The 56,737-nt window shown below is 70.7% G+C and carries 50 protein-coding genes (1 of these 50 only partly in view); 34 read left to right on the forward strand and 16 right to left on the reverse strand.

Annotated elements, in window-relative coordinates; translation table 11 throughout:
- Both HGBR_RS18055 and HGBR_RS13415 read left to right on the forward strand, forming a co-directional pair.
- Positions 1 to 797, forward strand: a 797-nt coding sequence (locus tag HGBR_RS18055; protein ID WP_019159859.1) for a LysR substrate-binding domain-containing protein, incomplete at its 5' end; no start/stop codon positions are given.
- Between the two features lie 216 nt (positions 798 to 1,013).
- Positions 1,014 to 1,970 (forward strand): phosphotriesterase family protein, encoded by a 957-nt coding sequence (locus HGBR_RS13415; protein ID WP_019159860.1) that lies wholly within the window; start codon positions 1,014 to 1,016, stop codon positions 1,968 to 1,970.
- 4 nt (positions 1,971 to 1,974) lie between these two features.
- Here the strand turns inward: HGBR_RS13415 and HGBR_RS13420 are convergent, their stop codons facing one another.
- The gene (locus HGBR_RS13420) at positions 1,975 to 2,844 is read right to left on the reverse strand and encodes an amidohydrolase family protein (protein WP_019159861.1); all 870 of its coding nucleotides are present in this window, start codon (positions 2,842 to 2,844) and stop codon (positions 1,975 to 1,977) included.
- A gap of 137 nt (positions 2,845 to 2,981) precedes the next feature.
- On the opposite strand from HGBR_RS13420, the gene HGBR_RS18060 reads away from it, so the two are divergent.
- The 7 genes from HGBR_RS18060 (at position 2,982) to HGBR_RS13455 (ending at position 10,121) form a co-directional block, all read left to right on the forward strand.
- Positions 2,982 to 3,443 (forward strand): TetR/AcrR family transcriptional regulator, encoded by a 462-nt coding sequence (locus HGBR_RS18060; protein WP_147522507.1) that lies wholly within the window; start codon positions 2,982 to 2,984, stop codon positions 3,441 to 3,443.
- Positions 3,444 to 3,501: 58 nt separating this feature from the next.
- Positions 3,502 to 5,373 carry a heavy metal translocating P-type ATPase gene (locus HGBR_RS13430; RefSeq protein ID WP_019159863.1) on the forward strand — a complete coding sequence of 624 codons (1,872 nt, stop codon included), beginning with the start codon at positions 3,502 to 3,504 and terminating at the stop codon, positions 5,371 to 5,373.
- Between the two features lie 102 nt (positions 5,374 to 5,475).
- Entirely contained in the window at positions 5,476 to 6,318 is an 843-nt protein-coding gene (locus tag HGBR_RS13435; protein ID WP_019159864.1) for an SDR family oxidoreductase, read from the forward strand.
- 111 nt (positions 6,319 to 6,429) lie between these two features.
- The gene (locus HGBR_RS13440) at positions 6,430 to 7,464 is read left to right on the forward strand and encodes an ABC transporter ATP-binding protein (protein ID WP_019159865.1); all 1,035 of its coding nucleotides are present in this window, start codon (positions 6,430 to 6,432) and stop codon (positions 7,462 to 7,464) included.
- Positions 7,465 to 7,475: 11 nt separating this feature from the next.
- A complete protein-coding gene (locus HGBR_RS13445; RefSeq protein WP_019159866.1) occupies positions 7,476 to 8,318 on the forward strand; it encodes an ABC transporter permease in 843 nt (280 codons plus the stop codon).
- Positions 8,311 to 9,492 (forward strand): sensor histidine kinase, encoded by a 1,182-nt coding sequence (locus HGBR_RS18065; protein WP_245533349.1) that lies wholly within the window; start codon positions 8,311 to 8,313, stop codon positions 9,490 to 9,492. Before HGBR_RS13445 ends, HGBR_RS18065 begins: the two co-directional genes overlap by 8 nt.
- Complete coding sequence (locus HGBR_RS13455) at positions 9,489 to 10,121, forward strand: response regulator transcription factor (RefSeq protein WP_019159868.1); 633 nt, start codon at positions 9,489 to 9,491, stop codon at positions 10,119 to 10,121. Before HGBR_RS18065 ends, HGBR_RS13455 begins: the two co-directional genes overlap by 4 nt.
- Here HGBR_RS13455 and HGBR_RS21175 read toward each other — a convergent pair.
- The 3 genes from HGBR_RS21175 to HGBR_RS13475 form a co-directional block, all read right to left on the reverse strand.
- Positions 10,118 to 10,528 carry an RES domain-containing protein gene (locus HGBR_RS21175; protein ID WP_083882902.1) on the reverse strand — a complete coding sequence of 137 codons (411 nt, stop codon included), beginning with the start codon at positions 10,526 to 10,528 and terminating at the stop codon, positions 10,118 to 10,120. The genes HGBR_RS13455 and HGBR_RS21175 overlap by 4 nt on opposite strands.
- Before the next feature lie 132 nt (positions 10,529 to 10,660).
- Positions 10,661 to 11,674, reverse strand: a complete 1,014-nt coding sequence (locus tag HGBR_RS13470; RefSeq protein ID WP_019159871.1) for an isopenicillin N synthase family dioxygenase — start codon at positions 11,672 to 11,674, stop codon at positions 10,661 to 10,663.
- 72 nt (positions 11,675 to 11,746) lie between these two features.
- Positions 11,747 to 12,658, reverse strand: a complete 912-nt coding sequence (locus HGBR_RS13475) for a MetQ/NlpA family ABC transporter substrate-binding protein (RefSeq protein ID WP_019159872.1) — start codon at positions 12,656 to 12,658, stop codon at positions 11,747 to 11,749.
- 250 nt (positions 12,659 to 12,908) lie between these two features.
- Between HGBR_RS13475 and HGBR_RS13480 the strand changes: the two genes are divergently transcribed.
- From HGBR_RS13480 to HGBR_RS18070, 9 genes are all read left to right on the forward strand, one after another.
- Positions 12,909 to 14,015, forward strand: coding sequence for a methionine ABC transporter ATP-binding protein (locus tag HGBR_RS13480; RefSeq protein ID WP_019159873.1), 1,107 nt, complete (start codon positions 12,909 to 12,911; stop codon positions 14,013 to 14,015).
- Positions 14,015 to 14,677 (forward strand): methionine ABC transporter permease, encoded by a 663-nt coding sequence (locus HGBR_RS13485; RefSeq protein ID WP_019159874.1) that lies wholly within the window; start codon positions 14,015 to 14,017, stop codon positions 14,675 to 14,677. Before HGBR_RS13480 ends, HGBR_RS13485 begins: the two co-directional genes overlap by 1 nt.
- 95 nt (positions 14,678 to 14,772) lie before the next feature.
- Positions 14,773 to 15,927: a PrpF domain-containing protein gene (locus HGBR_RS13490; protein ID WP_019159875.1), complete on the forward strand. Its 1,155-nt coding sequence runs from the start codon at positions 14,773 to 14,775 to the stop codon at positions 15,925 to 15,927.
- Positions 15,928 to 16,089: 162 nt separating this feature from the next.
- The gene (locus HGBR_RS13495; RefSeq protein ID WP_026077599.1) at positions 16,090 to 16,299 is read left to right on the forward strand and encodes a type II toxin-antitoxin system HicA family toxin; all 210 of its coding nucleotides are present in this window, start codon (positions 16,090 to 16,092) and stop codon (positions 16,297 to 16,299) included.
- Positions 16,299 to 16,706: an antitoxin HicB gene (locus HGBR_RS13500; RefSeq protein ID WP_026077600.1), complete on the forward strand. Its 408-nt coding sequence runs from the start codon at positions 16,299 to 16,301 to the stop codon at positions 16,704 to 16,706. The genes HGBR_RS13495 and HGBR_RS13500 overlap by 1 nt, the downstream gene beginning before the upstream one ends.
- 73 nt (positions 16,707 to 16,779) lie before the next feature.
- A complete protein-coding gene (locus tag HGBR_RS13505; RefSeq protein ID WP_019159878.1) occupies positions 16,780 to 18,246 on the forward strand; it encodes a DUF3375 domain-containing protein in 1,467 nt (488 codons plus the stop codon).
- Positions 18,243 to 19,019, forward strand: coding sequence for a DUF4194 domain-containing protein (locus HGBR_RS13510; protein WP_019159879.1), 777 nt, complete (start codon positions 18,243 to 18,245; stop codon positions 19,017 to 19,019). Before HGBR_RS13505 ends, HGBR_RS13510 begins: the two co-directional genes overlap by 4 nt.
- Positions 19,016 to 22,408, forward strand: a complete 3,393-nt coding sequence (locus HGBR_RS13515) for an ATP-binding protein (RefSeq protein ID WP_019159880.1) — start codon at positions 19,016 to 19,018, stop codon at positions 22,406 to 22,408. The genes HGBR_RS13510 and HGBR_RS13515 overlap by 4 nt, the downstream gene beginning before the upstream one ends.
- Positions 22,405 to 23,628, forward strand: coding sequence for a Wadjet anti-phage system protein JetD domain-containing protein (locus HGBR_RS18070; RefSeq protein WP_019159881.1), 1,224 nt, complete (start codon positions 22,405 to 22,407; stop codon positions 23,626 to 23,628). Before HGBR_RS13515 ends, HGBR_RS18070 begins: the two co-directional genes overlap by 4 nt.
- Positions 23,629 to 23,665: 37 nt before the next feature.
- Here the strand turns inward: HGBR_RS18070 and HGBR_RS13525 are convergent, their stop codons facing one another.
- A complete protein-coding gene (locus tag HGBR_RS13525; protein ID WP_019159882.1) occupies positions 23,666 to 25,207 on the reverse strand; it encodes an alanine/glycine:cation symporter family protein in 1,542 nt (513 codons plus the stop codon).
- 370 nt (positions 25,208 to 25,577) lie between these two features.
- Between HGBR_RS13525 and dctP the strand changes: the two genes are divergently transcribed.
- Entirely contained in the window at positions 25,578 to 26,846 is a 1,269-nt protein-coding gene (dctP, locus tag HGBR_RS13530; protein ID WP_019159883.1) for a TRAP transporter substrate-binding protein DctP, read from the forward strand.
- A 59-nt stretch (positions 26,847 to 26,905) separates the two neighbouring features.
- On the opposite strand, the gene HGBR_RS13535 is transcribed toward dctP, so the two are convergent.
- Genes HGBR_RS13535 through HGBR_RS13545 form a run of 3 tightly spaced genes read right to left on the reverse strand, consistent with a single transcriptional unit; the run spans position 26,906 to position 28,841 of the window.
- Complete coding sequence (locus tag HGBR_RS13535; RefSeq protein WP_019159884.1) at positions 26,906 to 27,370, reverse strand: carboxymuconolactone decarboxylase family protein; 465 nt, start codon at positions 27,368 to 27,370, stop codon at positions 26,906 to 26,908.
- Positions 27,371 to 27,373: 3 nt separating this feature from the next.
- Positions 27,374 to 27,754 carry a GNAT family N-acetyltransferase gene (locus tag HGBR_RS13540; protein WP_019159885.1) on the reverse strand — a complete coding sequence of 127 codons (381 nt, stop codon included), beginning with the start codon at positions 27,752 to 27,754 and terminating at the stop codon, positions 27,374 to 27,376.
- Positions 27,755 to 27,791: 37 nt separating this feature from the next.
- Positions 27,792 to 28,841, reverse strand: a complete 1,050-nt coding sequence (locus tag HGBR_RS13545) for a pirin family protein (RefSeq protein WP_019159886.1) — start codon at positions 28,839 to 28,841, stop codon at positions 27,792 to 27,794.
- A gap of 422 nt (positions 28,842 to 29,263) precedes the next feature.
- On the opposite strand from HGBR_RS13545, the gene rraA reads away from it, so the two are divergent.
- Genes rraA through HGBR_RS18080 form a run of 4 tightly spaced genes read left to right on the forward strand, consistent with a single transcriptional unit; the run spans position 29,264 to position 33,869 of the window.
- Complete coding sequence (rraA, locus tag HGBR_RS13550; protein WP_019159887.1) at positions 29,264 to 29,755, forward strand: ribonuclease E activity regulator RraA; 492 nt, start codon at positions 29,264 to 29,266, stop codon at positions 29,753 to 29,755.
- A complete protein-coding gene (locus HGBR_RS13555; RefSeq protein WP_019159888.1) occupies positions 29,752 to 30,453 on the forward strand; it encodes an alpha/beta fold hydrolase in 702 nt (233 codons plus the stop codon). The genes rraA and HGBR_RS13555 overlap by 4 nt, the downstream gene beginning before the upstream one ends.
- A gap of 7 nt (positions 30,454 to 30,460) precedes the next feature.
- A complete protein-coding gene (locus HGBR_RS18075) occupies positions 30,461 to 33,502 on the forward strand; it encodes a DEAD/DEAH box helicase (protein ID WP_161601873.1) in 3,042 nt (1,013 codons plus the stop codon).
- A gap of 16 nt (positions 33,503 to 33,518) precedes the next feature.
- On the forward strand, positions 33,519 to 33,869 hold the full coding sequence (locus tag HGBR_RS18080; protein ID WP_019159890.1) for a VOC family protein: 351 nt from the start codon (positions 33,519 to 33,521) through the stop codon (positions 33,867 to 33,869).
- A 9-nt stretch (positions 33,870 to 33,878) separates the two neighbouring features.
- On the opposite strand, the gene HGBR_RS13570 is transcribed toward HGBR_RS18080, so the two are convergent.
- A complete protein-coding gene (locus HGBR_RS13570; protein ID WP_019159891.1) occupies positions 33,879 to 35,954 on the reverse strand; it encodes an oxidoreductase in 2,076 nt (691 codons plus the stop codon).
- 144 nt (positions 35,955 to 36,098) lie between these two features.
- Between HGBR_RS13570 and HGBR_RS18085 the strand changes: the two genes are divergently transcribed.
- On the forward strand, positions 36,099 to 36,707 hold the full coding sequence (locus HGBR_RS18085; RefSeq protein ID WP_147522509.1) for a GntR family transcriptional regulator: 609 nt from the start codon (positions 36,099 to 36,101) through the stop codon (positions 36,705 to 36,707).
- Positions 36,708 to 36,827: 120 nt separating this feature from the next.
- Here HGBR_RS18085 and HGBR_RS13580 read toward each other — a convergent pair whose 3' ends face one another.
- Together HGBR_RS13580 and HGBR_RS13585 are read right to left on the reverse strand one after the other, a co-directional pair.
- Positions 36,828 to 38,264 carry an aspartate aminotransferase family protein gene (locus HGBR_RS13580; protein WP_019159893.1) on the reverse strand — a complete coding sequence of 479 codons (1,437 nt, stop codon included), beginning with the start codon at positions 38,262 to 38,264 and terminating at the stop codon, positions 36,828 to 36,830.
- 31 nt (positions 38,265 to 38,295) lie between these two features.
- Positions 38,296 to 39,789, reverse strand: coding sequence for a CoA-acylating methylmalonate-semialdehyde dehydrogenase (locus tag HGBR_RS13585; RefSeq protein WP_019159894.1), 1,494 nt, complete (start codon positions 39,787 to 39,789; stop codon positions 38,296 to 38,298).
- A 200-nt stretch (positions 39,790 to 39,989) separates the two neighbouring features.
- On the opposite strand from HGBR_RS13585, the gene HGBR_RS13590 reads away from it, so the two are divergent.
- The gene (locus HGBR_RS13590) at positions 39,990 to 41,648 is read left to right on the forward strand and encodes a PucR family transcriptional regulator (RefSeq protein ID WP_019159895.1); all 1,659 of its coding nucleotides are present in this window, start codon (positions 39,990 to 39,992) and stop codon (positions 41,646 to 41,648) included.
- 75 nt (positions 41,649 to 41,723) lie between these two features.
- Here the strand turns inward: HGBR_RS13590 and HGBR_RS18090 are convergent, their stop codons facing one another.
- Positions 41,724 to 42,563 (reverse strand): hypothetical protein, encoded by an 840-nt coding sequence (locus tag HGBR_RS18090; protein WP_019159896.1) that lies wholly within the window; start codon positions 42,561 to 42,563, stop codon positions 41,724 to 41,726.
- A 202-nt stretch (positions 42,564 to 42,765) separates the two neighbouring features.
- Between HGBR_RS18090 and HGBR_RS13600 the strand changes: the two genes are divergently transcribed.
- The 3 genes from HGBR_RS13600 to HGBR_RS13610 all read left to right on the forward strand — a co-directional run bounded on the left by HGBR_RS13600 (position 42,766) and on the right by HGBR_RS13610 (position 45,277).
- Entirely contained in the window at positions 42,766 to 43,305 is a 540-nt protein-coding gene (locus HGBR_RS13600) for a peptidylprolyl isomerase (RefSeq protein WP_019159897.1), read from the forward strand.
- Entirely contained in the window at positions 43,302 to 43,994 is a 693-nt protein-coding gene (locus tag HGBR_RS13605; protein WP_019159898.1) for a rhomboid family intramembrane serine protease, read from the forward strand. Before HGBR_RS13600 ends, HGBR_RS13605 begins: the two co-directional genes overlap by 4 nt.
- A 98-nt stretch (positions 43,995 to 44,092) precedes the next feature.
- Entirely contained in the window at positions 44,093 to 45,277 is a 1,185-nt protein-coding gene (locus tag HGBR_RS13610) for a pyridoxal phosphate-dependent aminotransferase (RefSeq protein WP_019159899.1), read from the forward strand.
- Positions 45,278 to 45,502: 225 nt separating this feature from the next.
- Here HGBR_RS13610 and yczE read toward each other — a convergent pair whose 3' ends face one another.
- On the reverse strand, positions 45,503 to 46,156 hold the full coding sequence (gene yczE, locus HGBR_RS18095; RefSeq protein ID WP_019159900.1) for a membrane protein YczE: 654 nt from the start codon (positions 46,154 to 46,156) through the stop codon (positions 45,503 to 45,505).
- Positions 46,157 to 46,202: 46 nt separating this feature from the next.
- Complete coding sequence (locus HGBR_RS20450) at positions 46,203 to 46,904, reverse strand: cell division protein CrgA (RefSeq protein WP_019159901.1); 702 nt, start codon at positions 46,902 to 46,904, stop codon at positions 46,203 to 46,205.
- Positions 46,905 to 47,148: 244 nt separating this feature from the next.
- Here HGBR_RS20450 and HGBR_RS13625 point away from each other — a divergent pair, with 244 nt between their 5' ends.
- The 6 genes from HGBR_RS13625 (at position 47,149) to HGBR_RS19060 (ending at position 53,212) form a co-directional block, all read left to right on the forward strand.
- Positions 47,149 to 48,417, forward strand: coding sequence for a class E sortase (locus tag HGBR_RS13625; protein WP_019159902.1), 1,269 nt, complete (start codon positions 47,149 to 47,151; stop codon positions 48,415 to 48,417).
- Positions 48,417 to 48,581 (forward strand): hypothetical protein, encoded by a 165-nt coding sequence (locus tag HGBR_RS20400; RefSeq protein WP_019159903.1) that lies wholly within the window; start codon positions 48,417 to 48,419, stop codon positions 48,579 to 48,581. The genes HGBR_RS13625 and HGBR_RS20400 overlap by 1 nt, the downstream gene beginning before the upstream one ends.
- Positions 48,581 to 49,228, forward strand: coding sequence for an anthranilate synthase component II (locus tag HGBR_RS13635; protein WP_019159904.1), 648 nt, complete (start codon positions 48,581 to 48,583; stop codon positions 49,226 to 49,228). Before HGBR_RS20400 ends, HGBR_RS13635 begins: the two co-directional genes overlap by 1 nt.
- A 192-nt stretch (positions 49,229 to 49,420) precedes the next feature.
- Entirely contained in the window at positions 49,421 to 50,191 is a 771-nt protein-coding gene (locus tag HGBR_RS13640) for a MerR family transcriptional regulator (RefSeq protein WP_245533350.1), read from the forward strand.
- 206 nt (positions 50,192 to 50,397) lie between these two features.
- Positions 50,398 to 51,717 carry an acyl-CoA dehydrogenase family protein gene (locus HGBR_RS13645; protein ID WP_019159906.1) on the forward strand — a complete coding sequence of 440 codons (1,320 nt, stop codon included), beginning with the start codon at positions 50,398 to 50,400 and terminating at the stop codon, positions 51,715 to 51,717.
- A 40-nt stretch (positions 51,718 to 51,757) separates the two neighbouring features.
- Positions 51,758 to 53,212 (forward strand): phosphotransferase, encoded by a 1,455-nt coding sequence (locus tag HGBR_RS19060; RefSeq protein WP_019159907.1) that lies wholly within the window; start codon positions 51,758 to 51,760, stop codon positions 53,210 to 53,212.
- Positions 53,213 to 53,348: 136 nt separating this feature from the next.
- On the opposite strand, the gene pknB is transcribed toward HGBR_RS19060, so the two are convergent.
- A complete protein-coding gene (pknB, locus tag HGBR_RS13655; protein ID WP_019159908.1) occupies positions 53,349 to 55,283 on the reverse strand; it encodes a Stk1 family PASTA domain-containing Ser/Thr kinase in 1,935 nt (644 codons plus the stop codon).
- Positions 55,283 to 56,737: the 3' portion of a protein kinase domain-containing protein gene (locus HGBR_RS13660; RefSeq protein ID WP_026077603.1), read on the reverse strand. Its footprint extends 324 nt past the window's final position; the window shows 1,455 of its 1,779 coding nt (coding positions 325-1,779); the start codon falls outside the window, past its right edge; it ends in the stop codon at positions 55,283 to 55,285. The genes pknB and HGBR_RS13660 overlap by 1 nt, the downstream gene beginning before the upstream one ends.

Genomic DNA, 56,737 nt, shown 5'->3' on the forward strand with positions numbered 1-56,737 from the left:
TGGTCTACGCCGCCCACGCGCGGGAGCTGCTCGACGCCGCCCAGCACTTCACCGACTGGCTGCGCACCACCCGCGACGCAGAGGCTCCCGAGCTGCGCGTGGGCGCCAGCATGACGATCGCAGAGCACCTGGTCCCCCTGTGGCTGACGGACCTGCGGCGCACTGCGCCCGCCACGCGCGTGCTCCTGGAGGTCGAGAACTCGACGCGCGTCATCGAGGACGTGCGCTCGGGCCGTCTGCGTCTGGGCTTCATCGAGACTCCGCACGTCCCCCGCGACATCCACTCCCGGGTCGTCTCCCAGGACGAACTGGTCCTCGTCATCGCCCCGCACCACCCGTGGGCAGACCGCAGCGCACCGGTCGACGCCGTCGAGCTGGCCGCGACTCCGCTGGTCGTGCGCGAGGGCGGTTCCGGCACCCGCGACGCCCTGGCGGTCGTCCTGGGCGATCTCCCGCAGGCCCCGCCTGTCCTGGAACTGGGCAGCAACGCCGCCGTGCGGATCGCGGTGGCCTCGGGAGCCGGCCCGGCGGTCCTCAGTGCGCTCGCCGTCCGAGCCCAGCTGGAGTCCGGCGAACTGCTGCGTGTCCCGCTGGACGGAGTGGGCGCGACTGCTGTGGGCGCCACCGATGCGAGTGCGACCCGCGCGGGTGGGACTGATGCGCGTGCGACGGGGGTGAAAGGCGCGGGCCTGCGACGGGAGTTCACCGCGGTGTGGACGGGGCCTCGGCGGTTGACGGGGGCGGCAGCGGACCTGGTCGCGATCGCGGAGGGGACCGCGGGCGGCTCGCCCGCGTGAGCGACCCGTTGATCTGAGCACCGTGCCCACGTGACGCGGGGCGGGCCGCGGTGAGCCGACCGCGGGACCGTCTCGGGTCCAGCGGAGATCGGTGAATCCGTTCGCACAGATGGGTACAGTCGCAGGTGGGGGCGATCGACCCCTCACGCACGACACCACGGCGAGGTGGTGCCGGGAGACCACTGACGAGCGACGACGCTCGGGAGGACGGCGGACATGGCGGAAGTGCAGACGGTGACGGGTCCGATCGACAGTGCGGACCTGGGGAGGACGCTCGCGCACGAGCACGTGTTCGTGCTGGGCGAGGAGCACCGCCTCAACTATCAGGACTGGGACGAGGAGGCGATGGTCGAGAAGGCCGTCGCGGACCTGACGGAGCTCGCGAGCCTGGGCATCGATTCGATCATGGACCCCACGGTCCTGGGCCTGGGCCGGTACATCCCCCGCATCCAGCGGATCGCGGAGCGCGTCGATCTGAACATCATTGCGGCGACCGGCCTGTACACGTACAACGAGATCCCCTTCCAGTTCCACTACACCGGTCCCGGGCTCCTCTTCGACCAGCCGGAACCGCTCACGGAGATGTTCGTGAAGGACCTGACGAAGGGCATCGCGGACACCGGCGTGCGCGCCGCGTTCCTCAAATGCGCGATCGAGGAGCAGGGCCTGACACCCGGCGTCGAGCGCGTCATGCGGGCCGTCGGCCAGGCGCACGTGCGCACCGGCGCGCCCATCACCGTGCACACGAATCCGCACACCCGCTCCGGCCTCGAGGCCCAGCGCGTCCTGCGCGAGGAGGGCGTCGACCTCACGAAGGTGGTCATCGGGCACTCCGGTGACTCGACGGACCTCGACTATCTCAAGGAGGTCGCGGACGCGGGATCGCTCCTGGGCATGGACCGGTTCGGCCTGGACGTCCTCCTCCCGTTCGAGCAGCGCGTCGACACCGTCGCGCAGCTGGCGGCGGCCGGATACGCGGACCGCATGGTCCTCGCCCACGACGCGGCCTGCTTCATCGATTGGTTCGACCCGGAAGCGAAGCGGCAGGCGGTCCCGCAGTGGAACTACCGACACATCTCCGACGACGTTCTGCCCGCGCTGCGGGAGCGCGGAGTCACGGACGAGCAGATCGAGACGATGCTGGTGGGCAACGTGCGGCGGTACTTCGAGTGAGGGACTACTCGCTCACGCCGTAGAACTCTGCCGCGTTCTGCCAGAAGACGGCCGGCTGGTGCTCCGTCGGCAGGGTGTCCCGGATGAGGGCGAGGTCCTCGGGCCGGAAGGGGCGGCGCGCCCGCGTCGACGGCAGGTCCGTGCCCACCATGAGGGCGGTGGGGTCGACGTCGACGATCGCGGCGAGCGTCCGGGCGGGATCCATGTCGATGCGGCCGAACCCCGTCGCCTTCACCTTCACGCCCTGCTCCACGAGGCGCAGCAGCTGCGGCAGTCCGTCCTCGTGCATCCCCAGGTGGTCGATGCTGACGGCCGGCAGCGCGGCGATCCGGCGGGCCAGGTCGTCGTCGATCGTGCGCGCGTCGATGTAGAGCTCGGCGTGCCAGCCCGCCCGGTCGTGGACCCGCTGGGCGAGGTGCTCCAGGTCATCCAGTGCCGCGGATCCGCCCCGGGCCACGTTGAACCGCACGGCCCGCACTCCCGCCGCGTGCAGCCGGTCGATCTCCTGGTCCTCGACCTCGACCGGCAGCTGCGTCACGCCTGCGAAGCCGGGCCCCAGCTGCGCCAGCGCGTCCACCAGATATCCCTGGTCGAACGCCTGGAACGATCCGGAGACGACCGCCCCGCCGCGCACCGCGAAGCCATGGGGCGTCAGGTGCGCGTTCGCCTCCCGATAGTCATCCACGGTGAACGGGTCCGGCAGGTACCCGTTGTTCTCCACGAGGGGGAACCGCGGATCGACGATGTGCAGGTGCGCGTCGAAGACGGGTCGGGTCTGCCCGGACCCGGTCGGCTCGGTGGGCTCTGCCGGCTCTTCCGGCTCCGGTGACTCCGTGGACCCGGCCGACGCCGGCGGCTCTGGCTTCGCGCTCATGCTCGGATCCTCCCTTGACGCACCCCGTGAACTCATGTTCACTAGGAATGAATTGAAGTTCACTCAACGGTGAGAGCACCCTTCACCGCCCCAGGAGGACCCGCGTCATCACGGCCGTGCAGGACGCGCGGGCGCAGGTGCGCGTTCGCCAGATCGTCGACGCCGCGCTCTCGCTCATGCAGGAGAAGGCGTCGAACGCCGTCTCGATGCAGGCGATCGCGCGCGAGGCCAGTGTGAGCGTAGGACTACTCTACAAGTACTTCTCCGACAAGGAGCAGATCCTCCTCGCCGTCATCACCCGCGTCCTGGGCGCGTTCCGCGAGCGCGTGCCGCAGGCGATCGAGGGCCTCGACGACCCCGTCGAGTCCGTCATCGAAGCGTTCGCGGAGTTCTGCCGGGCGGTCGACGACAACCGGCACGCCGTCGTCCTCACGTACCGCGAGTCCCGCCTTCTGTCGCGCGCGGGACTCGCGGACGTGCAGAGGCAGGAGCTCGAGACGCTCCAGCCGCTCGTCGAGGCCGTGCGCCGGCAGGTGCACGCCGTCGTCCTCGGCGGCTTCACGGATGCCGCCCGCGCCCGCTGGGAGGGCGGGCGATAGGCTGAGGCCCGCAGCCCGGGCGCGGACCCGGGCACCGCGTCGGACGGGAGTGACAGCAGTGGACGGGACCACGGCCTCGGGCGGGGTGTCCGCCTTCCTCAGGCGGCGGGGCCTCATGCTCGCCGTCATCGCGGGCCTCGTCGCCGGCATCGTCTTCTGGCTGACGGACCAGACGACCGCGCTCGCCGTCACCGCGTACCTCGTCCTCGGCGTCGTCATCCTCACGACCGCGGTGGGGATGGTGCGCGACCTCCTCGCCGGCCGGTGGGGTCTCGACGTCCTCGCCGTCATCGCGATGATCGCGACGCTCGCGGTCGGGGAGTACATCGCGGGCCTCATCATCGCCCTCATGCTCACCGGCGGTGAGGCGCTCGAGGACCTAGCCGCCCGGCGCGCGACCCGGGAACTCGATCGCCTCCTCAGCCGCGCCCCCTCGTTCGCCGGCCGCGTCGACCCGGAGTCGGGCGAGGTCGAGTCCATCGCGCTCGACGAGGTCGCGGTGGGCGACACGCTGCTCGTGCGCTCGTCGGAGATCCTCCCCGTCGACGGCGTCCTCCTCTCCGAGTCCGCGACGATCGACGAGTCGTCCGTGACGGGCGAGCCGATCCCCACGCACTTCACCGAGGGCGATCCGCTCCTGTCCGGCACCGTCAACGGCACCGCGAGCTTCAGGATGCGCGCGACGAAGGCCGCCGCGGACTCGAACTACGCCTCGATCGTCGCGCTCGTCCGGGAGGCGGTCGACTCGCGCGCACCGATGGTGCGGCTCGCGGACCGGTACGCCGTCGGGTTCACCGCCGTCGCGCTCCTCATCGCGGTCCTCGCGTGGATCCTCAGCGGCGATCCCGTGAGGTTCGCGGAGGTCCTCGTCGTCGCGACGCCGTGCCCGCTCCTCATCGCGGCACCCGTCGCGTTCATGGGCGGGATGAGCTCTGCGGCGAAGCTCAACGTCATCATCAAGGACGGCGGCGTCCTCGAGGTGCTGGGCCGCATCCGGTCCGCCGCGTTCGACAAGACCGGCACCCTCACCGAGGGTCGCGCCGACGTCGTCGACATCCTCCCCGGTGCCCGCTCCGAGGACGAGGTCCTCGCCCTCGCGGCCGCCGCCGAACAGTACTCCGTCCACGTCTTCGCCCAGCCCATCCTCGACGCCGCGCACGCCCGCGGCCTCACGCTGCCGGAGGTGACGGCCGCGGACGAGGTCGCGACGAACGGCGTCCGCGCGACGCTTGCCGACGGCACCGAGGTCCGGGTCGGCAAGCCCAGTTTCATCGAAGAGGCGGTCGGCCCGTTCGATCGGCCCGAGCTCGAAGGCGGCGCGGCCGCCGTCCACGTCTCCGTGGGGAAGGAGCACGCCGGCGTCCTCCTCCTCTCCGATCCCCTCCGCCCCAAGGCGGGCGAGACGGTCCGGCGGCTGCGGGAGGCCGGCGTCGAGAACGTCGCCCTCGTGACGGGCGACGTGCGGTCCACCGCCGAGGCCGTGGCCGCCTCCGTCGGCATCACGACGGTGCACGCGGAGACGACGCCGCAGACGAAGGTCGAGATCGTCGGCGGCCTGCAGCCGCGCCCCGTCCTCATGGTGGGCGACGGCATCAACGACGCGCCCGTCCTCGCCGCCGCGGACGTGGGCATCGCGATGGCCGGGCGCGGTGCGACCGTCGCGAGCGAGTCGGCCTCGGCGGTCATCACCTCGAACGACATCAGGCGCGTCGCCGACGTCGCGGTCGTCTCCCGGCGGACGGTGAGCATCGCGCTCCAGTCGATCTGGGTGGGCATCATCATCTCCGTCGGCCTCATGCTCGTCGCCTCGTTCGGCTACCTGCCCGCCGTCGTGGGCGCGCTGCTCCAGGAGGTCGTCGACCTCGTCGCCATCGTCTTCGCGCTGCGTGCGCTGGGAGCGCACCGGGGGCTCGCGCGCGCGAAGGGTTGAGTGGCGACGCCCGTCCCGCCGCGCTCCCCTACGTCGGCGATTGAGCGTTCGATCAACGATGGCGCACAATGGGTGTGCCCGAGGACGTCCAGGAGGAGCGACATGACCGAGGCAACGACGCACGATCCGGTGAGCAACCTGTCCCCGACGCTGCTGGAGGGCCACGTCGCCTTCATCACGGGCGGCGGTTCCGGCATCAATCTGGGGATCGCACGCGCGTTCGCGCGCTGCGGGGCGAAGGTCGCGATCTGCGGCCGGACGGAGGAGCGGCTCGCGACGGCCGCCGAGGAGCTGCGCGACCTGGGCGCGGAGGTCGCCTACCAGGCCGCGGACGTCCGCGACGCCGAGGCCCTGCAGGCTTCCGTGGACCACGCCGTCTCCCAGCTGGGTGACATCAGCATCGCGGTCGCGGGAGCGGCGGGGAACTTCTTCGCGCAGGCGGAGAAGATGAGCCCCAACGCGTTCAGGACCGTCGTCGACATCGACCTCATGGGCGCGTACCACACGGCGCGGGCCACGTTCCCGTCCCTCAAGAAGACCCGCGGCTCGATCCTCTTCATCAGCGCCGGTCAGGCGTACAAGGCGATGAAGTACCAGGCCCACGTGGGTGCGGCGAAGGCCGGCATCGAGGCGCTCATGAAGAACTTGGCGGTCGAATGGGGCCCGCACGGCATCCGGTCGAATTCGCTGGTGCCGGGGCCCGTCGAGGGGACGGAGGGCATGGCGCGGCTGGCCGGCCCCACCGGGGACGAGATGTGGAAGCAGGCCGTTCCGCTGGGCCGCTACGCGTCGACCGCGGAGCTGGGGGCGATGGCGGCGGTCATGTCCGGACCGCTGGGCGCGTACGTGACCGGTTCGCAGTACATCGTCGACGGCGGGAGCGGGCTCATGACCTCGGCCCACATCTCCGACGCCGTGGAGAAGTCGCTGTTCGCGCAGGAATGAGGGGGCGCCGGTGAGCGAGCACCCGGTGAGCGCCCACCCCTGACAGATGTCATGCGCGATGGGTGACGGTCGGCAGATCCTCGGCAGGGCGCGGATCTCCAGACTGGAGGCATGAACACAGCAGCCTCTCCCACAGCCCTGCACGCGACGGGCGTCCGCCGCCACTTCGGCACCGGCTCCCGGACCGTCCACGCGGTCGCCGGCGTGGACCTCGAGATCCCACGCGGCGAGATCGTCGCCCTGCTGGGTGCCAACGGCGCCGGCAAGACCACGTTCCTCGACATGGTCCTGGGGTTCACGCCCCCGGCCTCGGGCACCCTCACCGTTCTGGGTGGGTCCCCGAAGACCGCGGTGAGTGCCGGGCGCGTGGGCGCCGTGCTCCAGACCGGCGGCCTCCTCCACGACCTGACCGTCCGCGAGACCGTCGCGATGGTCGCCGCCTGCCACGCCGCCCACATCCCCGTCGACGCGGCACTCGAGCGCGCCGGCGCCACCGGCATCGCCCGGCGCCGAGTGCGCAAGTGCTCCGGTGGCGAGCAGCAGCGGCTGCGCTTCGCGCTCGCCCTGCTGACAGAGCCGGACCTGCTGCTGCTCGACGAGCCCACCGCCGGCATGGACGTGCGCGCCCGCAAGGAGTTCTGGGAGACGATGCAGACCGAGGCCGAGCGGGGTCGCACCATCGTCTTCGCCACGCACTTCCTCCAGGAGGCCGCGGACTTCGCCGACCGGATCGTGCTCATGCGCGCCGGCCGCATCGTGGTGGACGGCCCCGTCGACGAGGTGACCCGTGCCGGCCACCGCACCCTCTCCGGTATCTGGGACGGTGCGCGGTCCCCGGAGGAGGTCGCCGCGGACCTGGGCATCGAGGACGCGGTCGCCCATCAGAGCGGCCGCGTCCGTTTCACGACGGAGGACACGGACGGTCTGGCCCGCGTCCTGCTGAGTCAGGGCCTGGCCCACGACCTCTCCATCACGGCCGCCTCCCTGGACGACGTCTTCCTCGACCTCACTGCCGACGACGCGCCGGAGGCCGGTCCCCAAACCGGTCCCGCGACCGCATCCCAGGCCGCCCCCGAGGCCGCCGGCACCCGCACTGCCCGCGTCACCAGCACTGCCCGCCCCACCCCGGAAGGGGCCCTGCCATGAGGAGCACCGACATGACCGCCACACCATCGACCACCACAGCCACTGCATCGACCACCACCACGCCCGTCACGCACCGGTCCACCGCCCGCCGCATCGCCGGGTACGCCGGCTGGGAACTGCTGCGCAATGTGCGGATGGTCGAGTCCACGTTCTTCATCGTCGTGCTGCCCACCGTCCTCTACATCATGTTCGGCGCCCTGTCGTCGTGGGGCGACGGCGAGGCCGGGCACGGGAACGTCTCCGCCTACAACATGACCGCAATGGCCGTCTACGGCGCCACGATGGCCACGAGCGCGATCGCCGGTTCCGCCGCGATCGAACGGCAGCAGGGCTGGGGCCGCCAGCTGGGCCTGACCGGGCTGGGCGGATCCGGCTACATGGTGGGGAAGATCCTCGTCGCCCTGGGCATCGCCCTCCTGCCCATCGTCGTGATCTTCGTCGTGGGGGCCCTGACCGGCGCCCGCTTCGACGAGGGGTGGATGTGGCCGGCCTCCGGCGGGCTGGCGCTGCTGGGCGCCATCCCCTTCGCCCTCTACGGACTGGCGGCGGCACTCCTGTTCCGGTCCGAAGCGGCGGTCTCCGCGGCCTCGGGCATCCTGGTCGTCCTCGCGTTCTTCGGCAACCTCTTCATGCCGTTGACCGGCACCCTCCTGACGATCGCGAAGTTCACTCCCGTCTACGGCATCGCCTCCCTCACGCGCTGGCCGCAGCTCGAGGGCGCGGTCGTCGACACCTCGGGCGGCGCGCCGGCCGGAGACCCGCTCTGGGCGATCGTGCTAAACGTAGGGGCATGGACGGTCGTCTTCGCGGTACTCTGCCTGATCGCCTCGCGCCGCAGCACGCGCCGTGGCTGAGGACGGACGCGCGCTGATGGCGGCGGGGACCGCGGGCCCCTGGGGCCCCGGCGAGTGGCCGGAGGAGCCGTTGCCGCGGGGGGATCGCCTCCCGGTCCTCATCCCGGCGGGCGTGTGGCTCATCTTCCTCACGATCCCGGTCGTCGCCCTCGTCGCCGGCCCCGCGCCGATGGGCGCGACGATCCTGGGCCTGGCGGGGACGGTGGCCTTCGTCGTCGTCTACCTGGGGCACTTCGTGCGGCCGTGGTTGGTGCGGGGCGTCCCGCTCTGGGTGAACACGCTCGCGGTCACGGTCCTGCTGCTCATCAGCGTCGCGGCGACGGCCCCCGGTGCCGGACTCACCGCGTTCAACTTCCTGCCGTTCACCCTGGCGATCTGGATCTTCCCGCATCACCTGCGCGTGGGACTGCCCGTGTCCGTGGGTCTGGCCGCGCTGTGGGTCGCGATGGCACTGCTCATCGCTCCGGCGGGTGAGCGCTTCTGGATGATCGTCCCGGTGGTGCTGGCCCTCTTCATCATGCTGGCGCTGCGGCTGGCGATGGAGCGTGAGGAGCGGTCCCGCATCCTGGGGGAGGAGCTCGCCCTGTCCCAGCAGCGCGAGCAGGTGGGGCGCGACGTGCACGACGTCCTGGGGCACTCCCTCACCGTCATCACCCTCAAGACCCAACTGGCGAGGAAGCTCGTGGAGGACGACCCGCAGCGGGCGCAGGCCCAGCTCGACGAGGTCCTCGACGTCTCCCGGCAGGCGCTCGCGGAGGTCCGCAGTGCGGTGGGCGGACAGCACGTCCCGGATCTGGACGCCCAGCTCGCGTCCTCGCGCAGCGCACTCGAGGCGGCGGGGATCGCGGCGGACCTGTCGACCACGGCCTCGGCGTCGCTGCCGGCCGCCGGCCGCCAGCTGTTCGCGTGGTGCCTGCGCGAGGCGGTCACGAACGTGATCCGCCACGCGGACGCGACCCGGTGCGCGGTCACCGTGACCCGGGACCGGCTCACCGTGGCGGACGACGGGGTCGGGCGGACCGCCGCCGAGGCCGTGGTCGGGAGAGTGCCCACGTCCGGCAGCGGGCTGCGCGGCCTGCGGGACCGCGTCGCCCGGGAGGGTGGGACACTCACCGTGGAGGACGCGCGCCCGGGCGAGGAGCGTCCCGGGACGAGGCTGGAGGTGCGCCTGTGAGCGACGGACCGGTGAGCGGCGCGCCCATCCGACTGCTCCTGGCGGACGACCAGGCGCTGGTCCGGGGTGCGCTCGCGGCGCTGCTGGAGATGGAGGGCGACCTCAAGGTCGCCGCGCAGCTGGCGGACGGCACCGAGGTCGCGGAGACGGTCGCCCGGGAGCGGGTCGACGTCGCCCTGCTGGACATCGAGATGCCCGGGCTGGACGGGATCGAGGCCGCCCGCGCGATCGCCGCCGGTGGGACCGGATGCCGGTCGCTCATCGTCACGACCTTCGGCCGGCCCGGCTACTTGCGGCGGGCGCTGGAGGCCGGGGCCAGCGGATTCGTCGTGAAGGACACCCCGGCCGAGCAGCTGGCCGAGGCCGTCCGCGCGGTGCACGCCGGGCAGCGGGTCGTCGATCCCTCACTGGCGGCGGAGACCCTGGTGTCCGGTGCGAACCCGCTGACGGACCGCGAGCGGGACGTGCTGAGGGCCGCGCTGGACGGGTCGAGCGTCCGTCAGATCGCCGCCGCGCTGTTCCTCTCGCCGGGCACGGTGCGCAACCACCTGTCCTCGGCGATCGGGAAGACACATGCGGCCAACCGGACCGAGGCCGCCCTCACCGCCCGCGACAACGGCTGGCTCTAGGCGCTGCTCCCCCGCGGTTCGTCGAGGACCTCGTACTCTCGTCGGTCATGCGTCCGGGCGATCGTGAGCCCCGGCATCGTGCGGATCACCGTCGCGAGGGGAGTCTGCGTCAGTGCGCTGTCGTCGCGGGGTCCGGAGGGCCCGAAGACAGCCAGCGCGCGGCCTGACCCGGGGGAGAACCTGGGCTGGTACCAGATTCCGTCGAAGCGGTCGCGGTGGAATGCCGAGGCCCATCGTTGGGACACCGGGTAATCGGCAGTGCTGCACAGTTCGTTCGTGACCCCGAATCCGAATGCGTCGCTCGACGTCAGGCGCGCGGCACGGACGGCGTGGGGGGAGCAGGACCTCGGAGACGAGGCGATCCGACAGGAGGGAATCGGGGATGATGCCGGAGGCGATGAAGTCAGGACCGATGACCTCCCGCGCGGAGTGGGTCGACCTGGACTCGCTCGAGCGGACGACGAAGGCGATCGAACGGACGGTGGCGCGGCTGGTGGAGTGAGGTGTGGCCCGCCTCGCCGCCGGGACGGGCCACACCATCACGCCTGGGGCACGAGGTGCTCCGCGTAGTACTTCTGCGCGACGTTGGGGTGCGAGCGCAGTCGTGAGGCGAACGCGTTCTCGCCGTAGACCGCGTGCAGCACGTCCAGCTCGTCCTGCGAGACGCCCCTTGTCTTCTCCTTGAGCTGCGCCGGGAGCTCGACCCGCGGCAGCTGCGAGCGCAGCGAGGGGTTGTAGAAGAACGGGATGGAGATGCGGTCCTCACCGGGTCGGGTGGGCAGGACGCGGTGCACGGTCGCCGTGAGGTAGCCGTCGGTCGCAACCTCGAGCAGCTTGCCGATGTTGACGACGAAAGCGTGTGGGATCGGGTCCGCGTCGATCCACCCGTCGTCCGTCTTCACCTGGAGTCCCGTGGTCCCCGGCTGCGGGTAGAGCAGCGTGAGGGTTCCGCCGTCGCGGTGCTCGCCCACACCCTGCGTGATCGCGCCGTCCTCCGTCGCCGGATAGCGGACGATCTTGATGAAGGAGGCGGGGTCGTCTGCGAAGGCCTGCGCGAAGAGGTCCGCGGGCTGGCCCAGGCTCTGGGCCCACTCGGACAGCAAGCGGTCGCCCACAGCGGAGAGCTGCGCGTGCCAGCGGTCCGTGGCCTCCTTGAGCTCCGGCAGGTTCTCCGGGTACTGGTTGGGGCCCGTGAGGCGGTCGAACGGGAACTCGATCTCCTCCTCCGTCAGGGGCGCGCGGTCCAGGCCGATGTCGATCTGCTCCCTCCAGTCGACCTCGCCGCGCGTGCGCTCGCCCCCGGTTCGTGTGTAGCCGCGGAAGTGCGGGGAGTGGTCGTTCTCGATCGCAAGCTTCTCGTCCTCTGGCAGTGCGAAGAAGCGCTGGGCCACCTCGATGATCCGGTCGAAGTCCTCATCGGGGATGCCGTGCCCCGTGAGGTAGAAGAAGCCGACCGTGTGGGTGACCTCCCGCAGCTTCTCGCGGAATGCGGGTGCGGTCGCGGGGTCGTCGGCCAGAGACAGGTCCAGGATCGGCAGGGTTTCGATGCTCATGATTCCTCCGTGGGGTATGGGTGGGCGTGATCATCCGAACGCGTGATCGTGCCTGGTCAGCAGGGGTGCGGGTCAGCTCGTCCGGCCGTCGCCGGATGCCGCGACCTGTTCCTCGTCCTCGAGGAGCGCGCGCAGCTCCTCTGCGGTCCAGTCCTCCTTGAACTCGACATTGCCGTTGTTGAGCTCGGAGACGGCCTCCTGCACCTCGGGCGAGTGGTACGCCTCGATGATCGTCTGGAAGCGCGGGTCGTCCGCGTTCTCCTCCTTCGCGACGAACACGTTGATGTAGGGGTCGTTCGTGCCGGAGTCCAGGTCGTCCTTGTAGATGATGTCGTCGTCCGTGAGCCCGCCGCGCGAGGCCTGCGTGTTGTTGACGACGGCGGCATCCGCAGCACCGTTCAGTGCGTTGACGGTCTGGTTCGTGTCGACCGGCGTGATCGTCACGTCCCCGGACTCGATCTCTGCGGGCGTGGACAGGGAGTTCCCTCCGTCCACCAGCGTCAGGAGCCCCGCGTCCTGGAGGTTCAGCAGGGCTCGCGCCTGGTTCGTGGGGTTGCTGGGGATCGCGATCTCCGCGTCCGCCGGCAGATCCTCGAGCGAGGCGTGCTCCGTGGAGAAGAGGGCCAGCGGGTAGACGGCGGTCGCGCCCACGGGCACCAGATCGCCGTCCGAGTTCACGTTGAACTGGGCGAGGAACGCGAGGTGCTGGAAGAGGTTGAGGTCGACATCGCCGTTCTGGGTCGCGGAGTTGATCTGGGGACCGTCGGTGAAGCTCTCCACCTCCAGGTCGATGCCCTCCTCGGCGACGAGGTCGCGGATGAGCTGCCAGTGCGGCTCCTGGCCGTCGTCGACGGCGATGGTGACGGTGCTGCTGTCCTCCTCGCCCGCCGAGGCCGTCCCACCGCACGCTGTCAGTGCGGCGAGTGCCAGGACGGCGGGGATGGCGGTGAGCGCCCGGGCGGTGGTCAGCGATGTGCGGGTCATGTGATCTCCTCGTCAGGTCCGGCCGCATGAGGAACGTGCGGACGCCGCCACCGTAGGGAGCACGGGGCGATCCGCTGCTCGGCTGTTGTCACCTGAGGACCCGGGATGACGCAATCGGATCGATCCGCGCTCGATTGTGACGACATCAGAAGTTCTGTGTCGCCGGGGTCACATCCTGGGTGCCGGACTGCTGTCCTGGTGCGGTCCCCTCACGCTGGCCGCAGGCGCCCTGCGCACACCAGGAGAACGCATGACACGCGATCGCCCCCATCCCCACGTCCGCTTCCGCGACGTCGTCAAGGAGTACCCGGGCCGCCGCCGGCTGCTGGGCCTGCGCGCCGCGGCCCCGGACACCTCCCGCCGCGCGCTCGACGGGATCACCCTCGACATCCCGCAGGGATCGATCCTGGGCATCATCGGCCATTCGGGTGCCGGCAAGTCGACCCTCGTGCGCCTCATCAACGCGCTGGACACGCCCACCTCCGGCAGCGTCATCGTCGACGGCACGGACCTGACCGGGCTGGGCGAGGCGCAGCTCCAGCGGGTCCGGCGGGGGATCGGGATGATCTTCCAGCACTTCAACCTCTTCGCCTCGCGGACCGTGGCCGGGAACGTCGGGTATCCGCTGCGCGTCGCCGGCCGCCCGCGCGCGGAGGTCCAGGCCCGGGTCGCCGAGGTCCTCGAGTTCGTGGGACTGGCGGACCGAGCGCGGGCCTACCCGTCGCAGCTGTCCGGCGGGCAGAAGCAGCGCGTGGGCATCGCCCGAGCGCTCGCCTCCTCGCCCACCCTGCTCCTGGCGGACGAGGCGACGTCCGCGCTGGACCCGGAGACGACGGCGGACATCCTGGGCCTCCTGACCCGGATCAACGAGGAGTTCGGCACGACGATCGTCGTCATCACCCACGAGATGGCCGTCGTGCGGGAGATCTGCGATTCCGTCGTCGTGCTGGACGGGGGCCGCGTCGCGGAGCACGGCAGCGCCTACGACGTCTTCTCCGCGCCTGCGACCGCGGCCGGTCAGGCGTTCGTCGCGACCGCCGTCAAGGGCGAGCCCGGTCCCGCCGCACTGCGCCGGCTGCAGGAGCGCCACCCGGGCACGCTCGTCGCCGTCCGGATCGACGAGGACTTCGGCTCACCGGAGGTCGCCCGGATCCTCGACGCGCGCGGGGTCACGGGCACCGTCGTCCACGGCGATGTGGCAGAGGTGCAGAACCGGCCGCTGGGGACGCTCACCTACGCGTTGAGCGGACCGCAGCAGGCCGTCGCCGAGGCCGTGGCCGCCCTGACTGCTGACGGCAGGGCTCGTGTGCTCGCCGTGGATGAGGCGGCGGACAGGGTCGCGGAGGTGACGGTCTGATGGACACGAACTGGGAGCTGCTGCGTCCCGTGCTCGTCACGAGCATCCAGGAGACGCTCGTCATGGTGACCGTGACGGTGCTGGTCGCCGGCATCGTGGGGCTCGTGCTGGGGGCGGCCCTCTACGCCACGCGGCCCGGCAATCTGCTCGAGCAGCCGGTGGTCTTCGCCGTTCTCAACCTGGTGGTCAACATCGTGCGGCCGGTGCCGTTCATCATCTTCATCACCGCGGTGGGGCCGGTGACGCTCGCCCTGCTGGGGACGACGATCGGCACGGGTGCGGCGGTCTTCCCGATGGCGCTCATGGCCGCGGTCGTCATCGGTCGCGTCGTGGAGCAGAACCTGGTGGGTGTGGATCCGGGCGTCGTCGAGGCCGCGCGGGCGGCGGGCGCGGGTCGCCTGCGCACGCTCTTCGGCATCGTCATTCCGGAGGCATTGGGTCCGCTGATCCTGGGCTACACGTTCATGTTCATCGCGATCGTCGACATGTCCGCGATGGTGGGCGTCGTGGGCGGGGGCGGCCTGGGCAACTTCGCGATCATGTACGGGTACCAGCAGTTCGACTGGACCGTCACGCTCGTGACCGTCGTTGTCATCATCGTCTTCGTCCAGCTGGCGCAGCTGGTGGGGAACACCCTCGCGGCACGCGTGCTGCGGCGCTGAGCAGTGGCATCGCGCGCCTAGGCTGGGCCCGTGCGAATGGGCCGGGCCGAGGGGCCCGGTGATGGGCGAGATCCAGTGAGGGAGTGGCGCGACTGATGGAGTGGATCGACGCGATCTTCATGCGGGGAGGCACCAGCAAGGGCCTCTTCTTCGATGCGCGCGACCTGCCGGAGGACCAGTCCGCACGCGACCGGATCTTCACGGGCGCACTGGGGTCGCCGGACCCGTTCGGACGGCAGCTGGACGGCATGGGCGGCGGGGTGTCCTCGCTGTCGAAGATCGTCGTCGTGTCCGCCTCCGAGCGCGAGGGCGTGGACGTCGAGTACACGTTCGGGCAGGTCGCGGTCGATGAGGCGGTCGTCGACTACTCGGGCAACTGCGGGAACCTGTCGTCTGCCGTCGTCCCCTTCGCCCTGCAGGCGGGACTCCTGAGCGTCGAGGCCGATGGACCGGCCGCCGTCACCGTGCACAACACGAACACGGGGGCGACCATCGTCGTGCGCCTGACCGTGCGCGGGGGAGTCGCGGAGACTATCGGCGATCTCGTCGTCCCGGGTGTGGCGGGCTCCGGCTCGCCCATCGAGCTGCAGTACGTGGAAGCTGGCGGGTCGCGGGCCGGTGCGATCCTTCCCACGGGCCGCCCGGTCGATCGCCTGGACCTGGGCGACCGCACCGTCGAGGCCTCACTGGTCGATGTCTCCGCGCCTGTCGTCCTGGTCCGGGCCGCCGATGTGGGGCTGACGGGGACCGAATCACCGGATCAGATCGATGCGGATGCAGACCTCCTGGCGCTGCTCGACCTGATCCGCCGGGCGGGCACCGTCGCGATGGGACTCGCGGCGACACCTGCGGACAGCCCGCTGGCGCACCCCAAGATCGCGCTCGTCGCACCGCCTGCGACCACGACCCTGCTGGACGGGACGGCGGTGGAGGCCACCGACTGCGACCTCGTGACCCGCGTGCTGTCGATGGAGGTGGCGCACCGGGCGATCCCCGGCACGTCCGCGCTCTGCGCCGCGGCGGCCGCCCAGATCCCCGGCACTGTCGTGCAGGAAGCGGTGGGCGTGGGCGCGGCCTCTGCGGGAGCAGCGCGTGACGAGGACACTCCGCTGCGCCTCGCGACACCGTCGGGCGTCGTCACGTGTGCAGCGGACGTGCGACTGGAGGACGGGATTCCACAGACCGCGTCCGCATCGCTGTTCCGCACGGCGCGCCCCCTCATGCGCGGCCAGGTGGCTGTGCCGCGCTGAACCAGCGGCGGGCGACGTGAGCTGTCCACAGACTTGGCGCAGTCGCTTGCGTGCGGCCGCCACTCCGTACGCTGGCGCTCATCGTGGCAGTGCCGGCGCGGGACGAGCGAGTTGTAAAGCGACCCTTGTCATGTGTGACAAGAGGGGGGTGCGATATAATTTGTGAAACCACAGAAGACTCGAGACGTTCTCAGGGAGCTGCGAGCGCAGGGGTGGCGACACCTGCGCGATGCCAAGGGCAGTCACGAGATCTGGGTGAACGCGGGAGGGACCGCGAAGGTCCCCGTGCCTGCGGGGCATCGTGAGATCTCGCCGGGTGTTCTGCAGATGCTCGAGCGCAAGGGTCTGGAGATCCCGAGGGAGTGGATGTGATGAGCGCGATGGCAGAGGCCGCGACGGCAGTGGACGTGGACGTCCGTCGCGAAGGGCGATGGTGGGTGTTCGAGGTCCCGTCGCACGACGTGACCGGGCAGGCAGTGGATCTGAGCAGCGTCGCGGATGAGGCTCGCGGGATCATCGCCGCATGGGATACGGACGGCCCCCGCGAGGAAGACATCCGCGTGCGCGTGCGTCTGGACGGTGAGTCTGAGGCTCGCCGGATCTGGGAAGAGGGCGAGGCCGACGAGGCGGAGGCGCGGAAGGTGCTCGAGCGCTCGGCCGCACTCAAGCGCGAGGCCGTGGCGCTGCTTCGTCATGAGAAGGGGTACAGCGCTGCCCAGGCCGCACAGGTGCTGGGTGTGAGCCGACAGAGGATCTACCAGCTGGGCGCGTCCGCCTGACCACGCCGCCCCAGGACGGGCTCTGCCTTCGCCGCTTCGCGCGCCCGTGCCGGTCCACGGCAGAATGGTGCGCATGTCCGCACTCTCCCAGGCCCTCGCCTTCAAGCGCCTCGCGCAGGACAGTGCGACCCTGCGGATGCTGCGGGCGGACCACGTCGCCGTCATGGCGGCGCTCCTGGGCGAGCACTTGGGTGCGCCCGGCACCCGTCTGGACACGGATGAGGTCCACGAGCGCATCGACGCGGACCTCGTCGACCTGCGCGACCACTTCGACCTCGCTGACCGTCGCGCCAAGGCGTTCTGCGACGACTGGCGGAATGCAGGTCTCCTGGTCCGCCGCCCCGCGACCGAGGCCCGCGGTGAGACCTACGAGCTGTCCGCCGCCGGCTTCGACGCTCTGCGCATCCTCGAGCAGCTCGAGACCCCTCCGGCCGCGGTGACGGAGTCTCGCCTCGTCGCGCTCGCCTCCTCCCTGCACCAGCTGGCCATCGAGACGGACCCGGACACCGGCCGCCGCCTCCGCGCTCTGGAGGCCGAGCGCCGCCGCATCGACCGGGAGATCGAGCGGGTGCGCGCCGGCGACGCGACGGCCCGCGTCCTCGATCCCAAGCGGGCGGAGGAGCGGGTCACGGACATCCTCCACCAGGCGCAGGGGATGCCCGCGGACTTCGCGCGCGTCCGCGCCCGCTTCGCCCAGCTCAACCAGGACCTGCGCACCGGCATCCTCGAGGCCGACGACGGCGATGACGACGTCCTGGACGACATCTTCCGCGGTGTCGACCTCATCGAATCCTCCGACGAGGGCCGCACCTTCACCGCCTTCTCCTCCTTCGTCCGCGACCCGGAGCAGTCCGCCGCGTTCGAGGAGGACGTGTCCGCCGTCCTCGACCGCGACTTCGCCCACCAGCTCACTCCCCGCGCCCGCCGCGCACTGCGCGGACTCATGCGCGACATGAAGGACGGCAGCCGGCAGGTCCACGGCAGCCTCACGGACTTCGCCCGAGGCCTGCGCCGCTACGTCTACTCGCACGCGTTCCTCACCGACCGCGCCCTGCGGACCCGCCTCCAGGAAGCGCTCGCCCAGGCCGTCCCCGCACGCACGCAGGTGAAGCCGTACGCGGACGTGGGCGTCGAGCTGGAGCTGTCGACACTCCGCATGACGAGCGTCGGCTCGCTCATCCTCCACGACCCCACGGAGTACGACACGGGTGAGGCGCTGGGCGAGGCGGAGACCACCACCGTCGACGTCGCGACGCTCGCCGCCATCGCGCGGGAGACGGAGATCGACTTCGACGAGCTCGTCGGGCACATCAACGAGGAGCTCGAGCGGAATGACGGTCCCGTGAGCGTGGGGCAGGTGCTGACCGCCCACCCCGCCACCCAGGGCGTCGCGAGCGTCATCGGACTCGTCTCGCTGGCCGTCACCCACGGCGAGATCGACGACGCCGCCAGCGAGGACATCGCCTGGGACGGCCTGGACGGAGTGCACCGCCGGGCGGTCGTCGACCGGTACGTATTCGTGAGGAGCGTGGACGCATGACAGAGTCGAAGACGGACGCTGAGTCCGTGGTCGCCGATACCGCCGCCGAGGCCGCCGTCGCCGAGGCCGAGGGGTCCCCCTCCGCGCTGTGGCAGGGGGACACGGGGACTCTGCACGAGGCGTCCCGTCGCGTGCTCCTCGAACTGCTCAAGGGACCGTACGTGTCCGGTGCCCAGAACCCGGGTCTGTGGACGGCGCTCGTCGCAGACCAGGAGACGATCCGGTCGCGGCTCCACGACCTGTTCCTCGACCTCGTCCTGGACGAGTACGACGAGTTCGCGTTCACCCGGAAGGTCGAGACCCACGACCTCCAGGTCCCCAGCGCCCTGCGCGCGGAGCGACTCACCTTCCTCGACACCGCGATGCTGCTGGTGCTGCGCCAGTTCCTGCTGACCGCGCCCGGTGAGGAGCGCGTCATCGTGGGGCAGGACGAGGTCTACGAGCAGCTGAGCGTCTACCGCGACGGCGACGAGTCGACGTTCCAGCGCAACCTCAACGGCTCGTGGGGCCGCATGGTCAACCGGCTGCGCGTCCTGCATTCCGCCGGTGAGGAGCGCTTCCAGATCTCCCCGATGGTCCGCTTCCTCATCGACGAGGAGCGGGTCCGCGAACTCACCGCGGTGTACCGACGCATCGCGGGCGTCGAGGACGCCGGCACGGACGGCAGTCCGGAGGGCGCCTCCGGGGGCGACGCAGGTGGCGACGGGGGCGGGGAAGCCGACCGCGGCCTCGGCGATGGGGGAGACCAGGGAGACGGGGAGGAGCACGCATGACGTCGGGGGCACTCTTCGATCTGGAGCCGGAGGCGACGGCAGCGACCGGCGGCGACACGGCCGACGCCGCGACCCGCTCGCAGTGGCGGCTGTCGGAGATCCAGGTGGCGAATTGGGGGACGTTCGACAAGGAGATCCACCGGCTGCCCATCGCACGCCAGGGACACCTCATCACCGGCCCGTCCGGGTCCGGCAAGTCGTCGCTGCTGGATGCGATCGCGGCGGTGCTGACCCCGGACAAGTGGCTGCGGTTCAACGTCGCAGCCCAATCCGCGGGCACGCGGTCTGACCAGCGCAGCATCGTGTCGTACGTGCGCGGCGCGTGGTCGCGCACGACGGACGACGACGAGGACCGCGTCGTGAGCCGCTACCTGCGGCCCGGCGCCACGTGGAGCGGCATCGTGCTGCGCTACGAGGCGGCGGACCAGGCGCCCGTCTCACTGGTGCGGCTGTTCTTCCTGCGCGGGACCGGCACGACGAACGCGGACATCGCGGACCTGTGCCTGCTGGACCGGTCCGCCGTCGATCTGGCGGACCTCCAGGAGTTCGCCCGCGGCGGGATCGAGGCCCGGAAGGTGAAGGCCGCGCTCCCGGACGCCGTCATCACGACGAACGGGACGCACGGGAAGTTCTACGCCCGCCTGCGCAGCGTGTTCGGCATCGCGCACGAGTCCGCGCTGCAGCTGCTCCACAAGACGCAGTCGGCCAAGAGTCTCGACAGCCTCGACCAGCTGTTCCGGGAGCACATGCTGGAGCGGCCCGGCACCTTCGCCCTGGCGGACACGGCGGTCGAGCAGTTCGGCGAGCTCAACGACGCCCACGCCCACGTCGTCCAGCTGCGGAAGCAGCGCGACCACCTGACCCAGCTGCGGGACGCGTCCGCGGAGTACGACAGCGCCCGCGAGACGGCGGAGCGCGCTCGCGAACTGGCCGCGGCCGTGCGCCCGTACACGCGTCGGCGCGCCCTGGACCTCGCCCGGATCGAGCGCACCCAGCTGGACGAGAAGCAGTCCGGACTGGCCGCGGACGTGGAGGAGGCGGAGGAGGCCGCCCGCAGTGCGGATGACGCCTTCGACGCGGCGCAGCGCCGCAGCATGGAGGCTGGCGGCGCGGACGCGGAGGCGCTCCAGGACCGCATCCGCGATGCGCGCGAGGCCGCGCGGCAGACCGACGACCGCTGGGAGTCGCTGCGGCGGCAGCTGGCGCAGGCGGGCATCGACGCGGCGCCCACGACCGCGGCGGAGTTCGCGGAACTGCAGACCGGCATCACCCGCACCCTCGACGAGGCGTCCGGACCCGGCGGCCCCACCCACCAGCAGAACGAGCGCTACTTCGCGGCCAGGCGCGAGCTGCGCGAGATCGACGAGGCGATCGCAGAACTGCGCCGCAGCGGTTCGACCGTGCCCGGGAACCTCCTGGCCGTCCGCCGCGAGATCAGCGCGGGGACCGGACTGCCGGAGTCCGCGCTGCCGTTCGCGGCGGAGCTCATCGAGGTGGGGCGCGAGTACGCGGACTGGACCGGTGCGATCGAGCGGGTGCTGCGGCCCCTGGCGCTCACCCTGCTGGTCCGCAGCGAGCACATCCGCACGGTCCGCCAGTGGGTGGACGCCCACCGGATCCGCGCGCGTCTCGTGTTCGAGGAGGTCACCGCGGAGCAGCCTCCGCCGCGGCCGCTGCGCAGCGACCTCTCGCTGGTCCACCGCGTCCAGGTGAAGGAGGACCGGTTCGGCGACTGGGTGCGGGCGACTCTGGCGGAGCGCTTCGACATCGCGTGCGTCGACTCGCCGGACGCGCTGGACGACCACCACCGCGCCGTCACGATCAACGGGCAGCTGAAGTCCTCGCGCACCCGGTACGAGAAGGACGACCGGTCGCGGATCGACGACCGCAGCCACTGGGTGCTGGGCGATCGGGAGGCGAAGGTCGAGGCGCTCATCGCGCGGCGCCAGGAGGCCCACGCGGAGTGCGAGGCCGCGCAGAAGGTGGTCGACGAGGCGACCGCCGCACGCGACCGCGCCCAGCACCGGGCCGGCGTCCTGGCGAGCATCCGGGAGCAGTCGTGGAATGCCGTCGACCGTGCCGCGGCCCAGCGCGTCGTCACGGACCTGGAGAGCCGGCTCATGGCCCTGACCGCGGAGGACAGCGACCTGGCCGCAGCCGTCACGGCGGCGGACGAGGCCCGCCACCTGCGCGACGTCACCCGGAAGGAGGCGGAGGAGGCCCGTCACCTCCTGCGCGAGACCCGACAGGAGCGGGAGCGGATCGAGGCGGAGATCGCGCAGCTGGAGCACGCGATCGGCGACGGGCGGATTGCGGAGGTCCCGGCGGAGCTGGCGCGCATCCTCGAGGAGCGCTTCCGTCGGATCCAGCGCAGCATCAGCCGGGCGAGCCTTTCGGACGTGGGCCAGCAGGTCGCGACCGCACTGCACGAGGAGCAGGACCGGGCGCGGTCCGCGGCCGGGCGGGCGGAGTCGGCCCTGACCCGGCTGGCAGTCCAGTTCAAGGAGCGGTGGCCTGCGGCCTCGGCGAATCTGACTGCCGACGTCGCGGACCGGGCCGGCTACCTCGCGATCCTCGAGGGGATCGAGGCGCACGGCCTGCCGGAGCACGAGGCGCGGTTCCTCACGATGCTGCAGGAGCGGTCGCGCGACCTGATCGGCGAACTGCTGAGCGACATCCTGGGCTCGTTCCGCGAGATCGAGGACCGCGTCGACCGGGTGAACGAATCGCTGGGCCGGTCGAAGTTCGACGAGGGCCGGTACCTGCGGATCAAGCCCAAGCTGCGCCGGTCGGACACCGTCAAGCGATTCATCGAGGACCTGCGGTCGATCACGGCCGGCAGCTGGGAGCAGCCGGACCTGGAGCAGGCGGAGACGACATTCGGGATCCTCGCGGAGCTCATGCGCCGGTTCGCCTCCAGCGAGCACGTCGACCGCGTGTGGCGGAACCAGTGCCTGGACACGCGCCTGCACGTCACGTTCCTGGCGGAGGAGATCGACGAGGCGGGCGTGGCGCAGACGGCGTACGACTCCGGGGCCGCGCTGTCCGGTGGGCAGCAGCAGAAGCTCGTCGTGTTCTGCCTGGCCGCGGCTCTGCGGTACCAGCTGGCGGAGCCGGACGAGGACGTGTCCCGCTACGGCACGATCGTCCTGGACGAGGCGTTCGACAAGGCCGACACCCGCTACACGCGGATGGCGCTGGACGTGTTCGTCGCGTTCGGCTTCCACCTGGTGCTCGCGACGCCGCAGAAGCTGCTGCAGACGATCGAGCCGTACGTGGGTGCGGCGACGTCTGTGGAGAACCCCACCCGGCAGAAGTCCGTCGTGTCGACGATGGAGTGGGCGGAGGACTCTGCCGGTGACGGGGACTCTGCCGGTGGGGCCGGATGATCACCGTCGCCGAGGCCCGGGTCGCCGCCGCGAAGCGCCTGCGGTCCCGTACGGGAGACTGGGCCGGGCTGCTCGTGTCCACGGGGACCGTGGACGAGGGCTTCGCGCTGGGACTCAAACCGCCCACGGAGGCGCAGGTGCTGGCGGACAAGGCCGCCGTGCTCACGTGGGTGGGCGACTGGCGGGCCGTCGACGGTGCGCACGGAGTCGTTGTCGACTGGGAGCACCGCGCATGGTCGCGGGTGGGCGGGCAGACGGTGCCCGTGCGACTGCGCCTGGCGGACCCGGCGGCGCTCGCCTGGTTCGCCGGTGGGGAGGCGGCCACGGCGTGGCGCAGCCTCGCGGAGCGGGCGCGGCAGCTGCGGGAGAGGTTCCTGCGCGGCGGTGAGCGGGACGGTTCAGGTGACCACGACCTCGGCGACGGGTTGGCCCAGGCGCTGCGCCGGCACCGGGCGGCGATCGCGGGACTGGACGAGGCGGGGTTCGCACAGGTGCTCGAGGCGGCGGCGTGGCTGGCCGCGCACCCGGGCGGGCGGATGCGGCCGCGCCAGATGCCGCTGCGCGGTGTGGACTCGAAGTGGTTCGCCCGTCACCGGTCACTGGTGAGCGCGCTGCACACCGTGCTGACGGGCGGGCGGGAACTCGAGATCCTCGATCCGGAGGACCGGGTGCGGATCCGGATCCTCGACGCGGGGGTCGTGGCCGGGCAGGAGTCCGGCAGCGGGGCACTGGGCGGACTGCGGGACCTCGCGTCACCCGTCGACGAGGTCGCGAGACTCCCGCTGCGGCCGCGGCTGGTGCTCGTGAGCGAGAACCTCGAATCGATGCTCGCGCTGCCCGGCTGGGACGGCGTCGTCGCGGTGCACGGGTCCGGGTACGCGGTGTCCGTCCTCGAGCGCGTCGAGTGGCTGCGGAACGTCCCGATCCTCTACTGGGGCGACCTGGATTCGCACGGATTCGCGATCCTCCACCGGCTGCGGACGCATCTGCCGCAGGTCACGAGCGTCCTCATGGACGAGCAGACGCTCGTCGACCACCGGGATCTGTGGGTGCGGGAGGAGAAGCCACATCGCGGTGAGTTCGACACGCTGACGGGGCAGGAGGCGCGGGCACTCGCCCGGGTGCGGGCGGAGGGCGACGTGCGCCTGGAGCAGGAGCGGATCCCGTGGGAGGTCGCGCTGGCTCGGCTGGAGGACGCGAGAACGGCGCTGCTCCCCTGAGCGGAGGGGAGCAGCGCCGCGACGGATGTGGCCGGACTCAGCCGCGGACGGCGGCGGGTTCCGGCTCCGGGCCGTCGGCGACGCGGCCGTCCGCGCGCTGCTCCCAGAAGACGGCGCCCTGGATGCCCGCGACCCGCGGGTCGAAGTCCGGGTCCTTGCCTTCCTTCACCTGGCGCTCGTAGTCGCGCAGGACCTTGAAGACAGGCTGCTGGATGAGGAGGATGCCGACGATGTTGAACCACGCCATGAGGCCCACGCCGATATCGCCCAGCGCCCACGCGCTGCCCGCGGTCGTCACGGCACCGTAGGCGCACGCGACGAGGATGAACAGCTGCAGGAAGCGGACGAGCACCGCGCTGACCCGGCGATCGCTCACACCGCGCAGCAGGTACTTGAGGTTCGTCTCCGCCATGTAGTAGTACGCGACGATCGTCGTGAACGCGAAGAACGCCAGGGAGATCGCGACGAAGCTGGCTCCGAACCCGGGCAGGACGGTGTCGAAGCCGGCCTGTGCGTAGGCCGGGCCCACGACCGCGCTCTCCGACAGTCGCCCACCGCCCTCGTGGACGGGGGCGGCGGTCTCGTCACCACCGGGGAACACCTTGTACATGCCCGTCGACAGGATCATGAAGGCGGTCGCGGTGCAGACGAAGATGGTGTCGATGTAGACCGAGCCCGCCTGGACGAGCCCCTGCTTGGCGGGGTGCGAGACCTCCGCCGCCGCAGCGGCGTGGGGGCCCGTGCCCTGACCGGCCTCGTTGGAGTAGATGCCGCGCTTGACGCCCCACTCGACGGCCGCGCCCACCATCGCACCCACGGCGGACTGCGTCGTGAAGGCGGAGGAGACGACGAGGGAGACGACCTCGCCCAGCTGGTCGATGTTGACGATGGCGACGATGATCGCGCCCAGGATGTAGAGGACGGCCATGAAGGGCACGACGTAGCCGGCGAACGTCGCGATGCGCTTGACGCCGCCCACGATGATGAAGCCCAGAGCGATGACGATCGCGAGTGCCACGACCCACGGCGGCAGGCTCCACGCGTTCTCCATCGCGTTCGTCATGCCGTTCGCCTGGACGCCCGGCAGCATGAAGCTCATGGAGAAGACGGTCACGACCGCGAAGGCGGTGGCGTACACCTTGAAGAGGCCCTTCGCCTTCGTGTGCGCGTAGGCGCGCTCGAAGTAGTAGGCCGGACCGCCGCGGTACTCGCCGGTGTCCTTGTCCTTCTCCTTGTAGATCTGGCCCAGTGTCGACTCGACGAAGCTGGTCGACGCGCCCAGGAGCGCGGAGATCCACATCCACAGGACCGCACCAGGACCGCCGAACGCGATCGCGGTGGCGACACCGGCGATGTTGCCGGTGCCCACGCGCCCGGCCAGAGACATGGTGAGCGCCTGGAACGAGGAGACGCCGTCGTCCGACTTGGTGCCGGTGAACATCTGCTTGGCGATCGCGGGGATCTGCCGGATCTGGACCACCCGGGTGCGGATGGTGAAGAAGACCCCGGCCGCCAGGCAGAGGTACACGAGGGGCGGTGCCCAGACGACTCCGTTGAGCCAGTCGACGAAAGCGGTCATCGATACTCCATCACGCATATGAAGAGCGCCACACACATGTGGTGGCGCTCACGAACGGAGCAATACAACCAGGCGCTGTGATCCGTGTCAATCCGTGAGACAGTGCGGCGCGGGCGCGACCCACCGCAGTCGATTGAGCGTTCGATTAAAGGTGTGTCGCACGCCACAATCTGCGGTCCCGTTGACGTAGTGTGTCGGCAGGTTCAGCGTCAGCGTGGACGCTGGACTGGCGGTGCCGGACGAGCTGTGCACCCGCGTGCGGGCTCTCATCGGATCGTCTTCCTCTCCAGACGACGAAGTCGAGGTGGACATGAAACTGCTCGGTGATGTGACCAGGATTCGGGCGGGTGGCGGCCGTAGGAACAGCTCGTTGGCGCGCGGGCTCGTCTCCGGCGGGTCGGCATGCGCGGCACTGGCGCTGCTGGCCGGATGCGCGGGCAGCGCAGGCAGTGCCGGGAGCGGCAATGAGGCGGGTGGTGAGGGATTCGCCTGGGATGCTCCGCAGGACGAGGTCGATGCGGCGGTCGCAGACCACGAACCCGTGACGCTCACGCTGCAGGCGGGCGGGCCCACGGAGGACTCGATCTCCGGCAGGCGCACGATGGACTTCATCAACGAGGTCGAGGAGCGCTCGGACGGGAAGATCACGATCGAGCCCACCTGGGGCATGGCGATCTCCGGCTACCCCGAGGCGGTCGATGCCACTGCCGACGGTCGCGTCGACATCTCCTACGACCTGGTGTCCTACCAGCCGCAGCGGTTCCCGGAGGCGAGCGCCATCGGCGTCGCGCTGGGCTCGGTCCCCTACTCGCCGATGGTCGGCGAGATGGTCGCGAACTCCGTGGCGGCGGAGATGGGGTGGAACGATCAGGCGCTCCTCGACCGGTACAAGGAGGAGGGCGTCACGCCGCTCACCCCCATCCTGGGCAACGGCGTGTACTCGCTCAACTGCAACTCGGAGATCAACACGGCCCAGGAGCTCGAGGGCAAGCAGGTCCGTGCCGGCAGCGCCGGCCAGAACGAAGCGCTCTCGGAGTTCGGCGCCGTGCCCGTGAGCATGGAGTTCACCGAGGCCTACGAGGCGCTCCAGCGCAATACGATCGACTGCGACCTCTCGCCCATGAGTGCGAAGGAGATCAGCGGCGTCTATCAGGCGGCATCCCACCTGGCGTACTCGACGGAGTCGAACTGGCCGCGCTTCTCCGGCACCTACGTGATCGGGCCGACGTACGACCAGATGCCGTTGGCGTACCAGCAGATCCTCTTCGACGCCGCGGCGACGATGACCTCCGGCTCTGCGCAGAGCTACGTCGACTCGAACGCCCAGCACGTCGAGGACATCGCCAGCGTCGACGGAACGATCGAAGAGTTCGATGAGGAGTTCCAGGAGAAGATGGCGGAGATCCTCGATGGCCAGATCACGGCGGAGATCGAGGCGGGGAATCTGCCGGAGGGCAGCATCGAGAAGGTCGACGAGCTCACGGAGAAGTGGACGAAGCGCGTCGCCGACCTGGGCTTCGAAGACGGCGGGGACATGGAGGAGCTGCCCGAGTGGTACTCCGCGGACGACGACTGGTCCGCGTGGGCGAAGGACCTCTGGGAGAACTCCGGAGCACTCGACCACAGGCCCGGTGCGTGACGCTGCTGACGGGCACCCCTGACGGCCCGGGGAACTGAACCCCGGGCCGTCCGCCGCGGTCACTCCTTGACGGTGAGGGCGGGGTGGCCGCTGGCGATCGAGATCCGGTTGAAGGCGTTGATGAGTGTCGTCGTCCACTGGACGGCGGCGATCTGCGCCCGGGTGAGGTGCGCGGAAGCCGCCTTCGCGAGGCCGTCCAGGTCCGCAGTCTCGTCCAGCACCGTGAGGGCCTCCGCCAGGTCCAGCGCGGCGCGCTGCTGATCGGGGAACTCCTTGGCTCCGGCCTCGCGCCACGCCGGCAGGAGGTCCAGCTGCCGTTGCGGGACCCCGGCCTGGCGCGCGCGGGGCACGTGGATGCTCAGGCAGGTGAGGCACCGGTTGATCTGCGAGACGCGGACGTTGATGAGCTCGAGGAGGTCGTCGTCCAGGCCGGCCTCGTGGGACGCCTTCCGCGAGGCCGCGGACGCCTTCGTCATCGCCATGTAGACGTCCGGGAGCTCCCGATCGATGAAGGGTCTGCGCATGCCTCAGGCCCCCTTCTGCGCGGCGCGCACCGTGTCGAGGTCACCGGGTCGCGGGGCGCGGACACTGCCGCCGGCGGCAGCGAAGTCGTCCCCGTTCTTCTCCAGCCAGCCCTTGACGAACGGGCACAGCGGGACGACGGTCCTCCCCAGCCGGGCGACGTCCGTCATCGCCTGGCCCACGAGGATTCCACCCAGGCCGCGGCCCGAATACTCGTCGTCGACCTCCGTGTGGAAGAAGATCCATTCGTCGTCCGCGGTGGGGATGTGGAAGGTCCGACCGGCCACCTCCCCGTTCTCGAAGGCGAGAGCGTACGCGCCGCGGGCATCGTCGTGCTCGACGGTCACGACGACGCCGGTCTTGTCGGTCAGCTGCTGGTCGGTCATGGTGTGCTCCTCAGTCGTCGGTCAGTCGGGTGGTCGGTCAGTCGTCCGTCCGGACGACCGGCGGAGGGTTCTTCCGGGCGCGCATGCGGACGTGCGGCAGGGCGGGGGCCGGGAGCCGGCCCATGCCGTCCCGGTTCCGACCGGGGCCGCCGTGGCCCACGTAGCCCTCGACGCGGCCGAAGCGGTCGCCCTCGGCCTGCCACTCCTCGCGGAAGCGGGCGATCTCGTCCGAGTCGCGGCCGATGAAGTTCCACCACATGACGATCTCCTCGCCGAACGGCTCGCCGCCGATGAGGATGAGGCGAGCGGGCGTCTCACCGCGGTTGTGGATGCGCAGGAGCTCGCTGCCGATGCCCGTGTAGCCCAGGGTCGCCTGCGGGACGGAGACGCCCTCGAGGGTGACGTCCCCGGAGTCGACGAGCAGGCCGTGCTCGAACGCGGCGTCGACGGGCAGGTCCAGGAGCGCGCCGGGGTCCAATCGCAGCTCGGCGCCCACGAGCGGTGAGTGCACGCGCACGGGCGACTCCTCGCCCAGCAGGCTGCCGATGAAGACGAGGGCGCTGCCGCCGTCCAGGGCGACCGGCTGAGGCTCGAAGTGCTCGAACTCGCGGGTGAGCTCGTTGCGGACCGCATCCGGCAGGGCCAGCCGCAGCTGGACGCCGTGGAGCACTTCCGTGTCCGGCAGGGACACTTCGGAGTGGCAGATGCCGGTGCCCGCCGTCATGAGGTTGATCTCGCCCGGCAGGACCGTGCCCACGCCGCCGCCGGAGTCGATGTGGGCGATCGCGCCCTCGAACAGCCAGCTGACGGTCTGCAGTCCCGTGTGCGGGTGCGGAGCGACGTCCATGCCGCCGGTCTCCGACACATCGGAGGGGCCGTAGTGGTCGACGAAGCACCAGGCGCCGATGAGGGAGCGCTGGCGCTGCGGCAGCGTGCGGCGGACCAGCATCGCGCGGGGCCCGCCCAGCGGGACGTCCCGCGCGGAGATGAGTTCGACCGGCGCGCGGTCCGCGCACGCGGCGTCCGGACCCGGCAGGCCCTCGCTGTGGCAGAGGACCTCCGCCGGCTTCGTCTCGACGTTGCTCACGATCGCCTCCTGACGCAGGGCGTGCGCGCAGATGAGGGGACGCGCACCGCACTCCCAGCCTAGTGCGCCGTGTCGGTTCCGTCAGTCGGGCTTCGGGGCGGAGGAGCAGATACTGAACGTCGCGGTCGCCGTCGCGACCTCGACACTGACTCGTTCAGCAGATCCGCGTCCAGGAACGCGATGCCGCGGCCCTTGCGGCGCAGGCGTCCGTGTCCGGTGAATCCCCCGGCCCCCGCAGGAGCGAGGAAGTGCGTGGCGATGTCCAGCGTGGGCGCCTCCGTCCCCGCCGGCAGCGTCGCGCGGAGCGTGGGGTCCTCACCAGTGGGAGGACGCGGATCTGTGTCGTGCGTCCCCGCAGTCTTCCATGACCGGCCTCACACCGAGTCCGTAATGGTCGGTACCCTGCTGACATGGAGGCTCACATGGACACAGGCACCGGCGATCGTCCGTCGATCGCGACCGCGGACCTCTACGACGAGCGGGGTGACGAGCTGGACTCGTGCGCCCTCCAGTTCCAGGACCTGGGTGGGAGGACCGCGTTCTCCGGACCCATCCGCACCATCCGCTGTCTGCGCGACAACGCGCTCGTCAAGGCGCTCCTGGCGACGCCGGGCGACGGCGCGGTGCTCGTCATCGACGGACGGGGGTCGCTGGAATCGGCCCTCATGGGCGACCTCATCGCGGCCTCGGCGGTCGACAACGGCTGGGCCGGCGTCATCATCCACGGCGCGGTCCGGGACCGGGCGGCCCTGCGCACTCTGGACCTGGGGGTCAAGGCGCTGGGCTCGAACCCGCGCAAGTCCGCGAAGGACGGGGCGGGGGAGCAGGATGTGCCCGTCTCGTTCGGCGGTGTCACGTTCACCCCGGGTCGCATGCTGTGGGCGGATGACGACGGGATCCTGATCGAACGATGAGCACGGAGGACCTCGCCGTCGTCTTCCTGCCCGGGACGCACCTGAGCCCGGCCTCGTTCGCGGAGGTCCCGGTGCCCTCGCGCCACGAGGCGGTGTCCGTCGCGTGGATGGAGCAGGAGCGACCGTGCACTCTGGCCGCGGCCGCGCGCTCCGCCGTCAACGCGGCGGGCCAGGAGCGGTGCGTCCTCGTGGGGCACTCGACGGGCGCGGCCATCGCCGCGACGGCAGCGTTCGCGTTCCCGCAGCAGGTGCGCGGGCTGGTGCTGCTGGACTCGGGCCCGGACATGCGCGGCCACACCTCGATCGACTCGATGCTGTCGGAGCTCGCGGAGCCCGTCCCGGACGAGGTCCTCCTCCGCCACGCCCGCCGCAACGTGCCGGACGGCAGCCCGCAGGAGTGGATCGACCAGATGGTCGAGTACGCGCGCAGCGTGGGCGGTGCACCGGCCGCGGAGGTGCTGACGGATCAGGCGGCGACGGACCTGCGCGATCACGGCACCCTCCCGGACCTGCCGGTCGAGGTGTTCCACGGCGGACTGGACCCCAAGCGCTCGCCGGACGATGCCGCCGCGTGGCGGGACGTGTTCCCGCGCGCCCACGTCGTCGTCGACGAATCCGTGGGGCACACTCCGCAGCTCGAGGCGCCCACGGCGGTGGGGGCGGCACTCCAGCGCCTCCTTCAGCGGCTGAGCGCATGACGGCTGAGTGCGTGACGGGCCTCGCGTGACCCACGACCGCGACCCGGAGTGGAAGCGCCTGCTGGAGCCGGTCGTCCGCGCCGCCGCCCGGCAGCAGCCGGCCACCCGGTACGCGCTGTCCTGCGCCCTGTTCGCGGATGAGGAGCGCGGCTGGTTCTACTCCCAGACCCTCACTCCGCTGGAGCGGGACCGGCTGGAGGCGGGTGATGCCTGGTTCGTGGGCGTGCGCCCCGTCGAGGCCGGCGCCCGGCCCGGCACCTACCGCCGCGGCGGCCTCACGTGGCGGTCCTTCGCCCAGCGCGGTCGCGGCCCGGACGAGCCCGTGCGCGCGCTGCTGGATCAGGTGCACCGCCTCTCCCGCGACGAGCAGAACCTCAACCCGGGCGATGCCGGCGTCCTGCGCCTGGACCGCTACCCCAGCCCGCTCCTGTGGACGCTACTGGACCGGCTCGCCCGGGCCGGGGTGCCGCTCGTGGGCGAGGGCCTGCTGACCGGCGTGCAGCTGGGGGAGCGGGCCACCAAGCGCTTCGACTTGCACCGCGACTCCCACGGCCGTGTCCACGTCCAGCCGCAGGTGCGGATCGACGGGCAGGAGGCGGACGCCTTCAGCCTCGTGGGCACGCACGGATTCGCCGCTCTGAACGGGGATCTGGGGACGCCGGGTGCGGCGCTGCAGCTGACGCTCGCACCGCTGGAGCAGCCCGTCCGTGCGGACGAGGTCGAGGTGATGCGCCGCAGCGCGCCGCTCGTCATCGACGCGCAGGACACGACGGAGTTCACGGAGGAGTTCTACCCCGTCCTCCGCCGCGTCGCACCCGTCACCAGCGAGGACGAAACGGTCGATCTGCCGGAGCGCCGGCCCCCGCGCCTGTCGCTGCTCGTCGTCTTCGGCGAGGACGACACCGCGGAGCTCCACTGGTCGTGGCGGTACACGGGCCCGCGCCGGGATCTGCCGATCCTGCCGCTGGGCGCGGGGACGGAGGACGCGCTGCGCGACACCGCCGCCGAGGCCGCCGTCCGCAGCCGTGTCGCGCCCCTCTGGCCCGGGGCCGGGACCGTCGAGCGGGAGGACCTCAGCGGTGTCCCCACCGCGGAGTTCGCGATCCGCGTGCTGCCCCGGCTGGAGGCGCTCGACTGCCTGCACGTCGAGGTGAGCGGAGCACGCCCTGACTACCGCGAGCTGACGGAGCCGCCCACCGTGACGGTGACCAGTGAGGAATCGGAGACGTACGACTGGTTCGACCTGGCGTTCCAGGTGACGGTCGCCGGGCGGACGGTCCCGTTCGCCACCCTGTTCCGGGCACTGGCGCGGGGGCAGAAGACGCTTCTGCTGACGGACAAGTCGCTGCTGTCGCTGGACCATCCCGCGTTCGACCGGCTCAAGGAGCTGCTGGATCGGGCGCAGGCGGTGGGGGAGTGGGATCCGCGGGCGCCGAAGATCTCGCGGGTGCAGGTGAGTCTCTGGGAGGACTTCGTCGATGCCGCGGATCATTCGAGCGAGGCCGTGGCCTGGCGGCAGACCGTGGCGGCGCTGCGGGGACTGACGGAGCTGCCGCAGCCGGAGGTGCCCGCGGGACTCACCGCGGAGCTGCGGGACTACCAGCTGGAGGGGTTCGCGTGGCTGAGCCTCCTCCACGATCACGGGCTGGGCGGGATCCTCGCGGATGACATGGGTCTGGGGAAGACCGTGCAGACGCTCGCGCTCATCGTGCGGGCGCGGGAGAAGGCTCGGGAGGTTGCACATGAGGCGGCGCAGGACGCCGCGGAGGGCGCCGGCCCGGCGGGGAGACCGCCGTTCCTCGTCGTCGCTCCGGCCTCGGTCGTGGGGGTGTGGCGGTCGGAGGCCGCCCGGTTCGCGGCGGGACTGGACGTGCGGGTCATCGACGCGACCCGCGCGCGGCGGCGGACGGAGCTGTCCGATGAGGTCGCGGGCGCGGACATCGTCGTGACCTCGTACGCGCTGCTGCGGCTTGACGCGGACGACTACGCGGGCCTGGGCTGGGACGGCCTCATCGTCGATGAGGCGCAGTTCGCGAAGAACCGGACGACTCAGGTCCACGATGCACTGGGTCGAATCCGGGCGCCGTTCCGCCTGGCGATCACGGGCACGCCGGTGGAGAATTCGCTGGATGACCTGTGGGCTCTGCTGTCGCTCACCGCACCCGGGCTGTTCCCGTCGCCCGTGTCGTTCCGGGAGCACTTCACGAAGCCGCTCACCCGCGGGGACGCACCCCACCGGATGGCGCTGCTGCAGCGACGGATCCGGCCGTTCGTCCTGCGGCGGACGAAGGAGCAGGTGGTGCGCGAGCTGCCGCCCAAGCAGGAGCAGGTGCGGATGGTGCAGCTGCTGCCGGAGCACCGGCGCGTGTACGACGCGGTGCTGCAGCGGGAGCGGAAGAAGGTGCTGGGGCTGCTGGACGACCTGCGGGAGCCCGGCATGGATCGTGGCCGGTTCATCGTGTTCCGGTCGCTCACGCTGCTGCGGATGCTCGCGCTGGATCCCGCGATCGTCGACGGTCAGCAGCACGCGGGTATCACGTCGTCGAAGCTGCACGCGCTGCTCGAGGACCTGGAGCGCGTGCTGGGGGAGAACCACCGTGTCCTCGTGTTCAGCCAGTTCACGTCCTTCCTCGACCGGGTGGGCGAGGCGCTCACCGTGCGCGGGGTCGAGCATGTGCGACTCGACGGGGCGACACGGCGGCGGGAGGAGGTCGTCGAGCGGTTCCGCTCGGGCGGGGCGGGTGTGTTCCTGCTGAGTCTCAAGGCGGGCGGTTTGGGCCTCACGCTCACGGAAGCGGACTACGTGTTCCTCATGGACCCGTGGTGGAATCCGGCCGCAGAGTCGCAGGCGATCGACCGGGTGCACCGGATCGGGCAGGAGGCGTCCGTACTCGTCTACCGGATGGTCGCGGCCGGCACGATCGAGGAGAAGGTGCTGGATCTCCAGCGCCGCAAGACCGCACTGACCGATGCGCTGTGGGGCGACGGTCAGAACGGGTTCGCGCAGGCGCTCACCGCGGACGACATCCGGGGGCTGCTGGAGGGGTGAGGAGCCGGGCGTCCTCATGATCCGCGTCGGCGAGTACTTGCTCTTCTCCCTGTGGAGCGAGACGGAGTTCGAGGAGGAGGTGGGGCCGATCAATCGTGGCCCCGGCGTCGCGCCGCTCACCCTCGCCCACAACGTGGGCTCGAAGGCCCAGGTCGACGAGGTGCTGCGGACGGCTCGGGGCGCCGGTGCGGATCCCGTCGCCGTAACCGAAGGTCCCGAGGACGGCGGCCCGCCGCCGCCCGCATGGGTGGCCGTCGACCGCGAGTGGGGCGGGTACAGCGGATTCTTCGGCGACCCGGACGGGTACCGCTGGGAGATCGCCTGCGCACCGGGACAGGTCAACGACATCGTGGTGCCTGGGACGTAGACGGCCGCGTCAGACCAGCAGTCCCAGCCGCAGTGCATCGAGGATCGAGGCGTGGACGTTCCTGCTGGTGGTGGCATCTCCAATGCGGAACAGCGCATAACTGTCGTCGTCCGGGCCGGTCGCACCGTCGTCTCCCGCTGACTCCCGCAGACGCAGCGCTCCCAGCGGGTCGACGAACGCGTCGTGGTCGATCGCACCCCGGTTGCGGGAGCCCTCGCGCAGTCCCCAGTACAGCTCTTCGTTGGGGATCGTCCCGTGGTCGACGACGATCGCGTCGACGTCCAGGACCGCGTCCGTGTCCGCGTACTCGCTGCGCAGCGTCGCCCGGAGGCCGGCCTCGATCTCCTCGACCGCGATGAGCCGTTCTGTCAGGCGTGTCTGCACGCCGTGCTCGGCCATGAGCCGTAGGTAGGCGGGCGAGTTCATCGACCCCACATCGACGGCGATGGTGCGCTCCGGCGTGGAGTAGATGACCTCCGCCCCGCCGCGCGCCAGGCGCTCGACGGCATCGAGCGCGGGATACGAGCCGTGATCGTCGAACACGAGGACGAGCTGTCCCGCGGCCACCGGGGACGTCATGACGTCCCAGACATCCAGCACGTGCTCGCTGCCTGTGCACACCTCCGTGTCCGGAACACCGCCGGTCGCGATGATGACGACCTCCGGTGCCAGCGACTGCACCGTCTCCTCGTCCGCGTAGACGCCGAACCGCACGTCGACACCGTGCTTGCGCACCTGCTGCAGCCGCCAGTCGACGATCCCGATGAGGTCCCGCCGCCGCTCCGACCGCGCCGCGATCGCCAGCTGCCCGCCATGGGTATCCGAGGCCTCGAGCAGGGTGACGTCGTGTCCGCGGACCGCGGTGACGCGGGCGGCCTCGAGCCCAGCGGGACCGGCGCCCACGACGACGACCCGCCGCGGCCTCGGCGACGGCCCCAGCGAGCGGACTGACTGTGGCAGCGTCTGCTCGCGGCCGGTCGCGGGGTTGTGGATGCAGTGGGCGGAGCCGGACACGTAGATCGCGTCGAGGCAGGCGTTCGCACCCACGCACGGGCGGATGTCGTCCTCCTGGCCGGCAGCCATCTTCGCGACGAGGTGGGGGTCCGCGATCTGCGCGCGGGTCATGCCGATGAGGTCGACGCAGCCGTCCGCCACCGCGTACCGGGCGGTGGGGATGTCCGCGATGCGGGTCGCGTGCAGGACGGGGATGTCGACGGCCGCCCGCACCGTGCGGCACAGCTCCAGGAACGGGGCGGACGGGGTGCCCATGCCGGGGATGGACTCCGCGAGTGCGCGGTCGGACTCGATGCGACCGCCGGTGATGGAGACGAACTGGATCCCGTGGTCCGCGTACTGCTGCAGGATCGCGATTGCTTCTTCGCTGGTGAGCCCGTCGTCGCGCAGCTGGTCCATGCTCATCCGGATGCCCACGACGAAGTCGTCCGGCACGGCCGCGCGCACGGCGTCGATGAGGCGCAGGGGGGCGCGCAGGCGGTTCTCCAGCGAGCCGCCGTACTCGTCATCGCGGTGGTTGAGCCACGGGGAGACGAAGGAGTCCATGAAGTGGCCCCAGTGCTGGAGCTCGAGGCCGTCGAGGCCACCGTCGGCCACGCGGCGGGCCGCGTTCGCGTAGTCGGCGATGATGCGGTCGAGGTCCCAGTCCTCCGCCGCCTTCGCGAAGGACCGGTGGGCGGGCTCCCGGTAGCGGCTGGAGCTCACGAGCGGCAGCCAGTCGCCGGTGAAGTTCGACGACCTGGCGCCCAGGTGGGTCACCTGGATCATGACCCGGGTGTCGAGCGCGTGCACCTCGTCCGTGAGCTTCCGCAGCCAGGGGACGACCTCATCCGTGCTCAGGTCGATGTTGCCGAAAGCCGCGGGGGAGTCGCGGGACACGATCGCGGAGCCGCCGATCATCGTCATCCCCAGACCGCCGCGGGCCTTCTCGACGTGGTAGCGGCGGTAGCGGTCGCCGGGCATGCCGTCGTCCGTGTAGGCGGGCTCGTGCGAGGTGGAGATGATCCGGTTGCGCAGCGTCACCGGCCCGATCGAGAACGGGGTGAGGAGCGGATCCGTGCTGGGTGTCATGACGACCTCCGGCGATGAGGGGACCGGCCCTCGCCGTTGAGGGCCGGGTACTCGGTAATCGATTACCGAGTACCTGTACTGTAGTGATCGACATCACAGGCGCGCAAGGGTGCGGGCCCGGTTCGGCACGGAGGGGAGGTGCGCATGTCGCTGCGCGAGGAGGCGCTCGAGGAGATCCGCACGGCCATCAGCGTGGGTGACCTGGGAGAGGACCGGATCTTCTCCGCCGCCGGACTGGCGAAGACGCTGGGCATGTCGCTGAGCCCCGTGCGCGAGGCGATGATGTCGCTCGTGGCCGATGGCACCGTCGAGGCCGTCCCCAACCGCGGCTACCGCCTCGCCCCCGTCACGCCTGAGGATCTCGAGGAGATCCTCACGCTGCGCCGCCTGCTGGCCGGTCCGGCGGTCGTGGCGCTGTGCGAGGTGCGGGATCCGCAGGTGGTCGAGGTGCTGCGCGGTGCCGCTGCCGCTGCGGTGACCGCCGCCGAGGCCGGGGACCGGAAGTCGTTCTTCGCCGCCGACCGCATGTTCCATGCACTGCTCCTGGAGCACGGGTTGGGCGCGCGGGCTGCCGCGATCGGCCTGCATCTGCGCGATCAGTCCCGCACGGTGGATGCCGCCGAGGCCCCGGGCAGCCCCGCGGATGCCGAGAGCGCCGCGCAGCTGGTCGATCTGGTCGAGCTCGTGGGTGAGGGGCGGGCTGACGAGGCCCGGGCGCTCGTCGAGGAGAACCTGGGCTACTTCGAGGGGTGAGGCGGGGGCGGTCGGTCCGGTCTGATCCGCGACGGACGGGCAGATAGCTCGAAGGACGGGTGCATGCACCCGTCCTTCGAGCAGGGAACCCGTCCCCCGCGATCTCAGTCGCTCAGCAACTCACTGCACGTACTCGTCCGCGATGGACAGGGCGCGGTCGATGACGTCGATGCCGGCCAGCACGTCCGCGTCCGCGATGTTGAGCGGCGGGACGACGTGGATGCGGTTGAAGTTGGCGAACGGCAGCACGCCGCCCGCGTTGATCTCCTTCAGCACGCGCCCCATCGCCTCCGAGCTTCCGCCGTAGGGTGCCAGGGGCTCCTTCGTCTCGCGGTTGACCACGAGCTCGATCGCCCAGAAGCAGCCCAGGCCGCGGACGTCGCCCACGGACGGGTGCTTCTCCATGAGCTCCTGCAGGCGCGGTCCGATGACCTCCTCGCCCAGGCGCTTCGCGTTCTCGACCATGCCCTCATCGCGCATCGCGTTGATCGTCGCGACCGCCGCAGCGCACGCCAGCGGGTGGCCGGAATACGTGAGGCCGCCGGGGAACTGGCGGTCGACGAACGACTGGTAGACGTGATCGGAGATGATGACGCCGCCCAGCGGCACGTAGCCCGAGTTCACGCCCTTCGCGAACGTGATGAGGTCCGGCGTGAGGTTCCAGTGATCGAACGCGAACCACTCGCCGGTGCGACCGAACCCGGCCATGACCTCATCCGTGATGAGCATGATGCCGTGCTCGCGGGTCAGCTCGCGCACACCCTCGAGGTAGCCGGCCGGCGGTGCGTAGATGCCTGCGGTGCCCGGTACGGTCTCGAGGATGACCGCCGCGATGTTCTGCGCGCCCTCCAGCAGGACCATGTCCTTCAGGTGCTGCAGCGCGCGCTCCGACTCCTCAGCCTCGGAGGTCGAGCCGAAGTGCGACCGGTACGTGTACGCCGGCATGAAGTGCACGACGCCGTCGCCCGGGTTGTCGTTGGGGAACCGGCGGGGGTCGCCCGTCACATTCACGGCCAGGTTCGTGCCGCCGTGATAGCTGCGATACGCGGACAGCACCTTCTTCCGGCCCGTGTGCAGGCGCGCCATGCGGATCGCGTGCTCGTTCGCGTCCGCACCGCCGTTCGTGAAGAACACGTGCTCCATGCCCTCCGGCGCCAGCTCCGCGATGAGGCGGGCGGCCTCGGATCGGGCGTCGTTCACGTGCTGCGGTGCGATCGTGCAGATCTCCGCCGCCTGCGCCTGGATCGCCTGCACGACCTTGGGGTGCTGGTGGCCGATGTTCGTGTTGACCAGCTGGCTGGAGAGATCGAGCATCTCCCGGCCCTCGCCGTCCCACACGCGCGAGCCCTCCGCCTTGAGCACGGTCATGGGTTTGAACGGGCCCTGCGCCTGCCACGAGTGGAACACGTGCTTGCGGTCCAGCTCGTGCGCGATCCGCCCGCGCTCGATCAGGGCGTCCGTGATGGGCTGGGAGGCGGCCGCGGCCGGCCGGCCGGCCGCGGCCTCGGCGGTCGTGTCCTCCGCCGCGGCAGCGGCGGTCTTGTCTGTGATGGTCATCGTCGACTCCTGAATGCTGGGGTTGTGCGGGTCAGCTGTTGGTGGGGAAACCCAGGTTGATGCCGCCGTGGCTGGGGTCCAGCCAGCGCTTCGTGACGACCTTGCCGCGGGTGAAGAAGTGGACGCCCTCCGCGCCGTACGCGTGGGTGTCGCCGAACAGCGAGTTCTTCCAGCCGCCGAAGCTGTAGTACGCCATGGGGACCGGGATCGGCACGTTCACGCCGATCATGCCCACCTGCACCTCGTTCTCGAACTTGCGGGCCGCGCCGCCGTCGTTCGTGAAGATCGCCGTGCCGTTGCCGTACGGGTTCGCGTTGATGAGCTCCAGACCCTCCTCGTAGGACGGGACGCGGACGACGCTCAGGACGGGGCCGAAGATCTCGTCCGTGTAGATCGACATGTCCGGCGTGACCCGGTCGAAGAGCGTGGGGTTGAGGAAAGCGGCATCGGAATCCGCGTCGGGGCTGGTGGTGCGGCCGTCGAGGACGAGCTCCGCGCCGGCCTCCACGCCCGCGTCGATGTAGCCGGCCACCTTGTCGCGGTGCGCGACCGTGATGAGCGGGCCCATGTCCGGCTCGCGCGTGCCGTCGCCCACCTTGAGACCGCGGGTGCGCTCCGCGATCTTCGCGACCAGCTCGTCCGCGATGGACTCGACCGCGACGACGACGGAGATCGCCATGCAGCGCTCGCCCGCGGCGCCGTAGCCCGCGTTGACCGCGGAGTCCGCCGTGATGTCGAGGTCCGCGTCCGGCAGGACCAGCATGTGGTTCTTCGCCCCGCCCAGCGCCTGGACGCGCTTGCCGTGCGCGCTGGCCGTCTCGTAGATGTACTTCGCGATGGGGGTCGAGCCCACGAAGGACACGGAATCGACCTGCTCGTCCGTCAGCAGCGTGTCGACGGCCTCCTTGTCGCCGTGGACCACGTTGAAGACGCCGTCCGGCAGACCCGCCTCCTTCCACAGCTCCGCCAGCCAGTTCGCGGCGGACGGGTCCTTCTCCGAGGGCTTGAGGACGACGGTGTTGCCGGATGCGATCGCGACGGGGAAGAACCACAGCGGCACCATCGCCGGGAAGTTGAACGGCGAGATGATCGCTGCGACGCCCACCGGTTGGCGGACGGAGTGGACGTCCACGCCCGTCGAGGCGTTCTCCGTGTGCCCGCCCTTGAGCAGGTAGGGCATGTTGCAGGCGAGCTCGACGACCTCGAGGCCGCGGGACACCTCTCCCAGCGCGTCCGAGACGACCTTGCCGTGCTCCGCCGTGATGATCTCCGCCAGCTCCTGCTTGCGGGCGTTCAGCAACTCGCGGAAGGCGAACATGATCGAGGTGCGCTTGGTCAGGGAGGTGTCGCGCCACGCGGGGAACGCCTCTGCGGCCGCGCGGATGCCTTCGCGGGTCTGATCCGCGGAGGCGAGTGCGACCTTCCCGCTCGTGACGCCGGTGGCGGGGTTGACGACGTCCGCGAAGCGGCTGTCCTGACCTGCTGCGACGGTCGTTCCGTTGATCCAGTGCTGAATGGTGTTCACCGCGACTCCCTTCGGAGGACGATCGGATACGACGGTGCTGATCCGATGCTGGACACCTGTGGGAGTGGGGTCTCCCGCAGGGCCGGCGGGCGTCTGTGTCCGCCGGTGCTCCCCTCCAGTGTGGGTGGTCGTGGTCACGGCGGCCAGTGTCAGAGTGTCACGCTGGTCCGCATTGAGCTGACGGACTGTAAGATCGAGGAATGGAGTCGCAGATCACCCGGTCCGAGTCCCGCGCGGACGCCGTCCCCGCCCCCGTCACCGTCCGCTCGATCCTCCACCTCGACGAGATCCGCGGCGCCCGTCCCCAGGTGCTGAGCGGGTCCGCGCGCCTGGGGGATCCGGTGCGCTGGGTGCACATCGCGGAGACGGACGAGGTGCCCTCGCTGCTGGAGGGCGGCGAGCTCATCCTCAGCAGCGGCACGCGCTTCCGCCGGTCCGTCACCCGCACCCGCGACTTCCTCACCCGCCTGGACGCGGCGGGGGCTGCGGGCTTCATCATCGAGATCGTCGACGAGGCTGGCCAGACGTCCGAGGCGGACCGCGCGCTCCTCATCGAGGCGGTCGCCGGCCTCGAGCTGCCCGTCATCGTCCTGGCCGCCCGCGCCCGCTACGTCCGCGTCACCCAGGCCGCCCACCGCCTGCTCATCGGCGAGCAGCTGGCCCGCGTCGAGCGCGCCCGCCACGTGCACGACGTCTTCACGGACCTGAGCCTGCGCGGTGCCGACGAGCAGCTCATCGTCGACACGACCGCCGGGCTCCTGGGCAGCGGCGTCGTCCTGGAGGACGCGACCCACCGCGTGCTCGCCTTCAACGCGGCGGATGACTCCCCGCGCACCCTGCTGGACGGCTGGCCCCGCACCGGCAGCCGGCAGGTGGCCGTGGGGATGCGAGGCCGCCGCTGGGGCCGCCTCGTCGCCCCCTTCGCGGATCCGGACGACGACCACGCCGGCGAGGTCCTCGAGCGCGCCGGCCAGGCCATCACCCTCGTGCGGATGTCGACGCAGAACGAGCGCGACGCCCATCAGCGCGCTGCGGACGCGCTCATCCACGAGCTCCTGAGCGGCACGGACTTGTCCGAGGACGACGCACTGGTTCGCGCCCGCAACCTGGGGCTGGCGGACACGGGCCTCCTCACTCCCATCGCGATCCGTACCGCCGCCGAGGCCCCGGCTGGCTCCGATGTCGACCTCACCGCCGCGCAGCTGACGGAGCAGGCACTGCGGAGTGAACTGGTGGCGGCAGCGGAGGCGGAGGGGGCCTCGGCGATCGTGGGCGGAAAACGGGCGGGGATGCTGGTGGGCCTCGTGTGCGTGGGGCGGGGTGCCGGCAGGCGCGAGGACGACGGCGAGGTCGACCACGTCCTGACCCGGATGTTCGAACGGCTCGCGGATGCCGTGTCCGTCGAGCACACGGTGGGGGCCGGCGGTGCGCACGACTCGCTGCTGGACGCCGGGCGGGAGCTGGAGCAGGCCGCGCAGGTCGCAGACATCGTCGCGACCATGTCCGTGCGGAGCCGCCCGTTCCACCGGTTCGCGGATGTGCGACTGCGCGGGCTGGTCGCCGTACTGCGGGACGACCCGCGCATGCGCACGTTCGCTGAAGCGGAGCTGGGGGAGCTGTTGGGCGACGAGGCGGGGGACGCGGGAGTGCGCCGTGGGCCCACGGACCTCGAGGTGCTGGAGGCGCTCCTGCAGGAGGGCGGCGGCAAGACCGGGGCGGCGCGGGCGCTGGGGCTCAGCCGGCCTGCGGTCTACGCGCGCACGCAGCGGTTGGAGGAGCGGCTGGGGGTCTCGCTGGAGGACGCCGAGTCCCGCACCGCACTCCACACCGCGCTCCTGTGGTGGCGGACGGCCCGCTGAGACGCGCATCGGCACCGGGGAGCGGGTCCCCGGCGCCGATGCGCGTGCGTGCGGCCGGTCAGCCGCTGCGGTGTGTCAGGCGGTGGGCTTGTCGCCGCCCTCGGTGTCGTCGCTGCCCTCGACCTCGACGCCCTCGGCCTTCGCGTTGTCGACCGCTGCGGCGGGGACCGGCACCTGGCTGGTGACCGACTGCGCGGGGGACTGCTCCGAGCGCGGGGTGGAGCCCACCGGGCGCGCATCAGCCGGACGGTTGCCGGGCAGCGGCGTCGACCACGGGTCCTCGACCGGGCGGAGACGGCGCGCCACGGCGAACGCGATCGCGCCGGCGCCCACGACGCCCAGGCCCACCCAGAACCAGGTGGCGCCGCTGGTCTTCTTCTGCGCCGTGCGCTTCTCGATGTCCTTGCCGGCCTGCTTGAGCGCCTTGCGTGCCTTCTTCATGGCCTTCTTGTCGCCGGTGATCCGCACGACCGCGTCCTCGAGCCCCTTGGGGGTCTGCTTCGCGGCCAGCACTCCGGCCAGGGACGCCGCGGTGGCGCCCGCCTTCTCCGCAGCGTCGCGGCCGCGCTTCTCCGCGGAGTCCGCCTGATCGCGCAGCGCGGGTGCGAGGCGGGAGTCGTACTCCTTCCCCGCTGCATCGCGCGCGTCCTCGAACCGCGACTTCGCGTCGTTCAGCACGCTCTCGACGTGCGGGCGGACCGATTCCGCCGCGTTCTGCAGACGCTCACTCGCCTCGCGGATCCGGGGGGCGGCGGCATCCGACGCCTCATGGATCCACTCGTTGGCGCGCTCGAGGTACGGGCCGGAGGCTTCCAGGGCCTGCGCCGACGATTCGCGGACCGCATCGCTCACTGACTGCAGCGTCTCGCCCACCTCGTCGATGAATGTCTTCGGCTGTGACCTCTTCTTGAACATCTCACCCTCCGTGGTGTCGGCTGCTCGTGGGTCCCGGTGCCCGTGGGGCCCGGGGCCGCGTCGTCGCTCACCAGTCTATGGGGTCGGTCGGACGCGGCAGGGAGGGGAGACCCCGAATTCGCAACACTATGTGCGTACTGACAACTTTCACACGGGCCGACCGACGGTGCCCGTGTCCGGCTCTCGTGGAACAATGGGCGCCATGACTGTTTCGACTGGCAAGGCCATCCTGCACACCAACAAGGGCGACATCACGATCGAGCTCTTCGGGCACCACGCGCCCAAGACGGTCGCGAACTTCACGGGTCTCGCGAAGGGCGAGAAGGAGTTCGTGGATGAGAAGACCGGTGAGAAGAAGACGCAGCCGTACTTCGACGGCCTGGGCTTCCACCGCATCATCAAGGAGTTCATGATCCAGGGCGGTTGCCCGCTGGGCACCGGCACCGGCGGCCCCGGCTACACCTTCGACGACGAGATCCACCCGGAGCTCCAGTTCGACCGCCCCTACCTGCTGGCGATGGCGAACGCCGGAACGCGCGGCGGCAAGGGCACCAACGGTTCGCAGTTCTTCATCTCGACGATCCCCACCCCGTGGCTCAACGGCAAGCACACGATCTTCGGCGAGGTCGTCGACGAGGACTCGAAGAAGGTCGTCGACGCGATCGAGGCCGTCCCCACCGGCGCGATGGACCGCCCCAAGGAGCCCGTCGTCATGGAGTCCGTGGAGATCATCGAGGCGTGACACCGCCCTCCCCGCCTCCCGCCGGACGCCGCATCCCCGGGCTGCTGGCGGGAGTGCCCGTCACACAGGCCATCGTCATCGCGACGGTGGCCTGTTGGCTTGTCGACCTCATCCCCGGCCTGGAGCTGGGGCGCCTCCTGGGCTTCACACCGTTCCTGGCCGCCGTCGAACCCTGGCGCGCACTCACCGTCATGCTCGTCCACGCGGACGTCATGCACCTGCTCTTCAACATGATCGGAGTCCTGCTGTTCGGCGGCTTCGTCGAGCGGGCGCTGGGCCACGCCCGGTACCTCCTGGTCTACGTGCTGTCCGGACTGGGCGGATCCGCGGCGGTGCTGCTGCTGTCCGCACCGTTCGATCCCAGTTGGAACACGCTGCACGTGGGTGCCTCGGGCGCGCTGTTCGGTCTTCTGGGTGTCGTCCTCACGCCCACCCGGGCCCTCGACCGGAACTGGGGCGGTGCGGCCGTGTTCCTCGTCATCAACGTGATCTACGGCTTCGTGGCCCCGGGCATCTCGTGGGAGTCCCACGCGGGCGGTCTGGTCGTGGGCTTCGCCCTGGGATGTGCGGCCCTGCTGCCGGGCCTGCGGTCGCGGCTCTGGTTCTGGATCGCCGCCGGCATCCTCGTCGCGACGATGGTCCTGGCAGCGATGCCGGGGCTGCGGGCATCCGCGCTCATGGCGGGATGACAACGCCCGCGGCTGGCTGACCCGCCTGCCATGACCGGGGTTCACGTCCCCTATCGTGTGCGCTGAGGAGCCGCCCTCGCACCGATGAAGGAGTACCGATGACGCACGACGCGCCCGCAGTCCCCAGCGCCTCCCGGACCGCGCAGGACTATCCGGTCAGCGCCATCCGGACGGTCTCGGAACGGGCCGCTGTGATCGACGGAGTTGCGATCCTGACGCTGGGCGAACCGGACTTCGACACCCCTCCCCACGTCATCGAGGCGGCGATCGAGTCGATGCGCGCGGGTGAGACCCGCTACACCCCCAACGCGGGGATCCCGGAGCTGCGCGAGGCCATCGCACAGGTCTACACGCAGCGGTGGGGTCGCGAGGTCGGACCGGAAAACGTTGTGGTGACCGTGGGCGGGCAGGAGGGGATGTTCCTCGCGCTGCGCACCGCGGTGGATGCGGGCGACGACGTGCTCGTGACGGACCCCGCGTACGCGAACTACAAGGGGCAGATCCACCTCATGGGTGCGAACGCCGTCGACGTGCCGCTCACGGAGGACAACGGCTTCATCGTGACCGCCGCGCAGGTGGAGGACGCGCTGACGCCCCGCACCCGGGCCCTCATGCTCAACTCGCCGGCCAACCCGCTGGGCGCGGTCGTGCCGGAGGAGGAGCTGGTCGCGATCGCGGAGCTCGCCCGGAAGCACGACTTCATCGTCATCTCCGACGAGGTCTACGAGCACATCGTCCACGACGGGGTCCGCCACGTCTCGATCGCACAGGCGGTCCCGGACTTCCAGCACGTCCTCATGGTGGGCTCGCTGTCGAAGTCGTACGCGATGACCGGCTGGCGGGTGGGCTATATCATCGGGCCGGAGCACCTGCTGGCGACGACGATCGTCATGAAGGAGGGCGTCACCTCCTGTTCGCCCGCGTTCGTGCAGAAGGCGGCGGTCGCCGCACTGACCGGACCGCAGGATGCGCTCACGGCGATGATCGCCACCTACCGCTCGCGCAGGGACCTCATCGTCGACGGCCTCTCCGCGATCCCGGGCGTCACGTGCACGGGGGCGGACGGTGCGTTCTACGTGTTCGCGGACATCAGCGCCTCAGGACTCACGAGCGATGCGTTCGTGGAGCGGCTGCTGGTCGACCATCGGGTCGCGGTGATACCGGGGACCGCCTTCGGGGCGCACGGCGAGGGCTTCGTCCGGCTGTCCTACGCGGCGGACGAGGAGACGATCCGGCGGGGGATCGACGGGATCGCGGAGCTCATGGCGTCTGCGCGCGACTGAGTCGCCGGACGCGACCGGGCCTCCGTGCGCGACCGGGTCTTCACACGATCGATCGCTGCGCTGAGGGGTGCACTGATCGACTCTGCGCTACGGCGCAGGCAGGTTGTCCCCAGCGTTGTCCACAGCCGTGGATAGAACGACAACGATGTGATTCCGCTGGTCACGAAGGTATTTCGAAGAGCGGAATCCTGCGATGTGCGGACATCCGGTCAGGTGTGTGGATACTCAACTCCCCTTGCGCGGGGTGTTGGGGCCCAGCAGCCGGGCCGCCAGTCCCAGGAAGTACTGCGTGATGTAGCCGATCCCCAGCGCGAACACGATCGTGCCCACGCCGAACGTGCCGCCCAGCACCACGCCCACGATGAGCACGCTGATCTCCACGATGAGGCGCATCGCCCAGACGGGCCGGCCGGTGCGCTCGACGAGGCCTGTCATGAGGCCGTCGCGCGGGCCCGGTCCGAAGCTGGGGATGATGTAGAGGACCGTCGCGATGCCGTTGAGTACGATCCCGCACACCAGCAGGATGATCCGCACCGCCATCGAGTCCTGGTCCGGGACGACCGCCATCGTGAGGTCCATGAAGACGCCCACGAGGATCGCGTTCGACACGGTGCCCAGTCCGGGGCGCTGCCGCAGCGGGATCCACAGCAGCAGGATGAGGAACGACACGATGATCGCGACGACCCCCACGGAGATGGGGATGCCGATCGCATCCAGTCGCAGTGCGGCGCCCTCGTGGAGGACGTCCCACGGGAAGTTGCCCAGGCGCGACTCGATGACGAGCCCCGCGGACATGCCGAAGAGGAAGAGCCCGCCGTAGAGGCTGAGGAGCCGGATCCAGAGGGGGTGCCCGCCCAGCAGCTTGAAGTCCGCTGCCATCGTCAGCCGCGCCGTGGTGTCGCGGAGTCGGCGACCGGCAGGCGCGTCACCGCCATCTGGTCGACATCACGAGACCCGCGACGAGGATCGCGAAGCCCACACCCAGGTTCCAGTAGCCCCACGCCTCGACGGGCAGCGAGCCGCTGGACAGGTAGAAGGTCACCAGCCACGCCAGCCCCACCAGCAGGACCGTCACCATGGTGGGGACGAACCAGCGGCCGTTGGGCTTGATGGTCTGAGCGCCGGGCGTGCTCGTGTATGACGCGGTCTTGCGCGTCGAGGCGCGCTTCGCGGGATTGCCGGACTTCGCGTCCTTCTTCGAGGAGCCCTTCGCGCTGTCCTTCGTCGAGGAGTCGGTCGAGTCCGCGGCCTTCCGATTGCGGCCCGCGGGCTTCTTCGCGGCGGCGGTGTCCTTGCCCTTCGCGGAGGACTTCGCAGAGTCCTTCGACGTCGAGGAGTCCTTTTTCGCGGGGTCCTTCGTGGGGGCCGCGGCCGCCGCGGCGGAGTCCTCGTCGGTGCCATCGGAGCCTGTTGCGTCGTCGACGATCAGCTCGTCCTCGTCCAGCACGACGTCCTCCACATCGGAGGTGCCGTCGGAGACCACGGTGACGTCGACCTCGGCGGCGGTGTCCGCATCCACAGCATCCGTCCCGACGGCGTCGTCCTGGGCGTCCGTGACGGGGGAGTCCGGCTGTGCGTCGGCCGCGTCGGTCTGGCGCGTCCGGTTCGTGCGATTCGGCTTGGCCACGTCTCTCCTCGGGCGGTCGGCTGCAGTCCGACCGTAGTGCTGTCGCAGGTTCTGCTGTGCCAGAGCACGGCTCTGAGCGATGATCAGGGGTCAGTCTAGTCTTCCCGGGTGCCGACTGCGCACAGGCGCGTACGTGAGCGTCTATCATGAGCGAGGTGCCGCCGCGTGCAGGACAGCGCGGGCAGGCGGCCCGGAGCATCGCCGTGCAGGGAGAGACGCTGGAGGGACGACGGTGGACCAGCCGATGACGAGGCGCGAACGCCGCGAACGCGAGCGCGCCGCCGAGGCTGCCGCGCGCGCCCAGTCAGGTGGCTCCGAGGGCGCGGGACCGCGCTCCGGCGCACCGCAGCAGGGGCAGGCGCCGCAGCACTCGCAGTCGGACTGGCACGCACCGGCGCGGCCGGCTCAGGCGTCCCAGCCTTCCCAAGCCGCGCAGCAGCAGAGCGCGTGGAACTCCCAGCCGCAGCAGCCGCAGTCCGCCGCGTCCCGGCCTGTCATCCGACCGGCGTCGCGGACGCAGTCGCGCGTGGGCTCGGGTCCCAGCCACCAGCCGTCCCACACGCAGCAGACCGGCGCGCAGTCCGCCGGCGCGTACCCGGCATCCGGGCGGCAGACGTTCCTCAGCCCGCCCGCGGACTCCCCGGCCCACTCCCAGCCCGGCGCGGGGGCGACGCAGGCGATGCCGGTGACGACGGCCTCGGCGGCGGCTGCCGGGACTGCCACGGCCGGCCGGGGCGGCGGCGGTGCCAAGCGGACGAACCGGAAGCGGCAGACCGAGTACGAGCCGCTGGGACCGGTCCGCGGGACCATCCGCGCGTTCGGCGAGCTGTGCATCACCGCCGGCCTCATCCTCATCCTCTTCGTCGTCTGGCAGCTGTGGTGGACGGACATCGCGGCGAACAAGGACAACGAGGTGCTGGCGGACCAGCTCATCACGGAATGGCAGGACAACCCCGCCAACGAGCTGCCCGACGACCCGGACACCCCGTACGTGGCGGAGCCGGTCGACGAGAACACCGGCTTCGGCATCATGTATGTGCCGCGGTTCGGGGAGGACTACTACCGGACGGTGGCCGAAGGCGTCTCGATGGAGCCCGTCCTCAACCGGATGGGCGTGGGCCGGTACCCCAGCTCCGCGATGCCGGGCGAGGTGGGCAACTTCGCGATCGCCGGCCACCGCGTCACGTACGGCAAGCCGCTCAACCAGATCCACCAGCTGCGGCCGGGGGACGAGATCGTCGTGCAGACGAACGACGGCTTCTACACGTACACGTTCCGCAACTTCGAGATCGTGCTGCCGGATGCCACCGATGTCCTCGCCGCCGTGCCCACCCTGCCGGACTACAAGGGCAAGGACCGCATCATGACGCTCACCGCGTGCAACCCGATGTTCTCCGCCCGCGAGCGCTACGTCGCCTACGCGGAGCTCACTGACTGGACGCCCGCCGGCGACGAGGCGCCCGCGGCGATCGCGGACACGTCCGCCTACGAGACGGTGGGAGGTCAGGCCTGATGTACGCACTGCTGTGGCGGGCCCTGCCGGGGAACTGGTTCGTGAAGCTGCTCATCTGCCTCGTGCTCATCGCGGCGGCGGTCTACGTGCTCATGGAGTACGTGTTCCCCGTCATCGCGCCCCACATGCCGTTCAACGACGCGACGATCGAGGAGGGCGGCTGATGCCTGCGCGGATCCTCGTCATCGACAACTACGACAGCTTCGTCTACACGCTGGTCAGCTACGTCGAGGAGCTGGGTGCCACGACGACGGTCGTCCGGAACGATGCGGTCACCGACGCCGAGGCCGTGGCTTTGCTGGCAGAGCACGACGGGGTCCTGCTGTCGCCGGGTCCGGGGGTGCCGGCGGACTCCGGTGTGTGCCCCGCGCTCATCCGGGCGGCGGTGGAGACGGACACCGCGCTGTTCGGTGTGTGCCTGGGGCACCAGGCGCTGGGCGAGGTGTTCGGGGCGACGGTGTCGCACTCGCCGGTCCTCATGCACGGGAAGACCTCGCTCGTGGAGCATGAGGGGGCCGGCGTCTTCGCCGGCTGCCGCAGCCCGCTCACCGCGACCCGGTATCACTCGCTGGCGATCGTCGACGACACGATCGACACGGACGTCTTCGAGGTGACCGCGCAGACCCAGGACGGGATCGTCATGGGCATCCAGCACCGCTCAGCACCCGTGGCCGGCGTGCAGTTCCACCCGGAGTCCGTCCTCACCCAGGACGGCTACCTCATGGTGGGCAATTTCCTGGCCATGGCGGGCATGCCCGAGGCCGTCGAGGCCGCTCGCGGTCGCACCCCGGTGGTCTCCGCCCAGGTGTGAGGGGACGGGGCGCTGGGCCAGCACCGGTCATTCCACCCCCAGATCGCGACACGCCGAGTGCGTGTTCGGCGGGACCCGGCGGGCCGGTGCCCGTCGAACATCGAGGTGGGGCCTCGGTGATGATCGGTCGGCATCTTCAGCGGGGTTCTTGACCTTGACACTGTGTGAAGCGGTGAGGTGGGGATCGACAAGTTGAGCATCGGAGAGATCGCGCACAGCACCGGTGTCTCGCGGCGCATGCTGCGGCACTGGGAGAGCGAGGGACTGCTGACGCCGGCGGTCGTCGATCCCGTGACCGGGTATCGGCACTTCCGGGACAGCCAACTCGGGCGCGTGCGGGCCATCGCGGAACTGCGCGCACTGGGGTTCGGCCTGGCAGAGATCGGGCGACTGCTCGATCCGCAGATCGAGCAACCCACGCTGGAATCGCTTCTGGCACGTCAGGTGGATGTCCTCGAGCGGGAGATCTCCGAGGCCTCGACACGTCTGGTCCACGTCCAGCGCCGGCTGGACACCATCAGAAGCAAGACTGTGGAGATCATCATGAATCTGTCCCTCACCACCCTGCCCCGCCTGGAACTCCAGGGGCTCCGCACCACTGTCCATGACGAGACTGAGATCGGTCAGGCGGTCAGCGACCTGTGTCGTCGGCTGCCGCAGGCTGACGGAGATTTCGTGCTGCTGTACGACGGTACGCACGATGACCGGATCACGGTCTCCGCCGGGACCGTTGCCCGTGCCGAGTCCGAGGCGGTGCCTGCAGAGCTCGAACCGATCGTCGCGCCGGAGATCCCGGCGGGCGTCGCGGTCGCGTTCGACGAGCGCCCGGCGAGCATCGCGGACGCCTGGGTCCTCATCGAGACCGAGCTGGAGAAGCAGGGCCTCACGAGCTTCGGGCTCTACCGGCAGGTCGACGGCCCGACGGGCGTGGTGCTCCAGGCCCCAGTGCGCGAGCGCCGCTGAGCGGATCGCGGTCGCCGGAGGGGGCCGGCGCGGATCACCTGTTGAGTGTGGGGATCCTCGCCGGCCTTGTCCAGTCCGCCCCGTCCGGATAGCGTGCCAGGTACCACGCGCTGATCAGGTGATCAGCCGCGCGTGTCCGATGTCCGCTCCGGACGGTCGGACGCACTGGTTCTCAACGACGAGACGCCGGCAGAGGAGCCGCTTCCATGACACGTCCGCCGCATACGTTCGCACCCCTGCACGAGATCCCGGAGTACCTCACCGCCTTCCTCTCCGACCTCGACGCGTTCATCGAGGCGCAGATCCGACCGCTGGAGCAGCAGGACGACAACATCCGGTTCTTCGACCACCGGCGGGAGGACGCCCGAACGGACTGGGACCGCGGCGGCCTGCCTGACCGGGAGTGGGAGGAGCTTCTGGCAGAGGCGCGGCGTCGAGCGGATGCCGCGGGGTTCTTCCGCTATCAGCTGCCGGAGCAGTACGGCGGACGAAACGGGTCGATCTACGACATGGCGGTCATCCGCGAGCACCTGGCCGTCCAGGGGCTGGGTCTGCACAACGATCTGCAGAATGAGCACTCCGTCGTGGGCAACAACGTGGGCCTCCTCCTCATGGTCGAGTACGGGACGCCGGAGCAGCAGGCGGAGTGGATCGAGCCGCTGGCATCTGGCGAGAGGTCGTTCGCGTTCGGGATCACGGAACCGGCGCACGGGTCGGACGCCACGCATATGGAGACGACCGCACGGCCGGACGGCGACGACTGGATCATCAACGGGGAGAAGACGTGGAACACGGGCATCCACACGGCGACCCACGACCTCGTGTTCGCGCGGACCACCGGTGAGGCCGGCGACGGGGAGGGGATCACGTGCTTCCTCGTCCCCACGGATTCTGCGGGCTTCGAGATCAAGGAGTTCCTCTGGACGTTCAACATGCCCACGGACCACGCGCACGTGGGGTTCACGGACGTGCGTGTGCCCGGTTCGGCCGTGTTCGGCGAGGTGGGGCGGGGACTGCAGGTCGTCCAGCATTTCTTCAATGAGAACCGGATCCGCCAGGCGGCCGCGAGTCTGGGCGCCGCGCAGTACTGCATCGACCGGGCGGTCGCCTACGCGGGTGAGCGCCGTCCGTTCGGAAAGCCGCTGGCCGCGAACCAGGGCATCCAGTTCCCGCTCGTCGAGCTGCAGACCGAGGCCGCGATGCTGCGGGCGCTCATCCGTCAGACGACGTGGGACATGGACACGAAGGGGGCGTTCTCCGCCTCGCAGCAGGTCTCGATGTGCAACTATCGGGCGAATCGCCTGTGCTGCGATGCGGCGGATCAGGCGATGCAGGTGTTCGGCGGGCTGGGGTACTCGCGGCACGAGCCCTTCGAGCACATCTACCGCCACCACCGTCGCTACCGGATCACCGAGGGTGCGGACGAGATCCAGATGAGGCGGGTCGCCGGCTACATGTTCGGCTTCATGCGGCAGCGCTCGCCGAAGGGTGTCGCGGAGGCGGCAACGGCAGGGCAGGACGGGTGAGTGTTGTGAGCACGAAACCCCTCGCAGACGAGGCGCGGTCGTGACCGGGGCCATCGCCTGCCCGGATGACGGGACCGCAGGCGGCGGGGCACCGGGGTCGCCGCACCTGCGTCGCCTTGTGGCGGGTGTCCTGGGCGAGGGGGAGATCAGCGCTGTCCATCCGGTGACGGCCGGCGCGAGCAAGGAGATCGACCTCATCGACTACGTGCCCGCGGGCGGAGACGGAACGCCGTCGACGGTCGTGCTCCGGGCGGAGCCGTCGTCCGGCGCTGATGCGGATGGCATGCTCCGCGAGGCCGCACTGCTGACCGGCGCGGCGGAGCGCGGAGTCCCCGTGCCCCGCGTGCTGGCCGCGGGACGTGGGGGAGACGACTATCCCGTGCCCTACGTGCTCACGACCTTCGTCGCGGGGGAGTCTCTGGCTCCCCGCTTGCTGCGTCGGTTCGCGAACGAGGGTGGGGGTGAGGACTTCGTCCGTGAACTGGGCGGCCATCTCGCCCGGATCCATGCGATGGCGGTGCCGGACCTCATCGACCCGGCAGGCACGGACGAGCACGCGGACTGGCACGAGCGCTATCGCGCACTGGGCGTGGACTCCGCCGCCTTCGAATGGGCTTTCCGGTGGCTGGAGGATAACAGGCCGTCGGAGATCGACCGCACCCTGGTGCACGGTGACTTCAGACTGGGGAACCTCATGGTGGACTCCGGGCGGGTGACGGGTGTCCTCGACTGGGAGCTGTCCCACGTGGGCGACCCCCGCGAGGACCTGGGCTGGCTCTGCGCACCGCCGTGGCGGTTCCGCAGTCTGCATCCCGTGGCCGGGATCGGCTCGCGGGAGGCGCTGCTGCAGGGGTACCGGAACGGCGGAGGACAGTCCTTCGACCCTGCTGACCTGCGATGGTGGGAGGTGCTTTCCACGGTGAAGTGGGGCGTCATGTGCCTGGGCCGAGGTCGGGAAGCGGCGGAGGGCGCAGATCGTCGGCTCGAAATCGCCCTCATCGGCCGACGGTTCGCGGAGTGCGAGTACGACGTGCTGAGGCAGCTGGGCTCCGACACGATCGAGGCGCGCTACGCGACGGCACGGCAGGTGGTGGACGAGTCGAAGGTGAGCCGTCCGGTACGGACCGACCTCGTGGGTGGAGTGGAAGAGGACGGTGCCGCGGACACGGACCCGACGGTCCCGCAGGCGGGCCTCATCGAGGAGGCGCTCCTCGAGTCGATGGGGAGCGCCTACGAGGGGCGCCTGCAGGCCGCCGCGCTCAGGACGCTGCTGCGGGAGGCGTGTGCCGGTGAGACGCTGCGAGAGGAGGATCGCGCTGCGCTCGCCCGCGCGGGGCACGCGTCCGAGAGTGCGCTCGCGACATCGATCCGCGGCGGATCGAAGCGGCTGCGGACGGCGGGGTCCCACCTGACGGAGGAGGAGCGGAACGCCGTCGAGCAGGTCGTCTGCACGCGGCTGGCCCTCGCCAATCCCGCATACCTGCCGCGCACGTAGGCGTGTCGGGGGAGGACGCGTCTGGTGCTGGACGTCTCCGCTTCAACGGTTCGTTCGATGGACGACGAACCTTCGTCGTCCATCGAACGAACAGTGTGAGGCAGGGGGCTACTCGAGCGAGCAGCCCCGCCCGTCCTCAGCTCAGGCGGTCGAGGAGCAGACGGGTCCACTCGCTGAACACGCTACCGCCGAAGCCGCGGTTGTCGCCGTTGTTCCCGTTGCCGTTCCCGTTGCCGTTCCCGTTGCCGTTCCCGTTGTTCCCATCGCCGTTGTCGTCGCCCGGGACCTCCGGGGGGTCGACCGTGAAGCCGGGGCTGGGGAACGTGGGGGACTGCGACGGCGGCTCGGTCGCAACCGTGATCGTCACCGTCGCACCCTGCTCCACGTCCGTGCCGGCGGAGGCGTTCTGCTCGAACACCTGGCCCGCCTCGTGGTCAGCGGTCTCCTCCTCCTCGACGGAGCAGGACAGCTGGTAGGCGTCGCCCTCGAGCGTCGAGCACGCCTCCTCCCGGGACATGCCGGTCACATCCGGCACCTCCACCTGACCGGAGGACAGCACCAGGTCGACGTTCGAATCCCGCGCGACCTCCGTGCCCGCACCGGGACGGGTCTCCATGACCTCGCCCGCGGGCACGTCCGGCGAGTTCTCCTCGATGTTCGACCCCGCGGTCAGCCCCGCGTCGCCGATCTTCTGCCGGGCCAGCGATTCCGTGTCGCCCTCGACGTCCGGCACCTCGACGCTGTCCGGACCCGTCGACACCATCATCGTGATGCGGTCGCCCTCCGACACCTGCGCGCCGGCGGTCGGATCCGTCTCGACCACGTTGCCCTCGTCGATCTCGTCGGACGCCGTCATCTCGCGACCCACGACCAGACCCAGGCCCTCGAGGTACGTCTCCGCCTCGTTCGCCTCACGGTCTGACATGTCCTCGAGCGCGAAGGTCGTGACCTCCGGCTCCGAGTTCATCGTGTAGATCCACAGGCCCAGGCCGGCCAGCACGAGTGCGAGGAGGGCACCGCCCACCCACACCCAGGTGCGGGACTTCTTCTCCTCTTCCTCCTGCTGCTCCTCCTCGATCGCGCCCAGCATGCCGGTGTGCGCACCCACGGGTGCGGCCTGCTGGTCGACGGCCTGGGTGGGAGCGGGCTCCGCCCATCCGGCGGCCGGGGCGGACGCCAGCAGCTGCGTCGACGCAGCGTCTCCGTCCAGGCTGAGCGGTCGCCCGTCACGAGCGGCCAGCGCATCCTCGCGGAACGTGTGCGCGTCCTGGTACCGGGTGTCGCGGTGCTTGTCGAGCCCGTGCATGACGAGGCGGTCGACCGCCGGGGGGATCGACGGCACCAGCGTCGACGGCGCGGCGGGCTGCTCGCCCACATGCTGGTAGGCGACCGCCAGCTGCGAGTCGCCCACGAACGGCGGACGCCCGGTCAGCAGTTCGTACAGCAGACATGCGGTCGAGTACAGGTCGGAGCGCGCGTCGACGACCTCGCCGCGCGCCTGCTCCGGCGACAGGTACTGCGCGGTGCCCACGACGGACTGCGTCTGCGTGAGCTGACCCGTGTCCTCGAGCGCGCGGGCGATCCCGAAGTCCATGACCTTGATGTCGCCGTCGGGCGTCAGCATGACGTTCGCGGGCTTGATGTCGCGGTGGACGATGCCGTTGCGGTGGCTGTACTCCAGCGGCGCCAGCACCCCGGCGGTCACGTCGAGGGCCTCCTGCACCGTAAGCGGCCCGTGCTCGCCCAGCACCTGCCGCAGCGTCTGCCCCTCGACGTACTCCATGACGATGAACGGGACGGTGATGACGCCGCCGCCGGGTTCCGGGAACTGCTGCTCGCCGGAGTCGTACACGGACACGATGCCGTGGTGGTTGAGGCTCGCAGCGGACTGCGCCTCGCGCTCCAGACGCGCGTGGAAGCTGGGATCACGGGCCAGATCGGAACGCAGGAGCTTGATCGCGACGCGACGTCCCAGCCGCGTGTCGACGCCCTCGTGGACCTCGGCCATGCCGCCGCGGCCGATCACCCTGCGGATCTCGTATCGATCCGCCAGTCTGCGCACCTGATCCATCATTCGCCTCCGTTCGTGGAGTCGACCTGCTCGCTCAGACCGCCGAGGCCGCCCTCACTGCCGCCAGAGCCAGAGCCGGAGTCGTCGCCTTCGCCGCCGCCGTTGCCGCCGCCCCCGCTCTGGTCGTCGTCGCCGGTCCCGTCGCCGTCCTCATTGCCGCCGCCACCGTTCTGGCTGTCGTCGCCGCCGGAGTCGCCACCCTGGTCTGAGCCGTCGTCCTGACCGGAGCCGTCGCCGGAGCCGGACCCGTCGTCGCTGCCGGACCCACTGTCCGAACCGGACCCGTCATCGGAGCCCGAGCCCTGTCCGGAGTCCTGCCCGGAGTCCTCGTCCGAGCCGGAGTCGTCCTGCGTGTCCTCCTGCGGCACCTCGGCCGGACCGGTCGAGATCTCGATCGTGACGGTGTCGCCCTCCTGGAAGTCGTACCCGTTGTTGCCGGAGCGCACGTCTGCGACGGTGCCGGCGGCGCGGTCGGACTCGACCTCCACGGCGCTCACCTCGAGGCCCAGCTGCTCCAGGTTGCGCGTCGCGGACGCCTCCGACTGCCCGATGTACGCGGTCGGATCGATCGTGATCGTCGCGTCCTCCTCCGTCACCTCCGCCGTGGGGGTGCCGGTGGGCTGCGGGTCCGGGTCGCCGGATCCGCCGAAGAAGATCCACAGCACCCACGCGAGGCCCGCGATGACGAGCGCGACGAGCACGCCGATCGCCACCTTCGCGCCGGTGCTCATCGTCCCCTCGTCGGCCTCGTCGAGGTCGCCGTCCGGGTCCTGCTGCTGGGGCAGCGTCGCGGTCGCCGGCGCGGTCGCCGGCGCCGCCCCCGAGGCCTCGGACTGGTCCATGACCCGTGTCCCGTCGGCAGCCGGCTGGTTGAAGGCACGGGTGACGGCCTCGTGGGCCGACGCAGCGGCAGCCGCACCCGCGATCATCTGCGGGACCGCGGCCTCGGCGGCGGCGACGTCACCGGCGCGCAGGGCGCGGGCGGCGGTCGCAAGAGCCTCACCGGACTCCGGCCGCAGCTCCTGCTTCTTCGACAGCAGGCTGTCCACGAGCCGGCGGATGGGCTCGGAGACCGTGGTGGGCAGCTCCGGTGGAGCGGTGTTGACCTGCGCGATCGCGATCGCGACCTGCGAGTCGCCCGTGAACGGACGACGACCGGCCAGCGCCTCATACATGATGATGCCCAGCGAGTACAGGTCCGACTTGGGCGTCGAGCCCTTGCCGGTCGCCTGCTCCGGTGCCAGGTACTGGGCGGTGCCCATGACCTGTCCCGTCTTGGTGAGGGGCGCCTGATCCGTCACACGGGCGATCCCGAAGTCCGTGAGCTTCACGCGGAAGTCCGGGGTCACGAGGATGTTGCCCGGCTTCACGTCGCGGTGCACGACGCCGGACCGGTGCGCGGCCCCCAGGGCCTCTGCGGACTGCGCGGTCAGCTCCAGCACGTCCGCCTCCGG

Source organism: Brevibacterium senegalense, from assembly GCF_000285835.1.
GTDB lineage: Bacteria > Actinomycetota > Actinomycetes > Actinomycetales > Brevibacteriaceae > Brevibacterium > Brevibacterium senegalense.

What these genes read in the sequence shown, in the direction of transcription:
- HGBR_RS13415 (WP_019159860.1), top strand. Translation starts at nt 1,014, where the DNA reads ATGGCGGAAGTGCAGACGGTGACGGGTCCGATCGACAGTGCGGACCTG.
- HGBR_RS13420 (WP_019159861.1), bottom strand. Translation starts at nt 2,844, where the DNA reads ATGAGCGCGAAGCCAGAGCCGCCGGCGTCGGCCGGGTCCACGGAGTCA.
- HGBR_RS13435 (WP_019159864.1), top strand. Translation starts at nt 5,476, where the DNA reads ATGACCGAGGCAACGACGCACGATCCGGTGAGCAACCTGTCCCCGACG.
- HGBR_RS13440 (WP_019159865.1), top strand. Translation starts at nt 6,430, where the DNA reads ATGAACACAGCAGCCTCTCCCACAGCCCTGCACGCGACGGGCGTCCGC.
- HGBR_RS13445 (WP_019159866.1), top strand. Translation starts at nt 7,476, where the DNA reads ATGACCGCCACACCATCGACCACCACAGCCACTGCATCGACCACCACC.
- HGBR_RS13470 (WP_019159871.1), bottom strand. Translation starts at nt 11,674, where the DNA reads ATGAGCATCGAAACCCTGCCGATCCTGGACCTGTCTCTGGCCGACGAC.
- HGBR_RS13475 (WP_019159872.1), bottom strand. Translation starts at nt 12,658, where the DNA reads ATGACCCGCACATCGCTGACCACCGCCCGGGCGCTCACCGCCATCCCC.
- HGBR_RS13480 (WP_019159873.1), top strand. Translation starts at nt 12,909, where the DNA reads ATGACACGCGATCGCCCCCATCCCCACGTCCGCTTCCGCGACGTCGTC.
- HGBR_RS13485 (WP_019159874.1), top strand. Translation starts at nt 14,015, where the DNA reads ATGGACACGAACTGGGAGCTGCTGCGTCCCGTGCTCGTCACGAGCATC.
- HGBR_RS13490 (WP_019159875.1), top strand. Translation starts at nt 14,773, where the DNA reads ATGGAGTGGATCGACGCGATCTTCATGCGGGGAGGCACCAGCAAGGGC.
- HGBR_RS13500 (WP_026077600.1), top strand. Translation starts at nt 16,299, where the DNA reads ATGAGCGCGATGGCAGAGGCCGCGACGGCAGTGGACGTGGACGTCCGT.
- HGBR_RS13505 (WP_019159878.1), top strand. Translation starts at nt 16,780, where the DNA reads ATGTCCGCACTCTCCCAGGCCCTCGCCTTCAAGCGCCTCGCGCAGGAC.
- HGBR_RS13510 (WP_019159879.1), top strand. Translation starts at nt 18,243, where the DNA reads ATGACAGAGTCGAAGACGGACGCTGAGTCCGTGGTCGCCGATACCGCC.
- HGBR_RS13515 (WP_019159880.1), top strand. Translation starts at nt 19,016, where the DNA reads ATGACGTCGGGGGCACTCTTCGATCTGGAGCCGGAGGCGACGGCAGCG.
- HGBR_RS18070 (WP_019159881.1), top strand. Translation starts at nt 22,405, where the DNA reads ATGATCACCGTCGCCGAGGCCCGGGTCGCCGCCGCGAAGCGCCTGCGG.
- HGBR_RS13525 (WP_019159882.1), bottom strand. Translation starts at nt 25,207, where the DNA reads ATGACCGCTTTCGTCGACTGGCTCAACGGAGTCGTCTGGGCACCGCCC.
- HGBR_RS13535 (WP_019159884.1), bottom strand. Translation starts at nt 27,370, where the DNA reads ATGCGCAGACCCTTCATCGATCGGGAGCTCCCGGACGTCTACATGGCG.
- HGBR_RS13540 (WP_019159885.1), bottom strand. Translation starts at nt 27,754, where the DNA reads ATGACCGACCAGCAGCTGACCGACAAGACCGGCGTCGTCGTGACCGTC.
- rraA (WP_019159887.1), top strand. Translation starts at nt 29,264, where the DNA reads ATGGACACAGGCACCGGCGATCGTCCGTCGATCGCGACCGCGGACCTC.
- HGBR_RS13555 (WP_019159888.1), top strand. Translation starts at nt 29,752, where the DNA reads ATGAGCACGGAGGACCTCGCCGTCGTCTTCCTGCCCGGGACGCACCTG.
- HGBR_RS18080 (WP_019159890.1), top strand. Translation starts at nt 33,519, where the DNA reads ATGATCCGCGTCGGCGAGTACTTGCTCTTCTCCCTGTGGAGCGAGACG.
- HGBR_RS13570 (WP_019159891.1), bottom strand. Translation starts at nt 35,954, where the DNA reads ATGACACCCAGCACGGATCCGCTCCTCACCCCGTTCTCGATCGGGCCG.
- HGBR_RS18085 (WP_147522509.1), top strand. Translation starts at nt 36,099, where the DNA reads ATGTCGCTGCGCGAGGAGGCGCTCGAGGAGATCCGCACGGCCATCAGC.
- HGBR_RS13580 (WP_019159893.1), bottom strand. Translation starts at nt 38,264, where the DNA reads ATGACCATCACAGACAAGACCGCCGCTGCCGCGGCGGAGGACACGACC.
- HGBR_RS13590 (WP_019159895.1), top strand. Translation starts at nt 39,990, where the DNA reads ATGGAGTCGCAGATCACCCGGTCCGAGTCCCGCGCGGACGCCGTCCCC.
- HGBR_RS18090 (WP_019159896.1), bottom strand. Translation starts at nt 42,563, where the DNA reads ATGTTCAAGAAGAGGTCACAGCCGAAGACATTCATCGACGAGGTGGGC.
- HGBR_RS13600 (WP_019159897.1), top strand. Translation starts at nt 42,766, where the DNA reads ATGACTGTTTCGACTGGCAAGGCCATCCTGCACACCAACAAGGGCGAC.
- HGBR_RS13610 (WP_019159899.1), top strand. Translation starts at nt 44,093, where the DNA reads ATGACGCACGACGCGCCCGCAGTCCCCAGCGCCTCCCGGACCGCGCAG.
- yczE (WP_019159900.1), bottom strand. Translation starts at nt 46,156, where the DNA reads ATGGCAGCGGACTTCAAGCTGCTGGGCGGGCACCCCCTCTGGATCCGG.
- HGBR_RS13625 (WP_019159902.1), top strand. Translation starts at nt 47,149, where the DNA reads ATGACGAGGCGCGAACGCCGCGAACGCGAGCGCGCCGCCGAGGCTGCC.
- HGBR_RS20400 (WP_019159903.1), top strand. Translation starts at nt 48,417, where the DNA reads ATGTACGCACTGCTGTGGCGGGCCCTGCCGGGGAACTGGTTCGTGAAG.
- HGBR_RS13635 (WP_019159904.1), top strand. Translation starts at nt 48,581, where the DNA reads ATGCCTGCGCGGATCCTCGTCATCGACAACTACGACAGCTTCGTCTAC.
- HGBR_RS13645 (WP_019159906.1), top strand. Translation starts at nt 50,398, where the DNA reads ATGACACGTCCGCCGCATACGTTCGCACCCCTGCACGAGATCCCGGAG.
- pknB (WP_019159908.1), bottom strand. Translation starts at nt 55,283, where the DNA reads ATGGATCAGGTGCGCAGACTGGCGGATCGATACGAGATCCGCAGGGTG.